Origin of the sequence: Allobaculum sp. JKK-2023 (assembly GCF_034745455.1) — a bacterium.
GTDB lineage: Bacteria > Bacillota_I > Bacilli_A > Erysipelotrichales > Erysipelotrichaceae > Allobaculum.
Genome location: NZ_JAYERV010000003.1, coordinates 3,229,606 through 3,287,276 on the forward strand (window position 1 = coordinate 3,229,606; position 57,671 = coordinate 3,287,276).

Annotated in this window: 47 protein-coding genes, 1 tRNA gene and 1 pseudogene (2 of these 49 only partly in view); 31 read left to right on the plus strand and 18 right to left on the minus strand. The window is 44.8% G+C overall.

The features are described from left to right. Positions 1 to 1,257: the 3' portion of an IS4 family transposase gene (locus U4956_RS13005; RefSeq protein WP_323091110.1), read on the plus strand. 117 nt of this gene lie to the left of the window's left edge; only the last 1,257 of its 1,374 coding nucleotides appear in the window; the start codon falls outside the window, past its left edge; the stop codon is at positions 1,255 to 1,257. 650 nt (positions 1,258 to 1,907) lie between these two features. Here U4956_RS13005 and U4956_RS13010 read toward each other — a convergent pair. Together U4956_RS13010 and U4956_RS13015 are read right to left on the minus strand one after the other, a co-directional pair. Next, entirely contained in the window at positions 1,908 to 3,179 is a 1,272-nt protein-coding gene (locus tag U4956_RS13010) for a sensor histidine kinase (RefSeq protein ID WP_323091111.1), read from the minus strand. After that, the gene (locus tag U4956_RS13015; protein ID WP_323091112.1) at positions 3,176 to 3,844 is read right to left on the minus strand and encodes a LytTR family DNA-binding domain-containing protein; all 669 of its coding nucleotides are present in this window, start codon (positions 3,842 to 3,844) and stop codon (positions 3,176 to 3,178) included. The genes U4956_RS13010 and U4956_RS13015 overlap by 4 nt, the downstream gene beginning before the upstream one ends. A gap of 474 nt (positions 3,845 to 4,318) precedes the next feature. Between U4956_RS13015 and U4956_RS13020 the strand changes: the two genes are divergently transcribed. From U4956_RS13020 to U4956_RS13050, 7 genes are all read left to right on the plus strand, one after another. Next, a complete protein-coding gene (locus tag U4956_RS13020) occupies positions 4,319 to 4,954 on the plus strand; it encodes a hypothetical protein (RefSeq protein ID WP_323091113.1) in 636 nt (211 codons plus the stop codon). Between the two features lie 556 nt (positions 4,955 to 5,510). Further along, on the plus strand, positions 5,511 to 6,290 hold the full coding sequence (locus tag U4956_RS13025) for a hypothetical protein (RefSeq protein ID WP_323091114.1): 780 nt from the start codon (positions 5,511 to 5,513) through the stop codon (positions 6,288 to 6,290). Between the two features lie 95 nt (positions 6,291 to 6,385). Continuing rightward, on the plus strand, positions 6,386 to 6,685 hold the full coding sequence (locus U4956_RS13030; RefSeq protein ID WP_323088329.1) for a transposase: 300 nt from the start codon (positions 6,386 to 6,388) through the stop codon (positions 6,683 to 6,685). Positions 6,686 to 6,702: 17 nt separating this feature from the next. Then, positions 6,703 to 7,617 (plus strand): IS3 family transposase, encoded by a 915-nt coding sequence (locus U4956_RS13035; protein WP_323091510.1) that lies wholly within the window; start codon positions 6,703 to 6,705, stop codon positions 7,615 to 7,617. A 471-nt stretch (positions 7,618 to 8,088) separates the two neighbouring features. After that, positions 8,089 to 8,580, plus strand: coding sequence for a hypothetical protein (locus tag U4956_RS13040; protein WP_323091115.1), 492 nt, complete (start codon positions 8,089 to 8,091; stop codon positions 8,578 to 8,580). Next, positions 8,543 to 9,205, plus strand: coding sequence for an ABC transporter ATP-binding protein (locus U4956_RS13045; protein ID WP_323091116.1), 663 nt, complete (start codon positions 8,543 to 8,545; stop codon positions 9,203 to 9,205). Before U4956_RS13040 ends, U4956_RS13045 begins: the two co-directional genes overlap by 38 nt. Beyond that, the gene (locus U4956_RS13050; RefSeq protein ID WP_323091117.1) at positions 9,189 to 9,707 is read left to right on the plus strand and encodes a hypothetical protein; all 519 of its coding nucleotides are present in this window, start codon (positions 9,189 to 9,191) and stop codon (positions 9,705 to 9,707) included. Before U4956_RS13045 ends, U4956_RS13050 begins: the two co-directional genes overlap by 17 nt. A gap of 94 nt (positions 9,708 to 9,801) precedes the next feature. On the opposite strand, the gene U4956_RS13055 is transcribed toward U4956_RS13050, so the two are convergent. Then, positions 9,802 to 10,782, minus strand: coding sequence for an ArsR/SmtB family transcription factor (locus U4956_RS13055; protein WP_323091118.1), 981 nt, complete (start codon positions 10,780 to 10,782; stop codon positions 9,802 to 9,804). A 580-nt stretch (positions 10,783 to 11,362) separates the two neighbouring features. Here U4956_RS13055 and U4956_RS13060 point away from each other — a divergent pair. The 7 genes from U4956_RS13060 (at position 11,363) to U4956_RS13090 (ending at position 19,832) form a co-directional block, all read left to right on the plus strand. Next, a complete protein-coding gene (locus tag U4956_RS13060) occupies positions 11,363 to 13,138 on the plus strand; it encodes a glycoside hydrolase family 2 TIM barrel-domain containing protein (RefSeq protein WP_323091119.1) in 1,776 nt (591 codons plus the stop codon). 212 nt (positions 13,139 to 13,350) lie between these two features. Next, positions 13,351 to 14,718: an MFS transporter gene (locus U4956_RS13065; RefSeq protein WP_323091120.1), complete on the plus strand. Its 1,368-nt coding sequence runs from the start codon at positions 13,351 to 13,353 to the stop codon at positions 14,716 to 14,718. 321 nt (positions 14,719 to 15,039) lie between these two features. Continuing rightward, on the plus strand, positions 15,040 to 16,089 hold the full coding sequence (locus U4956_RS13070) for a hypothetical protein (RefSeq protein ID WP_323091121.1): 1,050 nt from the start codon (positions 15,040 to 15,042) through the stop codon (positions 16,087 to 16,089). A 521-nt stretch (positions 16,090 to 16,610) separates the two neighbouring features. Further along, entirely contained in the window at positions 16,611 to 17,411 is an 801-nt protein-coding gene (locus U4956_RS13075; RefSeq protein ID WP_323091122.1) for an HD domain-containing protein, read from the plus strand. Positions 17,412 to 17,490: 79 nt separating this feature from the next. Then, a complete protein-coding gene (locus U4956_RS13080) occupies positions 17,491 to 18,336 on the plus strand; it encodes a Cof-type HAD-IIB family hydrolase (protein WP_323091123.1) in 846 nt (281 codons plus the stop codon). Continuing rightward, complete coding sequence (gene thyA, locus U4956_RS13085) at positions 18,336 to 19,208, plus strand: thymidylate synthase (RefSeq protein WP_323091124.1); 873 nt, start codon at positions 18,336 to 18,338, stop codon at positions 19,206 to 19,208. The genes U4956_RS13080 and thyA overlap by 1 nt, the downstream gene beginning before the upstream one ends. A 102-nt stretch (positions 19,209 to 19,310) precedes the next feature. Continuing rightward, on the plus strand, positions 19,311 to 19,832 hold the full coding sequence (locus tag U4956_RS13090; RefSeq protein WP_323091125.1) for a dihydrofolate reductase: 522 nt from the start codon (positions 19,311 to 19,313) through the stop codon (positions 19,830 to 19,832). Positions 19,833 to 19,949: 117 nt separating this feature from the next. Here U4956_RS13090 and U4956_RS13095 read toward each other — a convergent pair whose 3' ends face one another. Then, positions 19,950 to 20,294, minus strand: a complete 345-nt coding sequence (locus tag U4956_RS13095) for a hypothetical protein (RefSeq protein WP_323091126.1) — start codon at positions 20,292 to 20,294, stop codon at positions 19,950 to 19,952. 125 nt (positions 20,295 to 20,419) lie between these two features. After that, positions 20,420 to 21,502, minus strand: coding sequence for an ATP-dependent 6-phosphofructokinase (locus U4956_RS13100; protein WP_323091127.1), 1,083 nt, complete (start codon positions 21,500 to 21,502; stop codon positions 20,420 to 20,422). Between the two features lie 383 nt (positions 21,503 to 21,885). On the opposite strand from U4956_RS13100, the gene U4956_RS13105 reads away from it, so the two are divergent. Together U4956_RS13105 and U4956_RS13110 are read left to right on the plus strand one after the other, a co-directional pair. Then, positions 21,886 to 22,479: a hypothetical protein gene (locus U4956_RS13105; RefSeq protein WP_323091128.1), complete on the plus strand. Its 594-nt coding sequence runs from the start codon at positions 21,886 to 21,888 to the stop codon at positions 22,477 to 22,479. A 448-nt stretch (positions 22,480 to 22,927) separates the two neighbouring features. Continuing rightward, the gene (locus U4956_RS13110; RefSeq protein ID WP_323091129.1) at positions 22,928 to 23,464 is read left to right on the plus strand and encodes an NUDIX domain-containing protein; all 537 of its coding nucleotides are present in this window, start codon (positions 22,928 to 22,930) and stop codon (positions 23,462 to 23,464) included. A 185-nt stretch (positions 23,465 to 23,649) separates the two neighbouring features. On the opposite strand, the gene dapD is transcribed toward U4956_RS13110, so the two are convergent. The 7 genes from dapD to U4956_RS13145 form a co-directional block, all read right to left on the minus strand. After that, entirely contained in the window at positions 23,650 to 24,333 is a 684-nt protein-coding gene (gene dapD, locus U4956_RS13115; protein ID WP_395529150.1) for a 2,3,4,5-tetrahydropyridine-2,6-dicarboxylate N-acetyltransferase, read from the minus strand. A gap of 155 nt (positions 24,334 to 24,488) precedes the next feature. After that, complete coding sequence (dapB, locus tag U4956_RS13120; RefSeq protein WP_323091131.1) at positions 24,489 to 25,199, minus strand: 4-hydroxy-tetrahydrodipicolinate reductase; 711 nt, start codon at positions 25,197 to 25,199, stop codon at positions 24,489 to 24,491. Continuing rightward, positions 25,196 to 26,086 (minus strand): 4-hydroxy-tetrahydrodipicolinate synthase, encoded by an 891-nt coding sequence (gene dapA / locus U4956_RS13125; protein ID WP_323091132.1) that lies wholly within the window; start codon positions 26,084 to 26,086, stop codon positions 25,196 to 25,198. The genes dapB and dapA overlap by 4 nt, the downstream gene beginning before the upstream one ends. Further along, positions 26,079 to 26,894, minus strand: a complete 816-nt coding sequence (gene dapF / locus U4956_RS13130) for a diaminopimelate epimerase (protein ID WP_323091135.1) — start codon at positions 26,892 to 26,894, stop codon at positions 26,079 to 26,081. The genes dapA and dapF overlap by 8 nt, the downstream gene beginning before the upstream one ends. Continuing rightward, positions 26,891 to 28,207: a diaminopimelate decarboxylase gene (gene lysA / locus U4956_RS13135; RefSeq protein ID WP_323091136.1), complete on the minus strand. Its 1,317-nt coding sequence runs from the start codon at positions 28,205 to 28,207 to the stop codon at positions 26,891 to 26,893. Before lysA ends, dapF begins: the two co-directional genes overlap by 4 nt. Positions 28,208 to 28,693: 486 nt before the next feature. Then, the gene (locus tag U4956_RS13140) at positions 28,694 to 31,240 is read right to left on the minus strand and encodes a translation factor GTPase family protein (RefSeq protein WP_323091137.1); all 2,547 of its coding nucleotides are present in this window, start codon (positions 31,238 to 31,240) and stop codon (positions 28,694 to 28,696) included. Continuing rightward, positions 31,198 to 31,893, minus strand: a complete 696-nt coding sequence (locus U4956_RS13145) for a histidine phosphatase family protein (RefSeq protein ID WP_323091139.1) — start codon at positions 31,891 to 31,893, stop codon at positions 31,198 to 31,200. The genes U4956_RS13140 and U4956_RS13145 overlap by 43 nt, the downstream gene beginning before the upstream one ends. A 1,030-nt stretch (positions 31,894 to 32,923) precedes the next feature. On the opposite strand from U4956_RS13145, the pseudogene U4956_RS13150 reads away from it, so the two are divergent. Together U4956_RS13150 and U4956_RS13155 are read left to right on the plus strand one after the other, a co-directional pair. After that, a pseudogene (locus U4956_RS13150) lies at positions 32,924 to 33,472 on the plus strand (IS607 family transposase); the annotation flags it as partial. Between the two features lie 220 nt (positions 33,473 to 33,692). Next, positions 33,693 to 35,420, plus strand: coding sequence for a zinc ribbon domain-containing protein (locus tag U4956_RS13155; protein ID WP_323091140.1), 1,728 nt, complete (start codon positions 33,693 to 33,695; stop codon positions 35,418 to 35,420). 454 nt (positions 35,421 to 35,874) lie between these two features. Here the strand turns inward: U4956_RS13155 and U4956_RS13160 are convergent. Further along, positions 35,875 to 35,950: transfer RNA gene (locus tag U4956_RS13160), tRNA-Lys, on the minus strand. Positions 35,951 to 36,342: 392 nt separating this feature from the next. Between U4956_RS13160 and U4956_RS13165 the strand changes: the two genes are divergently transcribed. Together U4956_RS13165 and U4956_RS13170 are read left to right on the plus strand one after the other, a co-directional pair. Next, the gene (locus tag U4956_RS13165; RefSeq protein ID WP_323091141.1) at positions 36,343 to 37,431 is read left to right on the plus strand and encodes a DUF871 domain-containing protein; all 1,089 of its coding nucleotides are present in this window, start codon (positions 36,343 to 36,345) and stop codon (positions 37,429 to 37,431) included. 231 nt (positions 37,432 to 37,662) lie between these two features. Further along, positions 37,663 to 38,196 carry an NUDIX hydrolase gene (locus tag U4956_RS13170; protein ID WP_323091142.1) on the plus strand — a complete coding sequence of 178 codons (534 nt, stop codon included), beginning with the start codon at positions 37,663 to 37,665 and terminating at the stop codon, positions 38,194 to 38,196. Here U4956_RS13170 and U4956_RS13175 read toward each other — a convergent pair. The 3 genes from U4956_RS13175 to U4956_RS13185 form a co-directional block, all read right to left on the minus strand. Next, a complete protein-coding gene (locus tag U4956_RS13175) occupies positions 38,193 to 38,519 on the minus strand; it encodes a hypothetical protein (protein WP_323091143.1) in 327 nt (108 codons plus the stop codon). The two genes, U4956_RS13170 and U4956_RS13175, sit on opposite strands and share 4 nt — an antisense overlap. Positions 38,520 to 38,824: 305 nt before the next feature. Continuing rightward, positions 38,825 to 40,183, minus strand: coding sequence for an MATE family efflux transporter (locus tag U4956_RS13180; RefSeq protein ID WP_323091144.1), 1,359 nt, complete (start codon positions 40,181 to 40,183; stop codon positions 38,825 to 38,827). Positions 40,184 to 40,902: 719 nt separating this feature from the next. Beyond that, positions 40,903 to 42,216, minus strand: coding sequence for an ISL3 family transposase (locus U4956_RS13185; protein ID WP_323091145.1), 1,314 nt, complete (start codon positions 42,214 to 42,216; stop codon positions 40,903 to 40,905). 803 nt (positions 42,217 to 43,019) lie between these two features. Between U4956_RS13185 and infC the strand changes: the two genes are divergently transcribed. The 4 genes from infC to U4956_RS13205 all read left to right on the plus strand — a co-directional run bounded on the left by infC (position 43,020) and on the right by U4956_RS13205 (position 45,501). After that, on the plus strand, positions 43,020 to 43,607 hold the full coding sequence (infC, locus tag U4956_RS13190) for a translation initiation factor IF-3 (RefSeq protein WP_323091146.1): 588 nt from the start codon (positions 43,020 to 43,022) through the stop codon (positions 43,605 to 43,607). A gap of 23 nt (positions 43,608 to 43,630) precedes the next feature. Continuing rightward, positions 43,631 to 43,825 carry a 50S ribosomal protein L35 gene (gene rpmI, locus U4956_RS13195; protein ID WP_323091147.1) on the plus strand — a complete coding sequence of 65 codons (195 nt, stop codon included), beginning with the start codon at positions 43,631 to 43,633 and terminating at the stop codon, positions 43,823 to 43,825. Positions 43,826 to 43,843: 18 nt separating this feature from the next. Further along, a complete protein-coding gene (gene rplT / locus U4956_RS13200; RefSeq protein WP_323091148.1) occupies positions 43,844 to 44,203 on the plus strand; it encodes a 50S ribosomal protein L20 in 360 nt (119 codons plus the stop codon). 524 nt (positions 44,204 to 44,727) lie between these two features. Further along, a complete protein-coding gene (locus U4956_RS13205; protein WP_323091149.1) occupies positions 44,728 to 45,501 on the plus strand; it encodes a BlaI/MecI/CopY family transcriptional regulator in 774 nt (257 codons plus the stop codon). Between the two features lie 310 nt (positions 45,502 to 45,811). Here U4956_RS13205 and purB read toward each other — a convergent pair whose 3' ends face one another. After that, the gene (gene purB, locus U4956_RS13210) at positions 45,812 to 47,248 is read right to left on the minus strand and encodes an adenylosuccinate lyase (RefSeq protein ID WP_323091150.1); all 1,437 of its coding nucleotides are present in this window, start codon (positions 47,246 to 47,248) and stop codon (positions 45,812 to 45,814) included. Beyond that, positions 47,245 to 47,961, minus strand: a complete 717-nt coding sequence (purC, locus tag U4956_RS13215) for a phosphoribosylaminoimidazolesuccinocarboxamide synthase (protein WP_323091151.1) — start codon at positions 47,959 to 47,961, stop codon at positions 47,245 to 47,247. Before purC ends, purB begins: the two co-directional genes overlap by 4 nt. Before the next feature lie 861 nt (positions 47,962 to 48,822). Between purC and purE the strand changes: the two genes are divergently transcribed. From purE to purH, 6 genes are all read left to right on the plus strand, one after another. Then, the gene (purE, locus tag U4956_RS13220) at positions 48,823 to 49,320 is read left to right on the plus strand and encodes a 5-(carboxyamino)imidazole ribonucleotide mutase (protein ID WP_395529141.1); all 498 of its coding nucleotides are present in this window, start codon (positions 48,823 to 48,825) and stop codon (positions 49,318 to 49,320) included. After that, positions 49,317 to 53,027: a phosphoribosylformylglycinamidine synthase gene (locus tag U4956_RS13225; protein ID WP_323091152.1), complete on the plus strand. Its 3,711-nt coding sequence runs from the start codon at positions 49,317 to 49,319 to the stop codon at positions 53,025 to 53,027. The genes purE and U4956_RS13225 overlap by 4 nt, the downstream gene beginning before the upstream one ends. After that, positions 53,024 to 54,391 (plus strand): amidophosphoribosyltransferase, encoded by a 1,368-nt coding sequence (locus tag U4956_RS13230; protein WP_323091154.1) that lies wholly within the window; start codon positions 53,024 to 53,026, stop codon positions 54,389 to 54,391. The genes U4956_RS13225 and U4956_RS13230 overlap by 4 nt, the downstream gene beginning before the upstream one ends. 1 nt (position 54,392) lies before the next feature. After that, positions 54,393 to 55,424: a phosphoribosylformylglycinamidine cyclo-ligase gene (gene purM, locus U4956_RS13235; protein WP_323091155.1), complete on the plus strand. Its 1,032-nt coding sequence runs from the start codon at positions 54,393 to 54,395 to the stop codon at positions 55,422 to 55,424. Further along, positions 55,421 to 56,008: a phosphoribosylglycinamide formyltransferase gene (gene purN / locus U4956_RS13240; protein ID WP_323091156.1), complete on the plus strand. Its 588-nt coding sequence runs from the start codon at positions 55,421 to 55,423 to the stop codon at positions 56,006 to 56,008. Before purM ends, purN begins: the two co-directional genes overlap by 4 nt. Before the next feature lie 311 nt (positions 56,009 to 56,319). After that, positions 56,320 to 57,671, plus strand: the 5' portion of a protein-coding gene (gene purH, locus U4956_RS13245) for a bifunctional phosphoribosylaminoimidazolecarboxamide formyltransferase/IMP cyclohydrolase (protein ID WP_323091157.1). It continues 181 nt past the right edge of the window; only the first 1,352 of its 1,533 coding nucleotides appear in the window; it begins with the start codon at positions 56,320 to 56,322; its stop codon lies off the right edge, out of view.

The window sequence follows — 57,671 nt, forward strand, 5'->3', positions numbered from 1 at the left end:
AGTCATTATCGATCATCAAAAATAAACTTGTTCCATTTCCTGAATACATCCATTATTGGGAATGGGGCAACACTCTCCGATTTGTCCATGAACTATTTCGGCATGGGCAGTGTAAGACCATCTGCTTCAGCACTTGTTCAGACAAAAACCAAAACTCCAGTCAGCGTATTTTCAACACTGCACAAAGCCACATTGGCACTTTATTCCATGGATAAAAAATATAAAGAACACAGGGTAATCGCTTTTGACGGAACCAATGAACCTGTTGCGCCAAATGAAGATGAACCTGACTACATCATTTATACCAAGAACAAGGAAAACATTATCCGGGCCGGTATTCACGTTAACGCAGCCTATGACGTACTTAATGACAAATTTTTAGCCATCGTCACTCAAGACCAGAGGTCCAAAGACGAACGGGGCGCTGCTATGAAAATGGTCAAGGAGATTCATGAAGCTTATCCTGGCGAGACATTTCTCTTTGTCATGGACAGAGGGTATTTCTCTTACCCATTATGTAAGCTTATTGAATCCTTAGGGCACAAATACCTCATACGTATGAAAGAACGAGAGTATAGCTGCCTGACTTATACAGAGCTTGACCATACAGAAGACCAGCAGATCAGCCGCATTCTTACCCACCACCAAAGAAAAGGGGAAAAAGAAAACCCCCAGATGAAATACCTGGTCAAAAAATCAATGAGACAGATTGATCCAGAATCTGAATTTATTGATTTTGACTGCAGGGTGGTAGCTATCGAGATTGGCGACAACGTCTGGGAAGGACTGATTACCAATCTGGATGAAGCAGAATTTCCTCCGGAGGCTCTTGGATTTATTTACCACCTAAGGTGGCGAATCGAGCAGAGTTTCTCCTGGCTTAAATATGGAATAGGAATGAAACGTATCCACTCGATAAAAGCAGAATACATCATTCAGGAGATTTATTCATCCCTTATCTTCTACAATCTGGTTTCCGAGATCAAAAAGTGTGTTCTTGAATCATCTCAATCAGATAATAAAGAAGAGAATCAGACAACTTATGAATACCAAATCAATACAACTAAGGCGATACGGGCTATCAGGAACACGTTCACCCCGAAGTGGACGAAGAATCGAACGATTCGTCAAATTACAAAAGCGGAGTTTCAGGCTCTGACCGAGGAGCTGCTAAGAGAAAAACTGCCCGTTCGGCCGGAAAGGAGCTTCAAGCGAAATCTCCATCCCAATCGTTTGATATGGTTCACCTATCGATAAGTGCATTATATGCGCATCTTATTGATACAAGCCACCCATACAATTCTTAAAAATGGCTCTTATCGAAGGGTTGTTTTTAGTGCACCTATTTTGATGAATACAGCCAAATCAATCAGTATATTTTGTGCTTGGTTGGTGCATATGGATATAATCAGCAGCAAATTCTATTCCTATCATCCACTTTGTCTTTGATTTTTATACAAAGTTTGAGGTCATATTTTTCTAGCTAAATGACATTGATGTCCAAATATTAAAATCTCACTTATTAATGAGAATTTTTGGATCTTACGCAAATGTAGTTTTTAACACTAATAACCCTGGTGAATAAATAAACTTGCATCATTTATGCTGTTGATTAAATAACAATGCCTAATTCGAGATGAGCTTGTCTATCACATTTTGGGTTATTACTATTAGCTACAATTGCTATCGTCAATAATAGTAACAGTAGCTAAACACGCTATTTGCGTAAGAACCGAATTTTTCGGTGTCAGCAGACATCTTTTCTGCCGGAAACAGAAAACAAGGAATGAGGGAAACTGGCTGGTTTCTTTCATCCCTTGTTTTGTAGATTTCTTTGTTAGTGATAACTCTTCATCCAACGTATGCTGACAGAGGAAGCCTATTAGATGCTTGGATCTGGGAGATATTTAATTTCTAACCGGCGTTGATGGAGTGGAGGGAGAATTTGGAATTTTGATTTTGAAAATAAACTGTTTGTTTTGAATAATTTCCGTAGTTCCACCAAGCTTTCGCGTGTTGGAGCGGATAATCTGAATTCCAAGTCCGTGACCTTCTTCCTTCTTATCAGAAACTAAATCTGATTGGCCGCAAAGAGGATTTCGACATTCAAGCTCTAACGTTCTATGTTCATTACTATCTCGAATTCTGAATGATACTTTACGCTCCCCGCTTTTCAGAGCATACCTGATGGCATTATCAAGAAGATTAAACGTAATGATGCTCAGTTCAAATTCAATCATTTCTGGAATAGGGGCAAGAACTTGGATGTTGAAATCGATAGATGGATAGTTCTGAACTTTATTATTAAAAATGGCATTCAATGAAGCTGAATTTGTATAGATTATATCCCGATATCGACTGGTTACATCGGTCAGATTTTGCAGATAGCGTTCCAATTCCGCATTCTCTTTGTTCTTGACTAGAGTTTGAATTGTAGCCAAGTGATTTTTAATGTCGTGCTTCGTTTGTGAGAAAATTTCAGTTTTGTTCGATTGTTCTATTTTGTATTCTTCAATAATCTGTCTGAGAGCCTGATTTTCTCGCTCCTCCATAAGTTCTGATAGCATTCGAAACTGCTGAAAGATTTCATAATACATTCCAAAACAACAAAAATCTGCAACCAGCATCGTCAGTAGATAGGTATCAGACTGTATGTAAAAATAGCCTTCAAATGCACCATAGAAAATCACTGAGGGGAGAAGGCAACTCTTCAGCATTCTTTCCCACTCAGATGATTCAAGACTGTCTTTAATTTTTTGAAATCCCAATCCTGTTAAGCTAAAGACGAGGAAACGGGAAACAAGCGAAAGACTGAGTATTAGGGCATAGTTGTCATAAAAACCAAGACCAACTTGATCTAGAACAGTCATCCAGATTAACGTGCAGATTCCACCAATTCCATAAAGCAGAAGTACAGAGGTCCAGGCGCATGTCCAACTGATCTTGAAACCGCAGCGACAATACAATACGAGTATCACGACCAGAAGAAGTTCTGTGATCTCCGGAATATCAATGGTTACTGAAGATAGCAGAAAATCCAACATAGAAAACAGCAAAACCAATCCAATTGATTTTAAACGATTAAATTGCGTTGGGAATTTCGCTGCGGTAAAGAAAAGAAAATAAGATAAGATATCTCCTAGACATCCAATGGCGTCAAGATAATTGAAGTCAATCATAAACGTTTTGTGTACTCCTTTAATGCGGTGGATTTCATTCTTCTGCTGGGATAGAGCTTTTGACCATTCTGGATCAAAATTTCATCTCCGTTCCAGTGTTGAATAAAAAAAGGATTGACCAAGACGGATTGAGAAATCTGAATAAATTTATTATTTGATTGTTCCTGAATCTTTCCCAAAGAAAAATGAGAAACCGGAAAACAATCATTTCTGGTATGAATGAGAATTTGCCGTAAATCTTTTTCAACAAACAGAACACTACCCACCGGAATTGTTATAGGTTTCTTGTTTGAGATGACGCTGAGATAGTTGGCTTGACTGGACCAACAAGCTTCTTCAATTAGTTCGATCAAGTGTTCTTTCTTTTCATCTTTTCGGACAAATCCAATGACATTTCTTCCAAAGGCTTGGGGCATATAGGACTCATAATTGGTGTAGTAAATAATCGAAGAGAATAATCCTGACTTCTTCTTCATAATGTCAATGCTGCTTTTTCCAGAAATATCGATATCAATAATACCAATGTCAAATGTCGAATCGCCTAGATAGTCCAAATCGCTCAAACAGTTGACTATTTTTAATTCGATGGGCAAATTCAGCTCATTTAGGATGGATTGCAAGGTTTTGATATCGTTTTGGCAATCTTCTAAAATTAATATCTTCATACTTATCATGGGTAGATAGACCCCTTGTAATTACATAGTCTGTTTCGGTGATTATTATAAATATTACTTAGCTAAATTACACGTTGATATTAAATATACCATCGGTTTTCTGTAAAAAATGTTCGCTTTTATCTGAATGCTCCATCATTATGTCTAAATTGGTATAGGGCATTTAAGTATAATGGTTTTGTTTAAAAACATCGTTGCTTAATTACTAAAATCTCAAAGCTTAGTAATACAAAATGTCTTCTTCTTGACTCGGATTATCTGGAAGGCTGTTATCCTCTGGGCTTTTAATGAAAACTATAGGATGAGAGTGTTTATTACAAATTTTTATTGCTTAGCGTTTGTAAGGACTCACGCCTAGCTGATTTTTACTATGTCATCTGGGGATTAATACCGTATTGACACCCCAAATTACCGAATAGACAACCTCTATTTACTGATAATGAAAAATAATTAAGAATATAACCGATGAACAAGAAAGTTTGGATAGCAATCTTCAAAAAAATGAATCGCGATTATTTGAAAACGAGTGATACTCAATTTTTAATGAGTTATGTGGAATTAGTGGCAAGTGAATTAATAAGTATCTTAATTCTTCTAGGTCTAAGTGTAGCTATTGGAAAAGCTGAATTGGGTATTTGTTTTATTGCGCTATTTTCTACGGCTCAGCTACTATTTCCCAGTATTCATTTCTATAAGCGTTGGATTTGCGAAATTGTTTCAGATTCTTTGTTTTTCGTTGCTGTATTTATAGCCAGTGAAATTGAGAAATTAGATTTAAACGTACTTGGAAGTTTGTATTATTTTTTGACAGTATTGCTGTTACTGCTTCTTGTTTATCAAAAAAAGAAATTGCTAAAAATAGCTGTTCTTCTGTCTCTACAATTAATGATCGTGTTTTTTTTCGGGAATGAATATATAGGTGTATCACTTCTTACAATGATCGAAGTTTTCATTCTTCAGATTTTGGGTGATAAGAGAGTTCAAGATAAGTATGCAAGCTTATATAGAATCGCACCTACTTATGTTTCATGCTATCGATTGTATGTACCGAAATCATTGGGATATTCGCTGTTATTGATATTTCGATTATCCTATATCTAATTCGAAATGAACAAAAACTACTAAGATTTTCAGATTAGGAACAGTCCGTTAATTAACTGATCATTTTTCATCGATCTACTATTGGGACCACAAAGGGCATATTAATCTCAAGCAGAAATACATGACTCTTAATTAATTTTTTTAATTTATTAAAAATTATAATTCTATTTCAGAGAACAAGGCACCAATAAACGGAGCACGCAATTCTATCGGTTGAATGATCAATTTGTTTAGGGACTGTTTCTTAGCAAATTAAGATTGGCTGACCATGGTCGTCATTTTCAATCGCAGGTTTTTGCAATACAAGGGGGAAAGCCCCCTTGTATTGTTTATCTAGTGTTTCATCTCAATGATTTTCGATAAACGTGTTATTCGTTTGGATTTCTTATTTTCTTTAAGTAAGGGGAATAGTCCCGGATTTGTCTCTATAGGTTTTGGCTAAATATAGTTGAGATGAGTCACTAGATATAAATAGATTTAATTAGTTGTTACTTATCTGACTGATTAGTAGAAACACTACACAATGGAGTTGACTTACTCTCTAGTTAGGATAAATATGTATCGAAATTACGAAATTCAAAGGTTTTCCAAAATCCTTATTGGATCCATTCTGTTCACATTTGTCTATACTCTGATCTGGTATAAAGCTCAGTACCCATATCTACCGTTTTTTCATCAAAATGGTCAGGGACTTTATCCCTATTATCAGTTTATGAATGCCGCGGACAATGTTATCTGGTTTTTGTTTATGTATTTTGTAGCTGCCCATATTCAGTCGATTCCCGATTTACAAAGCCGCAAGAGTGGATTTGATAGGATGGTTAAGTCCCGAACAGGGCTGAAGTCTTACTATTTGGAACACTACTTCTGGAATTTTCTAGGAGGAGTTCTCCTGTTTCTGGCATGTGGGCTAACCGCTGTTCTGTCCATCAACTTTTTTTGCGACCGATTTATGGTAAATATTGTCAGTCAAGAAACATCTGCAGCCTTTTTATTGTTTAGCCAAAATGCCTATCTGAGTCTTTTCATCTCTTTGATTCTGTCGTCGATTGGATTCGGTATTTATTGCGCATTGTTATATAGCCTCAGTTTCTGGATTTCCAATATCAATATATTTCGAGCAGTCGGAATTATACTTGGGATGGTATTGTTGTTTATTCCAATTATTGGAGCCACGTTTCCAGAAAGCAGTTTAATCAGCCGTTTGTTTTCCTGCCTGTATCTACCCAATATAATCAGCGCAGGTATTTCAGGATACGGTAGATATGGCTATCTGATCCCTGTACCTATTCTTTACTGTCTAACCAGTCTCATTTATCTGTTTGGGACGATATGAAGTTAGAATAATTAGTGGACAAACCGAATAGAGTTTATTCCTAACCGGTTCTATGTCATAGAGTTACAATTCGAAACGAACAGGAGAGTATTTCTATGGCAAACAAACGGAAACAAATTACTGAAGAGCAGCGAAGAGACGCTCTTCAATATGTTAAAGACCATCCCGATCTGACGATGAAAGAATGCGCAGACAACCTTGGAATTGGGCTGAGCACTTTGAGTCGATTCAAGACACAGGCCAAACGCTCAGAGGATGGTGAACCGGAATTTATTGGATCTGGTCATTATACCAATCCAGTTGAAAAGGAAAATGCCCGTCTCCAAAGGGAACTCAAAGATGCTCTTGAGGCGCTAAAGATCTTAAAAAAAGCTATAAGCATTCTGGGAAATTAAACTCCACGCTCTATAGCCTGGTACACGAAGAAAGCGAAAAAGGAGAAGACTTCTCCGTGGCCAGAGTGCTTAAACTACTCGGCCTCTCCAGATCTGGTTATTATGCCTGCCTGAATCGAAAACCCAGTAATCAGGCGATACGTAAAGAAGATGTGAAAAAACAAATACAAAAAATATATGATCAGAGTCACCAAAATTACGGTGCCCCGAAGATTGGAGTTCTTCTACGCAGGCAAGGCTACACGATTACAGATCGAACCGTCGGTACCTATATGAAAGAGATGGGTATCCGGGCACAATGGATAAAAAAGCCACAGCGGCCTTCAATTATCCCAGGAACGGATCAAAAGCTCAGAAACATTCTGAAGCAAAAGTTCAATCCTGATCAACCAAATGCGGTCTGGTGTACTGATATTACCTATATTCACACCCGACAGGAAGGGTTTGTCTATTTAACCTGTATCATGGACCTCTTTTCAAGAAAGATTATTGCCTGGAAATTATCCAGAACCATGGAGGCTGAAGATGTTCTGGAAGCGCTGGAAACGGCTAAAATCAGGCGAAAATCCGATCGGCCAATTGTATTGCATACAGACCAGGGTATCCATTTTACCTGCAACCACTATCAGAATCTGACTTCCGATATGATTCGCAGCTACTCCAAAAAAGGGTACCCTTACGATAATGCCTGCATTGAATCCTTCCATTCTCTAATCAAAAGAGAGTGGCTTAACCGATTTGAGCTGGAAAATTACTGGCAGGTCTATCGCTTATGCGATCAGTATATCGAGAGTTTCTATAACCCGGTACGAATTCATAGCCACTGCAATTACCTGTCTCCAAACACCTTTGAGCAGATGAAGGCAAGTTCTAATGCACAACCACTTACAAATGAAAAACAGAAAACTGCATCCGCAGAAAAAAACGGATAGTGGAGGATGATAGCCGCGTTGCCAGGATCCAGTTCTCGAAAGGCGCAGCCGCTCGAGAACGTGAGCTGTCATGCGGCATCATAGATAGCTTGAAAGACTTTCACCGTCGCTTCGCTCGATGGAAGACCTGAGTGCACAGGCGGTCGTAGGCTGACAAGGGTTTAAGCGACAGCGGCCCTTTTCAGCCGTAGACCGAATGTGCGACGATGGTCATCGAGCAAGCGACGAGTGAAAGTCCCACACACCTCACCGGAGCGAGCTGCGGTCCAGCGTGCCACGCTGGTGCGGTCCAGCCGCAGAGGCTGGTCGCCGATAGGCGAAACGGAAAACGAACAAATAAGGCTAAAGGAAAGCCGCAGAAAAAAAGTAGTTAGGGCTTCTACTGATAAGAAACCTCTATTTTAGTTGTACTAAATCTTGACATAGGACCAATAATCATCGGATGGCTTGGAGTTCGTCATGAAGAATCTAATGGCTGATATTAAGAGATATCGATTGTGGCTGCATCTTCTTCCATATCTGCTGCTTTTTTATCCGGCAACAAGTGGTGAGGCCCCTTTGGAAAGAGCGTTGTTCGAAGCACATTATGTGACGCTATTCCCTAATTTAGCCTATATCTTGGTTACTTATAATATTGTAGGGAGAATTCAGATTATTGCTCCTTATCTCATCACTCGCAAAGGAAGAGACTGGTATGAAACCAGAGTGGTACAAATCAGCATGGGGTCTGTCTTTATTTATCTGGCGATGCTCTATGGCTGGTATTTTTTATATTACCCGACAATGGGAGTGGATTATCCACTTCGTCTGATCATTCTTTTTTTGTTTTTGAATACAATTATGATGCTCACTGTTTCATGGATTCTTTGCCAGCATAACGGTAAGCATTTATTTATGGCGATTTGTCTGGAACTTTTTTTCCATTATGCATTTATCTATCCGTTCGGATCGTTTCTTGCATAGAGGAGGTGCAATTATGGAGCTTTTAAAAATTGAAAATCTATCCAAAGCGTTCAAAAACCATCAGGTACTGAATGGATTGAATCTTTGTGTTAACGCTGGTGATTTGATCCATATTCGAGGACAGAATGGATGTGGAAAGTCCACTTTATTTAAACTCATCTGCGGTTTGGAAAAAACAGATTCCGGAACGATTTCTTTGACAGAGGGAGTAGATAAGGGTGCTTTGATTGAAAATCCGGGCTTTATTGAGAATGAAAATCTTACGGCAAATTTGGAGTATCTCTATTCCTTAAAACACTCCGTAAATAGAAAAGTCATCCGCGACTATATAGAAGCTTTTGGTCTTGATCCAGATTCGAAAACGAAAATGAAAGATTATTCAGTAGGCATGCGGCAAAAAGCAGGAATTATTCAGGCGATAATGGAAGATCAGAACCTTATTTTGCTTGATGAACCATCCAGAGGGCTTGATGAAGAGTCGCTGCTTGTCTTAGAAAAGATTATTCTTAAAAGTATCCAGGAACAGAAAGCAATCATTATTGCTTCACACGACTCGTTAGATAATCTTCCTTTTTCACGCAAACTCAGACTGGAAAATGGCCAACTATATGATGATTGCAATTGAACAGATAGATTGGAAAAGGCTTGGGATTAGTCTGAGCCAGATTCTATTCAATTTTCTGCTTTCATTGGCAATAGCGGATATTGTTCCAGATCCGGCTGTTTACATTAAGGTCAAGTATCTTTATTCAAGTGATCTCGCAATCTATATTGCTTTGACACTGCTTTTTCTCTTTGGAACTTTCTGGTATTTTCAGCAGACTGTTGGACCAGATTTATATTTAAGAGATTTAATCATCGTCAGATGTGGATATAAAAAATACCTTGAGATAATCACAATAAAATACTTCTGGTTCGTATTCATATTTGTTATTGGTTCACTGCTGAGTGATTTAATTATCGTTCATCAATGCTTTCTAGGCTTGATTTTTCTCAATGCCATTTTCATGATTCTCGCTTGGAGTGTGTTTTTAGTTTTGATTAAAAGTCATGACTGGTTATACATTTTCTCAACAGCATTTATGTGGATGCTTAGAGTGATTGCCGTGTTCTTCATATCCTTATGATAAGAGGAAATAATCGGCTTTCTTTTTGCGCCCGTTTATTTCAGATAGAGTATAAAACAAGGGATGAGGGAAACCATCTGGTTTCTTTCATCCCTTATTCGGTTATGCTGCTACTCTGTATGCTGCGCTGCGGATTGGCTCGTCGATAATAGAAGCGGAAAATAATCGGCTGGTTGTAATCACCAAAGTGGCGGCCAAACAGGTTGATGCCACCATAGTGGCCATCCTTTGGATAGGTGCTGATGGTAAAGGTCAGCTGATCCTTATCCTTGCGGTTTTCAAGAATCTTGGAAAGCGGGGTGGCTCCAATCTGGGTGCCGTCCATAAAGGTTCCTTCTTCATTGATCAGCAGAGTCTTTAACAGCCCGTATTCTGTTCCTAAGGTCCACCAGGCTGGGGTATAGCGGCCTTTGCGGTCACCAAAATCAGCTGGACTGGTCCACATGCCCAGATTGACGCCGTTCATCTGGAACTGAATATCCGATTTCCAAGAACTGTTAAATCCCGGATGTTCGGAGCAGATTTCCAGCGAAATTTCGATCTCTTCAGTGCGCTCAAGATCCACGTCCATTAACGGAATCGGATAGGTGATATAGCCGGAAGAAAACCATAATAAGGAGACGGAGTAACGGTTGACGGCGCTGAAGTAGCGGGGGTTGTCGATATTGCCAAAGACCTTGTCTTCTGTTGCCAGACCACAGGGAGCTGCGATGTCATAGTCGCTGTAAGCGGAAATTGGAATTTCAACTTCTTCAAAGGATCGGGTGATCTCCTGATAGTCGTTATTGAAGATGATCTGCGCTTCATTGAGGGCCAGATAGCACAGCTTTTTGAGTCCGCGCTTCCCCGGGTTCGTATAACTTTTAACAATTCCAGCTTCTTCCAAGAATTGAATATGCTTGGTGATCAGGGCGGTAGACAGGCCAAGAGCCTGGCTTAATTCCGTAATAGAGGCTTCATTCTTTTTGAGCAGGCGGATAATATCTAGCCTGTTTTTATTTGCGAGCGCCTGAAAAAAGAGCAGTGACTGCTCGTCCGCTTTCAGGTAGACGATTTCTTTTTTTTCATGATTCATCAATATCTCATCCTTTTTGTGATCGGTTATGAATTGTTTAATGAACGATTTAAACAGCTTTTCGATCCATGCCAGCCTGAATGGACTACAGATTGTCTACTTGGACCATTGCTCATTTTTGACGTGGCCATAGCGCCTTCCGAGTTAACAAAAAGAAAGTTCTAAAGCAGGTTAGAAGAATTAACAGCTGCAATTCCAAATGAGCGGGGCGAAAAGAGATTCTGCTTCTTTTTGCAAGACTCGTTTTTGGGAAATGAGTCGGCATGGATCAAAAATGATTCTCTGTTATTGCTAGAGTAACAGATCTTTGCCATTTGTGATGTTCTTTGCATCATTATGTCATCCGTATAAAGAAATGGCGCCAGGAAGCAGTCAGAAAGCTTATATCGATTTTAGAACCGCACAACTGTTAATTGGCAATAAATCAACTGTATATGGATGAATATAAAGTCTTAAATAGAGTATTTAAAATATTTTTAATGAAAGCGTTAACAGCATCCGCTCTGATTTATAGAATACCATTGCATTAATCAGTTAACGAAAAGATGAATTAAAAGTCATGATGATGACAGGAGAAAATATGTTAGAGAAACTAAACTTTCCAAGGCCGCAGATGGTGCGGCGTGACTGGATCGACCTGAATGGAGAGTGGGATTTCTGTTTTGATGATGACAATATCGGACAGAAAGATGCTGCTTTTACCAGACCAGGGTTCTTTGATCGCAAGATCATTGTTCCTTATGCCTATCAGACGAAAAATTCCGGAATTGGCTTGAATGAAGACCATCCGGTTGTCTGGTATCGCAGATTGCTTCCCATTATGAAAAGCCAGGAAAACCGCTATTTGCTGCACTTCGAAGCGGTGGACTATAAAGCTGATATTTATCTGGATGGCCAGCATCTGTATTGCCATGAGGGGGGATCAACTCCCTTTACGGTGGATATCACCGATGTGATCCATCCTGACTGTGAACTGGTGATCCGGGCTGAAGACTACAACCGCACTTGCCAGCCGATTGGCAAGCAGTCCTGGAAAAAAGAAAACTTCTTATGCTGGTATACCCGCACAACAGGAATCTGGCAGCAGGTCTGGCTCGAAGAAGTTGGAAGCACGTATCTTTCCGAAATCCGCATGATGCCCGATATCGATGAGGCTAGCCTGCATCTGGATCTGTCGGTGGCTCATGCGACTCCGTCCACCAGAGTGGAAGGGCAAGTGTATTTTAAGGGCGAGCTGATCACGGGCTTTTCAAGCCGGGTCAAGTCTGGCCGGGTTCGCCTGAGTGTGGATGTGTCCAGTGAAGATGCAAATTTCCGTCTGCATTTCTGGAGTCCGGCGGATCCAAATCTTTATGACATTGTCTTTGATGTGATTGAAGACGGCCAAATGAAAGACCATGTCGAAAGCTATTTTGGAATGCGGGATGTTTCGGTTAAAGGCAATAAAGTCTGCCTGAACAATCAGGAGTTTTACCAGAAACTGGTTCTGGATCAGGGATACTGGCAGGATGGTGGTTTAACCGCTACTCCAGACCAGCTGCTGGCCGATCTGGAAAAAGTGAAAGAAATGGGCTTTAACGGGGCCAGAAAGCATCAGAAAATCGAAGATGCCCGCTATATGTATCTCTGCGATGTTCTCGGTCTGGTGATGTGGGCGGAAATGCCAAGCTTCTTTGAGTTCTCCCATCATGCCAACGAGAATGTCACACGCGAACTGCATGCCTTTGTGGCTAAGCATTTCAATCATCCTTCAGTCATTGCCTATACATTGATGAACGAAAGCTGGGGAATTAACGAGGTTTATAAAAACCAGGCACAGCAGGCATTTGTCAATGGTCTGTACTGGCTGACGAAGTCGCTGGATCCTTCCCGGGTAATCATTGGCAATGATGGCTGGGAACAGACAATTGGGGATATTATCACGGTTCATGACTACAACTCTGATCCCAAAACCCTTGCGGCCTCTTATGTGAACCTGGCCGATGCAGCCAATGGCAACCCATCTTTGACCAGTCTTCGTCATGTATTTGCCAAAGGATACGAATATGCCAATCAGCCTTTTATGATTTCGGAATTTGGCGGTGTGGCCTTTGATACCGGCACCCGTCTGATTGATTCAAGCTGGGGCTATGGCAATCGACTCAATGGCCAGAAAGAAGTGCTGGAAAAAATGGCTTCACTTTGCCAGGCAGTGTATTCCATCGATGGTTTATGCGGTTTCTGCTATACCCAGCTTTCGGATGTCGAGCAGGAAGTCAATGGTCTGCTTGACCACCACCATGAATATAAATTTGATCCGGCCGTGATCCGCAAGATGATCACCGGTACCAGAGAAACCGGCTTCCTCTTTATTTAAAGAGAAAGCTGTTCATCCTCTGAATCTGTTTTCAAAATGACCAGGACCGATCTGGACCCAGATCTACGTGCTGATCCTTGCCAGCTTGGAAATTTATGGCGGCATTGCTTCTTTTTGGCTGTAAGGGTTGGCCAGAGAGGTCTGCCTGAGCACAAGATGGATTCCAGATTCATGAGGATCTATTATTACATTTTGATTTGAAAGGAAATTTAATGAAATCCACTACGACAACAACAGTCTCAAGCCAGACTGTTTCGAAAAAGGAATATCTTGGATATTTCTCTTATGGCTTTGGCCAGTGCTTCTCCTATGGCTTGCTGGGAAGCTTCATCCTTTTCTTCTATACCGACATTCTGGGTATTTCTGCGATTGCAGCCTCAACTATCTTCCTGATTGCCCGCGTATGGGATGCGGTCAATGACCCGATGGTTGCCGGGTTCATGGATACCCGTCGGACCAAAACGGGGAAATTTAAAGGGTATCTGAAATTTGCACCATTATTTGTGGTGATCTCCACAATTCTTTGCTTCTTTGCTCCTGACCTGGAAATGCACTGGAAAGTTTTGTATGCGGCGATTACTTACATCCTGTGGGGAACGGTTTACACCGTTTCTGACATTCCATTCTGGTCCATCTCTGCCGTGATTTCTGATGATCCTCAGCGCCGGACCAATCTGGTTACAGCTGCTAACCTGGGAGTATTTGCAGGAATCGGTATGGTTGGATCTCTGGTGCCATTGTTAGTGGGTGTCTTCGGTCAGAATTCTCTGGCTGACGGATACTTCTGGGCAGTGGTTGCCATCATGGTTGTGGGTTATGGTTTCATGATGTTCGGTCATTCCACCATCAAAGAACGTGTTGAACCCGCAGCCGGTGAAAAAGTTTCAATGAAAGATGTCTTCAAGAACCTGCTGGTCAACCGCCACTTATTTAAGATGCTGGCGATCTTCTTTTTGAACCTCTTTATGAACATCGTCAACGGCATCATCATTTACTTCTTTATCTATAATATGGGCAACGAAAACCTGATGAGTATTTATGGTCTGATGGGAACGTTTGCAGCACTTGGATTCTTCCTGATTCCAGCACTGACGCGTAAGTTTCGCAAAAAGGATCTGTTAGTTGGCATTGTTCTGGCTGATATCGTTGTTCGCATTATGTTCTTTATGATGGGATATGAAAATGTTGGGATGTTATTGCTGATGCTGATGCTCACCCAGCTGTTCCATGCCTCGTTAGGGCCAGTCATGTCTTCCATGATTGCAGAAACGATCGAATACTCCGAAGTGAAAACCGGCAGACGCTGCGAAGCGATCACATTCTCCGGTCAGACCTTCATGGGTAAACTTTCCGCTGCAATTGCTGGCAGCTTAACTGGACTGATTCTGGTTGTAATTGGTTACGTCCCTGAAGCTGCTGTTCAGTCTGAACAGACTCTGCAAGGATTGTTCATGGTTGTCTCCTTGCTCCCAGTTCTTGGTGGTGTCATCCGCCTGGTGATTCTGAAGTACTATACGTATACGGAAGAATGCTACAAAAAAGACTTGGAAATCCTGGTCCAAAGACGTCTTGCGGCTTAATCATTTACAGGTATTCCTGAAAAATTCTGTCATCCGGATCTGCTTATGATCCGGATTTTTTTCGTTTCTTGCAAAATCACGGCCAGTCTCTGATTCGAAATCAATCCTGATGCAGGTGCAATTCTGGCGGATCAGAACGCTGTTCAACAGATTGGAAAGGCATGGATCATGATCGCTGATCAGTCGAAAAAAGGGGGATAGGTAAAAGAAAATAAATGTTCCTTCTCGGGCAAAGGAACAAAGAGGGATGACAGCCCCTCGTATAATGAAGACTAGAAAACAGGCAATACAGGCAACACCTTCAGAAAGGGAGTAAATACAATGAAAAATATTTTTAAGTCTTCTGGCACACTTCTGCTCTGTGCAGCTCTTCTGGCTGGATGCTCTGGATCTACGAGTGCAAGTTCTCAAAAGACCTCTGATCTTTCAACAACTTCGGTTGCGTCCAGTGAGAAGACCAGCGAAAAAACCTCTTCAGCTGCAGCAGCTCCAGTCAGCGAATCCCTGCTGGATCAACTGGTTGCCGCAAGCAATTCCGATGACGAGGCGCAAAAAGTCTGGATGGATATCTTCCAGAACACTGTCGATGCGTACAATGGCAAGCTCGAAACAGAAGGGGATGGCGAACTGTATGCCTACCAGACTGATGGAGATACCAGCTTTGTTGATAACAATATTATTTATAAAAATGGACGCAAGTCTGGCATCCTGACCACTCCGGAAGAAATTCTGAGTGCAGATTTGATGGATGATGATGATTCTTATAACAAGATGCTTTACGGCACGGGTGTCTTCTCTTCAATCCGCAATGATGGTTCAACCAGTGCAGCTGTAAACTTAACCAGTACCTCAGATGATCGTCTGGTCGGTAAAATTGCAGGAATCGTTGAGAATTCCTATTCCAAAGATACCTTTGCGGCAGAGAACCTCAAAGATGTGGTGATCAATTGCGGATATCATCGGGCAGTGGATCCAATTGCGAATGCTTCACTTTATGATTTTGATCTGACCAGCCACGCTGATGGCTACGAGCTGAAACTGAAGATCAAAGACCTGGATGATTTCAAAGCCAAAGCAGCAACCTTAACGGTTTCAACCGATGGACCAACTCTGCTGCTCAATGAAATCACCGAAGAAAACTTTATCTTTAAATTCGATAAGAATGGAATCCTGAAGAGTGTTGGCAACAATATCTTCCATGCGCTCTATACCCTGCAGAATAAAGAGTATGTCAATGTCCGCAACATCACCGAAATCGAATCTCTGGATGATGTCGATGATTTCCAGCAGATTGTTGGCAGCTTCATGTCTGAAGTTGAAGACAAGAAACTCACAGAAGGTTCTGACTTCAATATTGAAGACTGGGAATAGTCAAACCTTCCTTGGTCTTCTTTGTCCGATTCTTTGCTTTTTCTGATTTAGATCGAACGATTCTATCCCTGCGGCCGGGCTCAGATCAATAATTGTCTGAGTCCGGTTTTTTTTTGCGATTGTTCAGGTTTCATTGAGAAGAAGAGTTCGCCAGGTTCGAAAGAAAAATCGCGAAAGTCAGAGCCATCTGATTCGCTTATTTCATATACTGACTCGACTTGGCGGTATAGTTAAATAAGAAATTAAAGAAACTGGCTCAGTTTATCTCTGTAGAGAATCAGTCCTGGCGCTTTGAACAAGAATGTTTCTGGTTCGTTTCTGGACAGACAGGAAGAAAATCAACATGAGGTTTCGAATTGAATTTGTAAGGGATTCAGTCGGAAGACTTAAAATCTGTCTGAGTTCCACAGCGAAAACGCTTATACTAGGTTCTAAATCGTTTCTTAACCAGATCGATTAAGAGATGGGTATCAGACCATTCCCCTGAATGGTCTGATACAACAGAAAGAGTGAATACAAAGATGTCTGAAACAAAGGAAGAAAAGCTGTTTACAGAATATGTTCGCAACTACAATCCGGATGATTCTCAGATCCGGCTGAAAATCGTGCATACCTGGAAAGTCGTCCAGGCTGCTGATGAGATCGCAAACTCTCTCAATCTAAACCCCGAACAAAAGCGTCTGGTTCATCTGGCTGCTCTTTTTCATGATATTGGCCGCTTTGAACAAGTGCGTCGTTATCACACCTTTCATGATGCCAAGAGTGTTGATCATGCAGCATTAGGCGCGCAAATTCTGGAGCAGGAAAACTTTCTGGACGATCTGTCTGGAACCCAGCGCCAGCAGGTCATTGAAGCAGTCCGGGTTCACTCCCGCTTTCAGATTCCAGATGAAGATGAAGGATTTCAGCGGACTCTGGACCAGATTGTACGAGATGCAGATAAAATTGATATTTTCCGTGTCAGTGCGATCGAAGATCCAAAAGATACCTCAGGAGCCACACTGGAAACGATTGATCAGGATCGGATCAGTCCGCTGGTCTATGAAGCCATCTGTCAGAACCGCAGCGTTCTTCGCAAAGACAGACAAAGCCATCTGGACTTCTGGATCTCCTTTCTTGGTTTCGTCTGTGATCTGAACTTTCCGGCTTCATCCAGAATGGTTTTAGAGCAGCAGTACTGGAATACCCCATTACAGACCATGCTCGATACTCACCAGATTACCGATCCAGTCACCCGAAACCAGATTGAAGAGCTGCTGTCCGCAACCAGAAAGCAGCTGGAAACCAAAAGTCAGGAAAATACTCTGCAAACTTTGATCTGACTCAAAAAAATTGGGCCAGAACAGACCGCATAAAAACTGAACCAAGATCGAAAAATATAAAGAAGGAAGGCGCAGATCTATGAAACCTGTAACACTTGTCGCCACCGATTTAGATGGCACATTATTAAACAGTGAAAAGAAAGTCTCAGAAAAAAACAAAGAAGCCATTCGCCGCTTGAAAGAACATGGCATTCTGTTTGGCGTTGTCTCCGGCCGTCCGGTTGAAAGCGGCCTGATCCTTTGTAAAGGATGGGGTCTGGAAGATTCCATCAGTTTTTTAATCGGCATGAATGGCGGTGTTCTGTATGATACCCGTCGTAAAGAAAAAGAAACATATTCCGTTCTGCCTGGCCATCTGATCTGGCAGGTGATTGAAAAATATCGTGATATGCCAGACCTGCACTTTGAAGTGATGGTTGGCAACAAGCGCTACGTTGAGTATTCAACTCCAGAAACTCTGGCCAGTGCCGCTCTGTATGGCGAAGAAGAAATTATTGTTGACCTCAAAGAATTTCTGTCCGATCGCAACGTTAACAAGCTGATCATTCGTTCAAAACCTGAAGACCAGCCAAAAGTTATTGAAATCGCCAGAACAATCGATCTGCCAGGCATCAAAGGCATGACGACCAGTGATGTTCTGTTTGAATTTGTCGATCCGGATATTAATAAGGGCTTTGGAATCCAGAAAATCTGCGACCATTTTGGCCTGAATCTGGACAATATCGTTGCGTTTGGTGATGAAGCCAACGACATGGAAATGTTAATGATTTCTGGAACCGGTGTAGCAATGAAAAACGCACTCCCTTCTGTGAAAGCTATTTCTGATGTTGTCAGTGACTATACCAATGATGAAGATGCACTGGCTCACTATATCGATGAAGTCATTCTTCCTGCCCATCCCGATAGAATCGAGAAGAATGCTTAATGGCTAAGTGGGATGATCTCTATTGCTCTCTGTGCGAAAAAATTTTGAATGAGGGCACCCGTGTGTCCAATCGCACCGGGGTCGATACCATCAAACTGCCCTTTGCGCATTTCACCCTGGATGTCGGCAAGGAATTTCCAATTCTGACCACCAAACAGCTGTTTATCCGGCAGGCAGTTCTGGAAATGTTATGGATCTATCAGGCACAAAGCAATGATGTGCGCTGGCTGCAGGAAAGAAATGTTCATATTTGGGATGAATGGGAACTGGATGACAACGGCGACTGGAAAGAGATCCAAACCGGAAAAGTGCTCCGTCATTTTGATCCGGCGATGGCGCATACCATTGGGACAGCTTATGGATATGTTGTTCGTAAGTACAATCTGATCGACAAATTGATTCAGTCAATCCAGCAAACCCCTGAAGACCGCCGGCGTGTGCTTTCTTTATGGCAGGAAGCAGAGATGGAAACGGCTGTATTGCCAAGCTGCGTATGGAGCAGCGAATGGGATGTAACAGATGGAAAACTGAACTTGCTCGTGCATCAGCGCTCCTGTGATGTTCCTTTAGGTCTTCCGTTTAATGTCACCCAGTATGCAGTTCTGCTTTGCATGATCGCTCAGGTGACCGGTCTTGAGCCTGGCATTCTGGACTGGTCGATCAAAGATGCGCATATTTACGTCAACCAGATTGATGGCATCAAAGAGCAGCTGGAGCGCTGGCATACCAAAGGTTCACTGCCTGCCCCAAAACTCTGGCTGAATCCGGAAATCAAGAATTTCTACGATTTCGATTCTTCCAGTAAATTGAACGATATTAAGCTGGAAGATTACCAGCATATGGGAAAAATCAGTTTTCCGATTACACAGTAATAAAGATCCAGTAACAGATATAAAATAACGAATCTGCACTCGATCAGGCAGGCTGTATGGATTCAGCCTGCCTGATTTGTATGAAAGGAGTTATTAGTTATTATGAAACTTGTCATGATTGCCGCTATCGGGGCTCATAATCAGCTGGGATTCAATGGCGATATGCCGTGGAAAAGATCACTTTCCAGTGATCTGAAGTTTTTCAGACAGACAACTGCCCATCATCCCATGGTCATGGGCCGCAAGACCTTTGAAAGCCTGCCAGGACTTTTACCAGGCCGGGAGCATCTGGTCATTACTTCTTCCAAACTTCCTGCCATGGAGCATGTGCAGACTTATCCGAATTTGGACTCTTTCTTGCAGGCCTGGAAAGACAGTGATCAGACCATCTATGTCATTGGCGGGGGAAGCATCTACCGACAGTTTTTACCGTATGCCGATGAATTGATTCTGACTGAAATTGACTCAGATTTTGACGCTGATACCTGGTTTCCAACATTTGATGCCAGCCAATACGATCAGACCCTTTTGGATACGGTTGAAGAAAACGGCTATATCTATCGCCATATTCGCTATCGTCGAAAACCTGATGGCCAAGTCGGGAACCAGGCTGAAAATGAATAAGACTGAGTCTGGCTGACTTTCTCATCTTCTATCTTCTCATCCTTTTTGTGTAAAAAAGCGCAGATCCAGGATTTCAGGATCTGCGCTTTTTCTGAATATCGTGATTGAAAATGGGAATTAAGCTCTGCCTTTGATCCGGGACAGTTTCTGGATCATTGCCTTACGCTCTTCTTCCAGTCTGGCTTTTTCTTTAGCAGCAGCTTTATCAGCTTCTTTCTGGATCTTGCGGATCAGAAGAATGATCAGGCCGATTGTTCCAGCTGCTAAAGCAGCGCAGGCAATGGCACTAACCGCACCTTCTTCACGTTCTTCACGAACAACTTCGCGATGATCGTAGTTGAATGGGACCTTCTTATCAGCCAGGCGATTGCTTTCAGCAGCCAGCAGGCGGGAAAGCAGTTCATTTCTGGCATCGTAATTCATGTTTTTGACTTCATTTTCAAGATAGGAAAATTTGCTCATATCAATACCTCTTTATTTAGTGTACCTGATCAAAACGGAAATCAGCCCGCCAAGCCCGCTCAATTGGACAGAGAACGAGAGAGGATGGAATTCAGTTTAATCAATTCACTTATGGGGATCAATGATTATTCATCACCAAAGCTGATGCCAAGCATGCGGGCTTCTTTGACGATGTTTGAATTAGGATCGACGAGTTTCAGTTTGCCGGCTGCTTCAGATAATGGCACTTTGACGATTTCACGGTTTTTGTAGGCGACCATGAATCCATATTCACCCTCACAGGCCATCCGACCGCCTTCCGCACCCAGGCGGGAAGCGAAAACACGGTCATACGCGTCTGGCATCCCACCACGCTGGGTGTGGCCAGGAATGGTTACGCGCACTTCTTTACCAGTTGCTTCTTCGATTTCAGCGGCCAGTTTATAGGAAACAGAAGGGTAGATGTAGTTTTGCAGTTTCTTCTGATATTCCTTCTTGGAGAGTTTTTTGTCTTCTTGTGAGATTGCCCCTTCAGCAACAGCAAGGATCATGAAGCTGCCGCGGTTGTTGGTCTTTTTGCGCTGAACGGTTTTAATAATGGATTCGAGCTTGTAGGGGATTTCTGGCAGCAGAATAATATCTGCACCGCCGGCAATACCGGCATTTAATGGCAGCCAGCCCGTTTTGTGGCCCATGATTTCAACAATGAAAACACGACCATGGCTGGATGCAGTAGTATGAATTTCATCAATTGCACGGGTGGCAATATCAACAGCGGACTGGAATCCGAAAGTCATATCAGTGCCCCAGAGGTCATTATCGATTGTTTTTGGCATGGAAATGACATTCAGACCTTCCTGACTCAGACGGTTTGCGGTTTTAATGGAGCCGTTGCCCCCTAAAACAAATAAGCAGTCCAGACTAAGTTCATGGTAAGTCTTCTTCATCAGTTCGACTTTGTTATTGCCATACTGATCTGGTTTATCGATTTCTTTAAATGGCACACGGCTGGTTCCCAGAATCGTTCCGCCGCGGGTGAGAATATCTTCAAAGTCACTGCGATGGAGCATGGTGTAGCGGGAATACATCAGTCCTTTATAGCCATCCTGAAAGCCGTAAAATTCGGTTGGTTCTTTGGCGTTGTTCATTGCGGACAGATAGATTGCACGCATTGTCGCATTTAAAGCCTGGCAGTCACCGCCGCTGGTCAACATTCCGATTCGTAACATGAATCGTTCCTCCTTATTCTTACTTGTTTCTATTGTAGTCGGAAACAAAAAGAAACAAAGAATAAAAACCATCACAGGCTATCAAGAAAGGGAAAAAATCAGCAGGGATTGGAAAAATGTGTGAAAACGCCTGGTTGTCATGGGCGAGGCCAGGCTTCTGTAAGAATAGATTGGCTGGTCTGCAAAAGGGATCAGACTGGAAACGAGTCGACTAAAAACAGGACTCTGGCTGTTTTGCAAATCAAAGAAATCATCCGTATTGATCCTTATAGATCCACCCAGGAAAGGATCAACCGGGAAAGGATGAGGAAGATTCCGGGCAGATGGGACTGACGAATTTGTTTTCTGGCTTTAAATAAGGTCAGACCATAGGGGAGGTTCTTATGAAAAAAACATTCTTATCTGCTATCCTGCTCAGTTTTGCTTTAGCAGCTGCAGGATGCTCTTCAAGCTCTGATTCTTCTGCAAACTCTGCCGGAAATGATTCTTCTGCTGCGGTGTCTGTTGTTTCTGAAAGCGATGAATCGACAGTAAAAGGAACCGAAACGGATACCACTGAAGATCAAGTTGTTCCACTGTTTAATTTTGAACCGATCAAGACTGCATTACAGGACCAGAATTTTGTTCTCAAAGACGAAAATTATAAAGACGCTGCCATGACACTGGTTGCGCAAGGGGACGAAGGTACCTTTGATGTCCGGGCAGAAAAATTGGAAACAGCTGAAGATGCACAGAAATCCTATGCCCAGGCCATCAGTGAACTGGAAAACGATTCTTATCAGCTGGTCAATGCCTATAGCACCGATACCACCGATCTGACTGTTCTGATCAATGATGTCAACAATGTTTATGCACTGATTGGTGTAGATAAAGAATCTATGGACGTCTATATTCTGCAGGATATCCTGGAAGGAGCTGAACCATCCGTTCTGGATGCCATGAAGAGCCTTGGCTTTAAAACTGAAAATGCAGACTGAAAAGTCTGAGAAGCCAGAAGAAGCTACAAGAAGCCAGGAGAATCTGCCTTTGGACCGTTCTTGCTCAGGCGAAGGACTGCCTTGCTCAATAACCTGTCTGTGTTTTCAATTGATTTTAATCTCAGCAGAAGAATCTGGTTGTTGAAGTTTCGGATTCTTCTGCTTTTTTATTCTTTGAAAAAAAGGGCGGACTGCCTGATTTCATCTCCAGATATTCACTTTGTAGCCGATAGACAGCAATAGTGACCAGAATGCAAAACGACTGGTAAAATAGTGAAAGAATTTCCTCGTATAAAAGATATAAGATATAATATAAAAGATATAAGATATAAAATCTATAAGGTTTATTTTATGATCGGAAAACGGCCTTGCACCGATACACATCCTGAGCTGGAAATGAGTAAAGCAGCTTTCAAAGACCAATGCAATGAATGGAGATGAAAAAGAGATGAGTAAACATGCCCGGGTGAATGGAAAGCTTCTTCAGCTGAACAAAACCTATAACAACCTTAAAAATAAGCAGAAAGAGAAGATTGCGCATTGGATGGTTGAAGAGACAGAAATGTTTTATGAAAAGACCGGTGCGTTTCCCACAGACTCGGATGAATTTACGATTGTAGACAACGTATATGCCCGGATTGAAGCCGCAGAGATCTGGATTCCCTATGATGAAATTGCCATACGCTACAGCAAAAAACGTGAATCCATCTGCCGTTCTGTTCGCAAATTGGAAATTTTCAATGCCCATCTTCATCAGCAGACCGCAATGGTTACGATGTGTCTGGTCTGCCATAATGATAAAGTTCTGGTGGTAGAGAAGATAAGAAGAAAACGTCCGGTGATCACCTTTCCCGGTGGAGATGTTGAACCGCACGAATCCTTTTTTGATGCAGTGGTTCGAAATGTTTTTGAGCAGACTGGAATTCTCATCAAAAATCCGGCTATGCAGGGGATCTTTCACTGGCAGCAAGAAGGAGTTGCGTAAAAATATAAGTCGTACAGCCAGCTAGCTCTGAACAGAGGGACCGGTTTTGAAGAACCATCATAACAAATCGAAAAGAACGCGCCTGATCGATGGCTTGAAAAACCGTTCGATCAGACGCGTTTTGTTCGTAGTTCAAGATTGTTCGTAAGTGAAAAATGAGGTGTAAGACTGCTGATCAATTGTGGCTAAATCGTGCGCAGAGCATCTACCAGTTCGGTTTTGGCACTGGCCTTGGCATCTTTCATTTTGATGACTTTAGCTGGACAGCCGGCCACGACCGCATTGGCAGGTACATCGTCAATGACAACAGCACCGGCGGCAACGACGGCGTTTTCACCAATGTGGCAGCCTTCAATGACGACCGCATTGGCGCCGATCATGACATTGTCTTCAACAATCACCGGGGTTGCGCTGGCCGGTTCAATCACGCCGGCTAGAACGGTTCCAGCACCAATATGGCAATGTTTTTTGACGATTGCCCGGCCGCCAAGAACAGCCCCCATGTCGATCATGGTGCCCTCACCAATTTCAGCACCAATATTAATGATCGCTCCCATCATGATGACGGCGTTATTGCCAATGGTGACATGATCGCGAATAATGGCTCCGGGTTCAATGCGGGCGTTGATGCCTTTTAAATCCAGTAAAGGCACAGCCGAGTTGCGCATCTGGTTTTCAACGACATAGTCTTTAATGATGGATTCGTTTTCTTTGAGAATGGGTTCAATGACGCTCCAGTCGCCAAACACGACTGATCCAAATTTCTGACAGCCCGGAAAGTCGATGTCCTGATCACAATTGATATAGACTTTAACGGGTGTTTTCTTTTTTGCGTCGGCAATAAACTGAATGATTTCCTGTGCTTCCATGAGCATTCCTCCCTTATAGTGGCTTTATAGATGTTTTTATAGGTTCTTTGTATAAATGTTTTGGTATTCAGCAATCAGTATCGAATCTTTCAAAGTCGAATGAAATGGATCTGACTTTTCCAGATCAGAAAAATCAGATCCATTTTTTGAATGGTCTAGCCGACCAGATCGGTCATGTTGTACAGACCGTTGGGTTTTCCTTCCATAAATTCGGCTGCCGCAATGGCCCCGTTGACAAAGATCTGGCGGGAGTTGGCATTGTGGCTCAAGACAAGTTCTTCATCCGGCCCAAAGAAGCTGACTTCATGACGGCCGGCAATATTGCCGCCGCGAACGGCATGAATACCGATTTCTTTTTCGCGTACACCGGTCCGGCCGCTTCGGCCATAGACTTTCTTGAATTCGTTGTCTGGGTCGATAGCTTCTACAAGCGCAAGCGCTGTGCCGCTTGGCGCATCGATTTTCTGGTTATGATGGGTTTCGACAATTTCGATGTCCCATTTGTCTTTCAAAAGCTGACTGGCTTTGGCAGCAAGACTGGTCAGCAGGGCGATGCCCAGTGAATAGTTGGCCGCAAAGAAAACAGGGTTGGTTTTGGCCAGGTCGTTAAGCAGGGCTTTTTGCTCATCGCCAAAACCAGTGGTTCCTTCGACCAGCACAATTTCTTTACCTGCAATGGCTTTGGATACCCAGTCCAGATTGTCCGGGTGAGAGAAGTCTAAAACCAGATCCAACTGGTCAATCTGATCGAGCAGCCCGGCTGGATCAAAGGCATCGACGTTAGCCAGGACAGTATGGCCATGTTCAATGGCAGTGGTCTTTAACAGCTGGCCCATGCGGCCTTTGCCGACAATTACGATATTCATGCCTCAACGAGCCCCTTTTCCTGGAGAGAAGCAAACAGTTTGCGGCGATTTTCCGAAGCCATTTCGTACAGCGGCAGCCGGTATTTTCCAACTTCCATACCCATCATGTTCATAGCTTCCTTAACTGGAATGGGATTCACCTCAATGAACAGGTTATGAATGATATCCAGCAAGTCTAACTGAGTTGCTCTGGCCGTTGGATAGTCGCCATCCAGGCAGGATTTGGCAATCTGGTGGGTTTCCTGAGGGAGAATGTTGGCCAGAACGGAAATAACGCCTGAAGAGCCAAGAGACATCATGGGTACGATGATGTCATCATTTCCGGAATACATCACGAAGTCATCGTTTAAAAAGCGGGCGACATCCGTTGCATAGGACAGATTGCCGCTGGCTTCTTTGATGCCCTGAATCATTGGATGCTGGCTGAGAAGTTCGATTGCGTTGATGGAAATAGAGCATCCGGTGCGTCCTGGAATGTTATAGAGAATGATTGGAATGTTGACGGCATCCGCAACCGTGGTGAAGTGGCGGATCATGCCTTCATTGTTTGCTTTGTTATAATAAGGGGAAATCAGAAGCAGACCATCCGCTCCCATGTTCTGATATTTCAGGGCTTTTTCCAGCTGTGTCTGGGTGCAGTTGGAACCAGCGCCAACGATAATCGGAATGCGATGATCAGCAGTGGCCAGAGCGCAGGCAACCACAGCGTCATCTTCTTCATGGGACATCGTGGACGATTCACCTGTAGTTCCTAAAACCAGCAGGCCATCGGTTCCGTTTTCGATGTGCCAGTTGATCAGCTCACGCAGTTTTTTGAAGTTCACCGTTCCATCGGGATGGAATGGGGTAATTAAAGCAACGATTGATCCTTTTGGCAGATTAGTCATATTCGTACTCTCCTTCAATAATTTTCTTGGCAGGACCCGTCATGAAGACGTGATCATCTGCGCTAATTTCAATTTCCAGTCCGGCTTTTTTCAGTTCGACGGACACTTTTTCTTTGGTTTTGTTTAAAGCATGAGCCGTATAGGCACTCGCGCACACGCCAGTTCCACACGCTAAGGTGACGCCGCAGCCCCGCTCATAGGTCTGTACCTGTAAATGGGTATCATCGACAACGGTAACAAAGTTGACATTGGTCTGTTCTTTGAACAGGGGATGATGACAGATTTTGCGGCCAGTTTCTTCAATATCTCCCAGGGCGTCCTCGCAGAAAATGACCGTGTGGACAGTCGACATGAAAAAGGAGTACAGCGTGTAAGTTTTACCATCGATTTCCAGCGGATAGTCCCAGATTTTCTGATCGGTTCCAATCAGGGCCGGATCCCAGAGGGGCTTGTCCATATCGACTCGCACAAGGAAAGGATCGGTATTGAGAATCGAGATCACTTTCTCGCCAGCCAGTGTCTGAACTGGGAAAGGATCGGGCAGATCAAAGCCGTGATCGAAACAATAACGGGCAAAGCAGCGGATGCCATTGCCGCACATTGGCGCTCTTGAACCATCCTGATTGTAGTAGACCATTTCCAGCGGGTCTTTTTTGACGGCGATCAGGCCATCGGCGCCAATCCCGGTATGCCGATCGCATACCTTGACGATAAAATCGATGGGATCGTTGAGCGAGGCAAAGACTTCATAGTCAAGCATGACAAAGTCATTGCCAGCTCCATGGTATTTACAGACCGGAATTCTCATTGTACTTCCTCCAGAACAACCGTTTCCCGCTCGATCAGTTCATCGAAGCTCTGTGGTTTGATCGCCCAGAAAATCTGGCCGTCTTTGACAAAGACCACGCCCGCAAAAGGAAGCTTGTTATAGTTGCTCGCCATCGAATATCCATAGGCACCTGTGGAATGAACCAGCAGCAGATCACCGCTCTTGCAGGGCTGGAGCAGGATGTTTTCGCCAAGCAGGTCCCCGCTTTCGCAGCACTTGCCGGCAATGGTCACGGTTTCGGATTTTTCGCTGTCCATATTGGTCGCAACATCAAAAGAATAGTCAGCCTGATAGAGGGCAGGGCGGATGTTATCGGTCATACCGCCATCGATAAAGATGTATTTGCGGTTCTGTGTTTCCTTTAAAAAGCCGATTTCATACAGCTGATACCCCGCTTCGGCCACGATCGATCGGCCAGGTTCAATGCAGATCGTTTCCAACGAAAGATTCAGGCGTTCTTTTTCCAGTTCGGACTGATGAACGATGTCCTGACAGATTTCGGCAATGGAAACAGGCTGATCGGCATCGGTATACCAGACACCAAAGCCACCGCCAAAATCGAGCGTACGGGTAACCAGTCCAAACGCGTCTTCAAAGTCCCGTGCAAACTGGCAGACTTTCGTAATTTCCGCCATGAAGGCGTCTTTTTCAAAGATCTGAGATCCGATATGGGCATGGAAGCCATCAAAGGAAATACCAGGCGCGGCTTGCAGTACAGAAACAACCTGGGCAATTTCGTCCATTTTCAGAATCGAGATGCCAAATTTTGAATCGATATAGGCAGTCTGTATGTATTTATGGGTGTGGGCATCAATCCCTGGATTGATGCGCAGCACGGTTTTGATCCGGCAGCTTTCGTATTCTGGTTTCTGTTTTAAAGAAGCCAGAAGTTCAGCTTCCATCAGGTTATCGACTACAATGGTTCCAACGCCAAGTTTCAGGGCCATTTCCAGTTCCCAGACAGACTTGTTATTGCCATGGAAATAGACTTTGCTTAAATCAAAGCCGGCTTTGTAGGCGGTGTAAAGCTCACCGCCGCTGACCACATCCAGACCAAGACCGTAGTGGGCACAAAGCTTGTACATCGCAATGCAGGAAAAAGCTTTGCTGGCATACAGAACCGATGTGTTGAACTTCTCGCTTTGAAAGTTGTCGATAAACTCTTTCATCCGATCTTCAAGAGCAGTCTGATCGTAAATATAAAGCGGTGTATGACAGCGTCTTGCCAGTTCGCTCACGCTGACATTGCCGATCAGAGCCTGCCCGTTTCGGATTTCAATTCCGTTATTCATAAATTTTCCTCCAAAAAAAAGCAGTGAAATAGATCGACTATCTCACTGAAGAACATTCTCATCGGTGGTGATAGCCCTCCTACAAGCTTTCTTGTAGACAGTCCAGAAGATATTTTCCGCTGGCCCACCGGATTTCCATGCCTGAAAATCCAGTTCGGCACCTTTGCTTAATGCCCGGTCAGACGCCTGCCGGCTTCCAGAGCATCAGTCATTGGTGCAACCTCTATCGCTTTTCTTTTGTCCAATCTTACCCGGAATTTGAATGAATACAAATAAATTGGCCGCAATTTGATTGAAATTCCGGAAAACACCTGAAAAAGATGGGAAAATCGACTTGTTTTTTGAAAAGTGATCGAAAAAAGCCAGACCCCCAAAGGTCTGGCTGACTGGTATGGATATGGTGTTGACTGGGCGGTTATTCGATTCGGGATGACCACTCATTCGTAAGGATTGCTTGATTCAGTAGCGGTTTTGATCTGTCGTCCGCTAGCGAACAGATTTCAGATCTTCAAAAGCTCTGGCATTCACGCCGCGAACCATGCCCTGTAATTCACGAGCTGAAATGCGGCGGGCACCATGAGAAATAACAGAGTTCTGGATCAGTGCATCACTGGTTGCCGCAATGCATTCGAATTTTCCCCGCAAGTCATGCACTTTCTTTTCGATATAGCTGTCGGCAGTCATCCCTGCTGGCGTATAGACAATCGAAGAAGACCCATTGCGGCTGCTCGAGCCATGAGAGCCTTTCTGTTTTGTGCCATCAAAGACAATGATCATTGACCAGCCGCGATAGCCCTGGTAGTTAACCAGCATGCTGATGAGCTGCTCACGGGCAGAATGCAGGCTTTTAGCGGCAAGTGCTTTAAGCTCTGGCCATGAATAGATCATGTTATAGCCATCGACAAGCAGACAGATCGGCAGATTGGAGAAGCTCTTGACACTGGCTGGTTCCAAAGACAGTTCTGTACGTTTTTTACGAGTGGAGAAAGATTTCTTTTCGTTGCGGTTGGCACCGCCCGCATTACCAAAGGCCTGGCGCAGTTCTTCGTCGCTGACTTTTCCGGAATTGACGGAGAAGCTTTTAATAGACTGGCGGGTATCAACTGGAATGTGAAGATGATCTTCGACTTCATCCCATTCGACAATTGTTCCGCTGCCATTGGAGCAGAAAACGGAAGCGGCCGGGTTGCGGCGGTCGGAAGCTGGATCATAGCCAATCTGTTCAATAATGGTTTCACTTTCCTGACAGACATCATAGCCGCTGGTTTGACTGGCAAACGAGGCCGTTCCTTTGGAGGCCCGGGCCAGCTCTTCCTGAAAGTTCAGTAAAGTGCGCACTGGACCGCGGCCGGTAATCAATACCAGGCCGCTTTCCAGCTCTTTGACTTCAACGGAAGCCTTGCGCACATCCAGCTGATAGAGCACTTTGGACAGATGTTCACTAGGCACATGAATTTCAAAGGAGAAATAGGGTTCAAGCAGAATGCTTTTAGCTTTCATCAGGCCCTGACGAACGGCCCGATGAGCAGCCTGACGGAAATCGCCGCCGGATGTATGTTTCTGGTGAGCCCGTCCGTTGACCAGCGTGATTTTGACATCGGTCAGTGGTGAGCGGGTTAAAACTCCGGGAATTTTCCAGTCGGACAGTGCGGATAAAATCAGGCGCTGCCAGTTAAGCGAGAGAATATCGCGGGGAACTTTCGAGGAGAAAGTCAGCCCCGAATTGCGTTCGCCTGGCTCTAAAAGCAGATGGACTTCAGCATAATGGCGCAGTGGTTCAAAGTGGCCATATCCGAAGACTTCATCGGCAATGGTTTCCTTATAGACAATCTGCCCGGGTCCAAATTCGACCTGAAAGCCGGATTTTTCAAGAATTTTCTTTTTCAGGACTTCTTTTTGAATCGATCCCATTAAATGAATGGAAATCGCCTGATTTTGTTCGTTGAATTCGACTTGCAGGGAAGGATCTTCCATCATCAGTACTTTCATCCAGCCCATCATCTGAACTGGGTCAATGCCTTCGGGCAGAATCAGTTCATAATACAGAGCCGGGGAAAGCAAAGCTTTGGGCTTGGCTGTTTCAAAGCCAAGCCCATCGCCTGGCACCAGATCTTTTAAGCCTTTAACCGAAACAACTTCACCGGCTTTCGCTTCAGGAACAGACTGGAAGCCTTTGCCCTGGTAGATCCGGATCTGGTCGACTTTCTGATCATTGATGATTTCTTTGGCTTTTAAAACACCGCCGGTAATTTTGAGATGAACGATTGGCATGGAGGTTTCATCGGTTGTGACTTTAAAAACGCGGGCGCCAAACTGATCTGGATAGTCTTTGGGCACGGTAAAAGAGACCAGCGCATCCAGCAGCTGTCTGACCCCTTCGTTTTTGAGAGCGGATCCAAACAGCACCAAAAACGCCTTGCGCTCCATCACCGCTTTGGTCATCGACTTTTGGCTCAGGGTTTCGGTTTCGAGAAATTCATTGAGCAGATCTTCGTCGAGTGAGGCAAACTGTTCAATCCAGTCCTGAGCATCCAGATCTACGATCCGGTCATCTAACGTACGAAGAGAGTGGATCAGTTCTTCTTTGGATAAATGGGCAGCATCCATTTTGTTGACGAAAAGAATTGCCGGAATCTGGTAGGTTTGCAGGCATTTCCAGATGGTGCGGGTGTGGGACTGGACGCCATCCAGGGCACTGACCAGCACGATTGCGGTATCAAGAACGGATAAGGTCCGCTCCATTTCAGCGGAAAAGTCTGCATGACCCGGGGTATCGATCAGATTGATCCGCGTGTCTTTCCATTCCAGACCCGCTTGTTTGGAATAGATCGTAATGCCGCGGGCCCGCTCCATTTCGTCATAATCCAGAAAGACGTTCTGATGGTCAACCCGGCCGGCTTTTTTGAGAATTCCGGCATCCACAAGCATGCTTTCAATACAGGTTGTTTTGCCTGCGTCAACATGCGCCAGAATTCCTGTTGTCAGAGTTCTCATTTCTTCAGATCCGATGGTCTGACGCCTGAGCAGTGCCATCGCTCAGTTTTCATTTCTTTTTTCTCTTGTTCCAGTTCTGGAATTTTATTTTCAAGCTGCTCGAGCTCAAATTCATCCAGGGCTTCTAGCTGATCAATTCTCTTTTTGGGAAAGTCATAAATGCGGACCTCGCAGTTTTTCATGAAATAGGTACGGAAATCATCATTGGACATGCCGTTGAAGTAGTTTTCAATGAGCCGGGCAATACCGCCGTGGGTGGTAATCAGGATGTTTTCCCGTTTGGTCTTGCAGGATTCCTTGGTCAGATCATCCAGGAAATTATAGACGCGGGCCGCAACGTCCAGATAGGATTCGCCGCCTTCAAATGGTTTAAAGTATTCTTTCTTTTCAGCCTGATAGGTTTCATCTTCACGGCTCAATCCTTCAAAAATTCCGAAGTTCTGTTCGATCAGTCTTTTGTCCACAAGAATGGGAGCCGGATTGGTCTGGTATTTGCAGACAGCCTCAGCCGTCTGATATGCGCGTTTCATGGGGGAAGAGTAAATGGCATCAAAGTGAATATTTCCCAGTTTGATGCCAGCGGTAGCGGCCTGACCAATTCCAGTGTGGTCAAGGGGGAGGTCACTGCGTCCTAACACGTGGTTGATCTTGTTACGGCTGGTCTGGCCGTGGCGCATGACGTAAAGTTTCATTCAAAAAATGTCCTTTCTGGGTTTCCTGACAGGAAACAGGTATTCAAGCTATGCGTGCATAGCGATTTGTATAAGTCAAAACAGAATGACCGCAGAGATCCATTCACCAAAAGAAATCAGGCAATCGCTATTTTTGCAGGAGGGGTACTCGAAATGGAAAAGAAAAGTGAGGGCTGTTTTCAGCATAAACTGACTAAAAGCCTGAAATTGCGAATGCTGGATCTGCGATCCTGTTATTGTTTATTTTAAGCGAAATGAAAATCAAAATCGCTTAATTCCAGTTTCTCCCTTCAAGAATACCTGAGATTGAAAGAGTTAGCTGAAACTGAAAAAATGAAAATCGTATTGTCTGAAAAATTGCAACAAAACTGACAAGAAAACAGAGAAAAATATAAACCGAAATGTTTTATAAAATGCTATCCGCTCTGACAAAAGTCAATGAAGAACCTGCTTGCCGGAAATTCAAAAGGCAACGGTCTTCAGTCAGTATTCATTCCTTTGAAGGATAGAGAATCCGATCTGGGCAAGGCGGGGGATTGCATGGGATCTGGTGAGACGGGATTTAACAGTTGGATAAATAAGGCAATTTTAAAATAATAAGGGCTAAATGATTGAAATTCCGTTATCGGCTCATCCTCCATTTTTCACCTGTCCACTATTCTTTGCATGTCCATCGTCACCAACATGTCCTTTTTTATCAAGCTAGGCGAATACGCCACGGCGTGCCATGGGGATGAAAGCCCTCTGAAAGATGCTTTTGAGATTCAATAATGGATAAGATGCGACCGACAAAAGCGCTAAAAGCAATTTTTGTCTGTTATATATGAACGTTTACGCCTGAAATCAACATTTTAGAGTTTGTTATGATCATTAATTGCGAACGTTTTTAGTCAACCTGACCATGAAAGGGACATTTGTCAGGCCCATCTGGATAAATAAAATAAATGCGTTTCCGGTCTTTTTATTGCGCATTTTTTGCGTCTGATGTACAATAAATATAGAAATAGAAAGCGCGTAGGTCTGCCAGTATTTTGGAGTTACCAGACATACTTTGTACAGAATGATCAAAACTGATAACCTGCCTTATCATCTTTCTATTGGCGGCCATTATATGTTTGATTCTGAAGAGCTGGATGTCTATCTTGGGAAGACTCCAGAAAAGTCGCAAAGAACCGCCATTGGTTATTGCCGTTTTTCTACAAAGAAAAGAATGGCGGACCTGGAAAGGCAGGCAGATGTTGTTGAGATCTATATGCAGAAGCAGGGCTGGCAATACCAGATTATTGAGGATATTGGATCTGGAATGAATTACAAAAAGCCAGGTCTGCTTAAACTGATAGATCTGCTTATAAACAGAAAAGTCAGCCACATTGTCATTACCCACAAAGACCGCCTGCTGCGTTTCGGCTTTGAACTGGTTGAATATCTTGCCAAAAAGATGGAGACAGAAATTGTAATCATCAATCAGGGAGAAGAACGAAACAGTGCGCAGGAACTCACAGATGACCTGATTGCCATCATTACTGTTTTTTCTGGCCGCTTATATGGTTCATGCAGCAACAAGAATAAGGGATCTTGAGCAATGTTTGTTCCGAATAGTTTGTTTCACAATTTTGAAAAATTTCATAAGTAATCTGCCCAATAGACATAGGAGTGATTTCTATATCAACGAGTCATTAATGGAAGATTGAAAATTTTCATAATCACTTGAAAGCAAAGTCTTAGAACAAACATCGCACAAGATCCGAATAAGAAAATAATTGAAGAAACCAGGAAACTGCTCAAGGAGGACAAGGAAGATGAGTCGATCGAAAAAAACAATTCAGATGGTGTCCGTCAGACTGGACAAAAACCAGAGCAGACAGGCAGATAACTTATTTCTCGCCTGGAGAGAAACCTATAACCTTCTTGCTCCTTTTGGCTGTTCCATTGAGTTGATGGGAAAGTCCTGGAAAAAGTGCCGGGACCAAATCCGCGCTGAAAAACGACAGCTTCTTAAAGATACGACCAATCACGTAGCTAAATTGACGGGTATTTCTTTTCCAAAGGGAATGCTTCCTTCATGGCTCTGGACATGTGCTATGCAGTCTATCATCACAAACCGTAAATCCATGGAGGAAGAGATCATCCGCCGTATCAAGGATGAACTCTATACGAAGTACAAGATGAATGCCCAGGAAGCCTCAGTTGTATTTTATGTGGTCAAGACGCCTTCGCTGTTTAAACCAATCATTCGAAATCATCGGTTTGAACCTCTGGAGATTTCCAATAAAGATATCGCTGGCCGCCTGAAAAAATGCGATCCTGTCAGAATCCACCGGCTTCTCACTCATGCGGCAAGAAGGTATCGACAGTACCATAAACCAGTTCATACCAACAAAGGCAGCTGGATGAAAATTGACAAAAACGGTTATACAATCCGTCATGAAGAGAATACAACAATCATTCAGCTGATGGGGTTAGGAAAACAGGAGCCATTTGAAGTCAAACTCCGGGGGATTTTCTATACATCCAAAAAAGAAAAGACCAGAGGCAACCTTACTGTGCTCTATGACCGTGAAAAAAACCGTCTGGTTTTTCAGAGACTTGTCGAAGTAAGAAACCATCCTTCCAAGTCAGAGAAGAACGTTGGCGTAGATGCTGGAATTACTTCTTTGCTCAGCACTTCCAATAATATTTTGTCTGCTGAACTTAAAAAGAAGAAAACTGAAGATAAAAAACAGGCGTTGCGCAAAAACAAGAGCAAGGCGGCTGAAACCTTAGACCAAAGAACTTACAAAGAATGCTTTTATCCTGCTTCTGATTTTCTGAGTGCCCGAGGAGTTCAGAGAAACCGAATGCGGGATCGAAGAAAAAATCTTTTAAAGCGGGCTGACCTGGAGAAGTTTGCATCTAAAAAACCGGATCTTTCCCCTCAGGAAAAGAAAGCCTGCGAAGAACGGACATACTCGCTTTTGCGCAAGGCAGAAAGGATCAGAAAGAACAATATCCGCGGTAGAAAGTCCTTTGCCCGCCAGTCCAGAAAGATCCAGGCCCACCTGGAATGCCTGATCAACGAAGAAATTGCTTTGGTCCTGAAGACAGACCAGAATATCGGCCATATTGTAATGGAAGATCTGGATATCCGAGGGGCGGCCAGCAAGTATAAGCGAATGAACCGCCTGCTTTCGGAATGGATGTATGGTGTCCTGCAGGAGAGAATCGAATATAAAGCCGGCCTGAAGGAGATCGGAGTCTCGTATGTCAACCAGGCCTACAGTTCCCAGTACTGCCACATCTGCGGAGCAAAGGTTATCCGCGACAAATCAGCTCATGAAAAGGCGTTTTGTCCTGTGCACAAAGAAATGAACGCCGATATCAATGCGGCGTCCAATCTTGTATGGATTTATGAGAATCATCCGGAAATCACCAAATGGACTCCCCGAGAGAGCATTAAGAAGCTTTATGAAGAGAGAATCGAGCAGTTAAAGAATCAGCAGGAAACAAAACAAGAAGTAAAACAAGTAACCAGTCAAGTAACACCATAACTCCCTAACTAACTAACCAAGTAAACAAATGAATAGACAGCCATAATGACTGTCCGAGCTTTCATCAAGCCCGGCCGGAGCTGTTTTGTGAAATCTTCGGGTTTCTTAAAACTCAGGCCTGTACCGCGCCGGACGGGCTTTGAGGGGGACCAATTCTGCGAGATTGGGGTATGCCCCTTAAAATTACAAGCTGTACTTTCCCCGGAAAGTGCGGTGCGTAAAGCGGGACTTAGATAAGATTGAAGATTCAGAGTGGAGTCCAAAAGACAAGGCTTTGGATCACCATTCAATTTAACCCTTCGACCGCCGGCTAATGCCGAACACTGTTCGCAGACAGGGATGAGTACATTTTATCCCTCCAAGGACAAATTCTACTCATTTATTGAAGGGACCAGAGGCAGGCATAAAAAAACCACGACTATATCAAGATACAAGTCGTGGTGTTGTGTTCTACTGGTGGATCCTTAGGGATTCGAACCCTAGACCCACTGATTAAGAGTCAGTTGCTCTGCCAACTGAGCTAAGGATCCAGTAACTGCCTCACTATATTAGCACAGTCACAATGAAATTCAAGCCGAAATTCATAGTTTTTTGTGCGGATACAAAGAGCAGTCCAGGCAAGCCGCGACTTGCCTTGCGACTCAGTTATTCTAGCAGAACTTCTTCAAAAGATGCAAGTTATTGCGCCTGACTTTTTGAAGCCGAATTCCTGAGACAGATCAGATTCAAGAAGGAAAGAGGGACCAGAATTAAAAAAGATCAGAAAGACAAAGAAGAGCCTGAAAAAAGATGGTGACAGGCAAAAAGACGAAGAAGAGGAATGATTTCCTCAGATGCGGAAAAAGTCTATCTTGTCGGAAAAGAAGAGGATGCTATAGTCAAAATAACGAACATTCAGAACAAAACTGAATGAGGAGGACACATGGCCCGTTTAGGAATTTCCGTTTACCCGGAACACGATTCAATGGAAAATATCAAGGCATATATTAATCTTGCCAGCAAGTATGGCTTCTCCCGGATCTTCTCCTGCCTGCTTTCCGTTGAAGGAAAAACCAAAGAACAACTGATTGAAGAATTCCGCGATCTCAATGACTTCGCCCACGAAAAAGGCATGGAAGTTTTTCTGGACATCGCTCCTTATGTCCTGAAAAGACTTGGCGTAGAGTGGAACGATCTGCAGTTTTTCAAAGATATGCATGCCGACGGTATCCGTCTGGACGAAGGATTTACCGGTATGGAAGAATCGCTGATGACGACCAACCCGCAAGGTTTGAAAATCGAACTGAACGCCAGCCCGCTCAATGATTACATCGACAATGTCTGCAGTCACCATCCCGACCGTGCACACTTAACTACCTGCCACAATTTCTATCCAATGCGCTACTCTGGTCTGTCTCTGGATCATTTCCGCAAATGCAACGAGAAAATCAAAGCCCAAAATCTGCCAATCGCAGCCTTTATCGGCTCCAGCAATCCAGATGCTTTTGGTCCCTGGCCAGTCAAAGAAGGTCTGGTTACTTTAGAAGACCACCGCGATCTGCCCCTTGACGCCCAGGCAAGACTGCTGATTGCGGAAGGCAATGTGGACGATATCCTGATTGCCAACTGCTATCCAACCGAAGAAGAACTCAAAGAACTCTCCAAACTTCAGCCAGGTATTCTGAACATTAAGCCGGTTCTTGAAAAAGAACTGACCGAAGTAGAACGCAAGATTCTTTATGAACATCCACACTATGTACGTGGTGATATGTCTGAGTACAGCGCCCGTTCGACCATGCCGCGCATCACATTCGCCAACGAAAGCATTGCGCCAGCGAACAACCGTCCAATCAAACGTGGGGATCTGATCATCTTCAACGATGGCTATGGCCGCTATAAAGGCGAGCTGCATGTGGTTTTAAAAGACATGCCAGCAGATGAGCGTAAAAATGTCATTGGTCATATCCCGCCAGAAGAAATGCACCTGCTCGATGCCCTGAAGCCATTTGCACCATTCAAGGTCATCGAATAAATTGAGCCAGAAAATCCATTCACGATTAAAAGAGTCCGAAAAACCGGACTCTTTTTTATCAGACAAACCGTAGTGATGACCAAGTCTAGGTGAAGAAAGTTTCCAGCATTCCTTACCTGGCTTACAATGACAGTCAGATCATTGAAGGATTCAAAAAAATCAGACAGAACATGATTGCCAGATTCCCTGAAAATCACGAATCCGACGATCAAGAAGATGGAGGAACTGAACATGGTTGTAACAACGCTTGGCTATATCTGCCATCAGGATGAAGTACTGATGCTGCACCGCGTAAAGAAGAAGCACGATATCAACCAGGATAAGTGGATCGGGATTGGCGGCAAGCTCGAAAATGGAGAAACCGTACTGGCCTGTATGAAGCGCGAGTGCAGGGAAGAAACCGGCCTGGACTGGAAAGATCCAACGCTCAGGGCCATCATCACGTTTAATTTTCGGAAAAATCCAGAAGACGAACTGTTTTCTGAGCTGATGTTTCTGTATACGGGCACCGATTATGAAGGCAGTCTGGCAGACTGTCCAGAAGGGGACCTGGTCTGGAAAAACTGGCAGCAGATCCGTGAGCTGAATCTATGGAAAGGGGATCTGATTTTTCTTTACTACATGCAGACCTCTATACCGTTGTTCTATATGGAACTCAACTATCTGGCAGACAAACTGGTTTCGGCCACACTCAATGACAAACCGGTTGATCTGAGCGATCCAAGATGGAACGTACCAGATTGCGATGAGTTGGCAGAAGCTTAAGATCCACAAGAGATATGAAAACAGGTGGACCTGCTTTGAACAGAATCACCTGCTGACTGCTGGAATAGAGGATTTTTCTTTTCCAGTTTTTCAGTAACTCCAAAATCAGAGGTAAAAACCAAAAGTATAGAAGAATCAAATCTTTTGTGGGTGGGAAGAATCAGAGGAGGCAGTGAAAAGTCAAGAGCTTTCAGATTAAAGACGACTGGATCGCCAGGAAGGGCACGTTTGCGGGCAAGAAAGAGAATGTACCGTTGAAAAAGATGGAGACAAACAACTTTTTCAGAGGAATAAGTTGAATACAAAATACTTTTTTGATTCATAAGCCAGATTTATATCTGATTTTGTACGGAATGGCGGAGGCCCTCGAAGAACCTTAAGCGGTTGAAGAATAATGAGGCTGAGTGAGAAGGCGGAATGGAGAAATGAATTCCTTCATGGCCGGACTTTTCTGCGGCCAGAAAGAATAAAGCGCCCTCCTTAAGAATGCAGATTTCAAATCTGTCTTTTGGGAAGGCGTTTTGGTTAAGGTGGATTTGTTTTCTGGATTGCAGAACCTGAATTTACTCTTCAGGGAGAGCTTTGAACTTCAAAGAAAGCCAGATGGGATCGTGGATGGCACTGGAATCTAAGCCGGTGTCACCAGGGAATCCTGTTTCTTTTTGAGTTTTTTAATCGTGATCTGATAGACCAGCATCAACATAAGCATGGCTGAAATCCAGGCCGAGCTTTCCGCAAACAGGATGCCGGTAAAGCCAAATATCGAGGGCAGCCACAAAACGAAGACAAGACGAGAAGTAAACTCGAGAATTCCTGAAACCATCGGCCATAAGGTATCTCCCATGGACTGTAACGAACAGCGATAGACCCATAGCCCGCCTAAGAAGACCATAAAGATGGACAGAACCTGCAGGCAGTGGGTCGCAATGGCTACAGCTTCCAGATCTTCACTTCCCATCATCATGTGCATGAGTGACTGCCCAAAGAGCAGACATAAGGCTGCCGCACCCAGGTTCATCGCCAGCACGATGCCGTTGGCAGCCCGGACCCCATGGACGATTCGATCGATTTTTCCGGCGCCAAGGTTCTGGCCGGCATACGTTCCCGCCGCAAAGCCGAAGGTTGAAGAGATTTGTTCAAGAATGACAATGACTTTGCTGGCTGCAGCATAACCAGCGACGTAGAGCGAACCAAAGCCATTGATAGCCACCTGTAAAATCATGACGCCTACTGCGGTAATGGAGTTCATGATTGCCACAGGAAGGGAGAGCTTTGTCGAACGCAGAAACATTTTTCCATCCCACTTCCAGTCACCACGATGCAGGTCCAGCCACTCAATCCGGCGAAGGCAGACAAAGCAATACCCGGCTGAGAAAACCTGGGCAATGACGGTCGCCCACGCTGCTCCCGCAACTCCCATCCCAAAGGTAATCACAAACAGGACATCCAGAATCGTGTTGACAAAAAAGGCGATAACCATCGCAATTAATGGATGTCTAGAATCGCCAAGAGCGCGCAGGATGCCCGAAAAGAAATTGTAGGCTGTACTAGCAATACTGCCGATAAAGATGATTTGAATATATAAAGTTGCCTGCTCGAGAATCTGGGCAGGGGTATTCATCCAGGCCAGCAAAGACCTTGCTTTCAATACGGAAATGGCAGTCAGAACCACGACGCCGCCAAGACAGAGCAGCCCAGACATTGTGATTGCCCGCTTTAAAGAGTGGTGATCTCTGGCTCCAAAGTATTGAGCACTGAGAATCGAAACGCCCTGGGTGAGACCGATGATAAAACCCAGGACCAGAAAGTTGATGGATCCGGTTGCGCCGACGGCAGCGAGGGCAGTCAGCCCGGCCCCGCGGCCCACGACAACTGTATCTACAAAATTGTACAGCTGCTGCAGAACATTGCCAAACAACAGTGGCAGACCAAAACGCAAGATAAGCTTACCGGGGGATCCTTGCGTCATATCCATTGTTTTTTCCATAGTTATTCCTTGTATTCCTTTCAGTTATTCCTTGTATTCCTTTCTTTTTCTTCTGGTCGTAACCTGATATTGAATCTGGAGGACAAACTGGGTAAATCCTGTTTGCGATTCAGATTAGATTTTGATAAGCAGGCCTATTTTATCAGGGCAATTTGCTGAACCTAAGAAGAATCAGGAACCTGTCAAAACTTCTGAATTTCAAAACTTGAACCGTTTACATTTTTCCAAATGGACTGTATTCGGCGTGGATGGTGAGTGCGGCCAGAGCACTGATGAAAATATACACAGAATCGATCGTGGACAGATCCACAGAACAAAGAAACACCATGACAATTTTCAAGGTCAGAATGATACCATGCTGGCCATGATTCGCTATTTGCAGATTTAGAATTTGAGACTTATTTTCAATTGAAAACAATGGACAGAAAGGTTCAATCTCTCTGAGATTTGATTTCAATCATATTCATGAGGCTATTGCACTTCAGGTGGGTAACACTGATAAAAACACCCTTTGAACGGTCGCTGTCCCTTCCTTCTGTCGCCTCGCTCGCAAGACTGGCTTTTCACAGGTTCTGGGAGCCCGCAAGGGGTTTAAGCTTGCGTCCCCTTGCGGGCTCTCAGGTTCTGTGAAATGATCAGGCGCGAGTGAGGTGACAGAAGGAAGGGCCCCCTTCAATCTTCTAGAGCCGAGCGAGCGCCCCACCGGCGAGGTGACCACCCTAGTCGAAGTCAACATCTGCGCTGTACGCCGGGCGAAGATTTCTTCCAACGTTTGAACAGACCAGCTTGATCATGTCGATGAGATTGTCAGTATTCCCGAATCCATACGATCTGCGGATGATCAGCTTGATTTTGTTATTCAGAGCTTCAATCCTGGCCTTCGATAAACCGTATTCCATTGTGTTCAATATGGAATAGCGATGACGGCGAATCTTTTTATTCAGTTCGACGAATTCAGGAATTCGACACCGGCAGGCCCAGGAAAGCCATTTTTTCAGTGCTCCTTCTACTCCTTCAGGGGTGTGGAAAATCATTCTGAGAGACTCCTTCAGCTGATAGCCGCGAAACAGTTTTGGATAGACTTTCTGAATCTGTTCCAGGCTGGCCTTCTGGTAGTCTGTCAGGTTTTCCGGATTTTTACCCAGAGGATATTTTGAATGCTTCAGCGCCTTGGATTCCTTGGCCTGTGGTTCTTCCCCTTTTTTAGGGCGGCCAGCTTTCCGTTTAGGTAGAGTCTTTTCTGCTTCATAGGCTTCTCTCCAGATGCGGCGGCGCATCTTATCCATAGCATCAAGAGCCCATGTGACAACGTGATACGGATCAATGCAGAAAACAGCCTGAGGAGCATATTTACTGACTGTGTTTTTAATCCATCTGGCACCATCACCACTGACCATCTTGATTTTAGAGGCAGCTTCTGGGCCAATTTCGATAAAGAACTTCTCAAGGACGCTGCTTCCAAAGCCATCATGGACCCAGATGATTTCTCCAGTCTTGTGGTTCACGACTGTTGTAAGGTAGGTATGTCCCTTTTTATGGCTTGTTTCATCAACCCCAATAGCTTCGAGATTTTCATACTTCGCTTTGGGGTCTTTCTCCTTAGCTTTCTGAACACGGGAAACGATGGATCCGACAGTTCTCCAGTTGATTCTCATCTGCTCACAGACGAGCTTTTTAGACTGATGAACAGTGAGGTAGGCGACCTGCTGCTCAAACTTCTTGGTGAACCGGGACTGATGCCAGGCCCAGGTAACCTCTTCAGTTACGACACCGTGCTCAGGGTATTTTACCCGGTGAACATCGCTGACCAGGATAACTTTTTTAGTTCCCATGTCGAGAGCGCGCCAATGCCGCTTCTGGGTTTTTGAATCATATCCAGGAGCATGTTTATGACAATGGGGACAGATTCCCCGGAGCTTTTTATGAAGCTGAATGTAGATGTATAAAGTGTCGCCATCAGTGTTTTCTTCAACTTTTGAGATGGTAACCCCCTTGAGGTTTTGAGTATTTTTGATAAGCTGATTGTGGGTCATGTGTTTTTTGTATCCTTTCTGTGTTGGAAGCTAAAGGATAACACATGTCCTTTTTCATATCTACGCTTTATTTAAGGGGATTGCCATCAATCGAAAAAAGAGGGCGTCCCCTTTTTTCGATCTGAAAGCCCACCTAAAGTACAATAGAGCCATATTCATAGTCCATTTTCTCCTTTATAGTGTCTGTTTTCTGATAGCCTGGCTGAGAGTATATGTCTTGTTGATTTAGTTTTTACCGGCTGGGTCTGCGAAGACTGGACTATATTTATAATGACTGCTGGGTCTGTTTTATTTAAACCGTACTATGTGGTGATTTCAAGTTTGGATGGATGTGGATTTGGAGACAGACTGAATTCAGGAAACTCTGCTGCTGTTTATTTTATCGGTTCAATAAATTCTTTCTGCGCTTTGGTGGAGATAGATGGAGGATATCGGACAGGGACAGAAGGAAGTAACGTATGGCGATAATGAAATAGAAATATTGGAGCAGCTCAGGCAAGACCGGGATCTGAGTCAAACAGGACAGGAAGATACAGCCCGGAACGCTGACTAAAGAGAAAAGCAGGAATATCCTTGTGAAAAATAGGATATTTCTGTCAAAATAAGGAAAAATGTCGAAATGGGCATTAAAGTTTGACACAACTGAGTCAATTGAGTATGATGACTCGGTAAGAAATGGAAAGAAGAAGCACCCCTTCTCACCTGATGTATTTGAGATACATGGGTTCGATGCCATTCGAATTCCAATCGATTCGAAAACGGTATACGACGGGTGCGCTCTGCGCCCATTTTTTTATGGATTCATGAAAGGAAGGTATTCAATTATCAATAACCGAAAAGTTGTCCCTAACAATGTCAACGATGATCTCTATAATGAAAAAATCCCGTTTCGGGAAGTCCTGGTCATCGATGCCAATGGAAAACAATTAGGAGTTAAATCCAGAAATGAGGCTCTGGACATTGCGTACAGACAGAATCTGGATCTGCTTTGTGTGGCTCCTAAAGCTCGTCCGGCTGTCTGCAAAGTCCTCAACTATGGTAAATACCACTTTGAACAGCAGAAAAAAGAAAAGGAAGCAAAGCGTAAACAGCACACAGTTGAGCTGAAATCGCTCCGTCTTTCTCCTGTAGTGGATACGCATGATTTTGAAACCAAGCTCCGCCAGGTTCGTAAATGGATTGAGCAGGGCATGAAAGTCAAAATTGATATGCGATTCCGCGGACGTATGATGACGCGTCAGGATGTTGGCCGTCAGATTATGAACGACTTTCTCGAGCAGGTAAAGGATATCGCAGTGGTGGAAAAGAAACCGTCACTCGAAGGCAATGTAATGTCCATTGTCCTTGCACCGCAGAAAAAGAAACAGGCACCAGCGCCTGATAAGAACTGAACCATAAAGAAGGAGAAATTCACATGCCAAAAATGAAAAGCCACAGAGGTCTGGCAAAACGTGTTAAGAAAACCGGATCCGGAAAACTGAAAAGACATCACGCTTATACTTCTCATCGTTTCCATGGGAAGACAAAAGACCAGAGACGCCACCTGGCCAAATCTGGAATTGTTGACCACAGCGACTATAAAAGAATCAAAGACATGCTTGTGAAATAAGAGGAGGATTAAGAGAATATGCCAAGAGTAAAAGGTGGAGTAGTCTCCCGCAGAAGAAGAAAAAAAGTCTTAAAACTTGCCAAAGGTTACTTTGGAAGTAAACATACCCTGTACAAAACTGCTAATGAGCAGGTTATGCACAGCTTTAAATATGCATACAATGACCGTCGTAAACTGAAAGGCAATATGCGTAAAATCTGGATTGCACGTATCAACGCTGCAGCCCGCATGAACGATATTTCCTATTCCAGACTCATGCACGGTCTGAAACTGGCTAACATCGATATCAACCGTAAGATGTTATCCGAAATGGCTATCCATGATGCTGCTGGCTTCACAAAAATCGTTGATGAAGCAAAAGCCGCTCTCGCGAAGTAAGTTTCAATGGACACTTCAGGTCTCAGGTTCTGATTGATCAGAATCTGGGACCTTTTTTTGTCTGATGAAATCTGCCAAAAGAAAGCAAAGAGAATAAAGCAAAAAGAAGCTGGAAACCGATTCGATCGAGACCTCAGGTTAAAAACACTCTGGTTTTTCAGAAGGAACCGTATATTGACGATAAATAAAGGACTAACTCTGAAAATTATGAATATATCAGTTTGATGATATCTAAATAAGTAGCGTGCATCCTGTAATTTGAATATTAGGATGCCATCTTCCTGTCAGCCTGCTGTTTCGATGATACCATGATAGTCAATTGACGTAAGTGTAATTTTTAATTAAAACATAAAATTATGTATAAATCAGAATCAAAGATCACATATCTGAAATAAAAGCATAAATAGTCATAAAACAATAAAAATGTAAGAACAAAATGAAGGCCTTAATTGGACTTCTATCCTGATGAATAGTAATGTAAGCGAAACAGTACCCTGACAACGGGATGGAGAGGTGCCAATTGGATGTTACGTGAATTAAAAGGCAACGAATTCAAAATCATGCTCACACTATGGGATTTTAAGGAACCGGCAGCCATTTCAGACTTGCAGGGGCATTACAAGGAGATTTTTCCGGGCCAGGAACTTAACCGCAATACAGCCAATAATATCCTGACAAGACTTGTAAACAAAGGCATTGTCGAGCTGCGCGGCTTTGGCTATTTTAAAAATGCGATTACAAGAGTTTACAGCCCAAAGTTAACCAAAGAAGAGTACTTCGCGTATTTTTTTGGTGAAGATGTAGAGAAGAGAAGTTTTATTCAGTATCTGTTTGGCCTGATCAAAGATAAAGATGAGTGCCAGAAAGTGATCGATGCCTTAACTGGCCAGTATGGATCGGCAGACTCTTCTCCTGTCATTGGATCTTCATCTCTGTCAAAACCAAAACCAGCTTTGAGTGAATCAGAACCAGCTTCCAGAAAGAAGAATGTAAAGGTTCTAAAGACTGTCGACTATCCGTCTGTCCTTCAAAAATCGAATCCGTCTGGACAAAAAAACATGATGGTCGCTGAAGCGGGATCTTCGTATCAGCCAGCCTCAAAACCAAAAGCTTCCAAAATCACCTCCAAAGAGATTGTCCTTCAGTCTGAAGGTCTCGATCCGAATCGGCGTAAAACCTGGCAGGAAAAAATAGGCCGGATCATGAAGGATGAACCACAGAATCCAGATCGCAACTCCATCAAAGAAGCCAAGGATCAGGGGAATGGAGCAGGCAGCAAGAGTAGAGAACAGGAGTAGAAAACTGGATGAAACTGCGAAACCACGAAATCAGGGAACAGAATACAAAGCGGGACAGTCAGAAAATGATTTCGCAAAAGGAAGAAGAATTCATCTCTGGTTTTGAATGAGATTAAACAGTTCACATTTGATGAGCCGCCCTGTTTATGACTGGTCCAATTTGCGTGAAAAGGCCAAAGAAAAGGGACTGAAAATTGTAAGCAGAGAAAAAGACCAGCCCGTGAAGCTGGTCTTTTCTTTATCGTTAGTTTTATCTGTTCAAGCCAGGGTCTGTCAAAGACAATCAGAAGATGGACTTTTTCCTTTTGTGCTAAACGTTGATTTCAGCAGTTAAAGCGGCAGCTTCTGGGTGCTTTTCAAGAATTGGATCGACAACGTTGGTGAAGAATTCAACTGTCTGTTCTGGCGCACGGCCCACATACAGCGATGGATTCATTCTGGCCTGCAGATCTTCGAGAGTTAATGGGAAACGATCATCGTTGGCAATTCGTTCAAGCAGATCGTTTTCCAGACCGAATTCTTTGACCTGACGTGAAGCGGCCATGGAGTGAACACGAATGGCTTCATGCAGTTCCTGACGGTCCCCACCGGCTTTCACGGCATCCATCATAATGTTTTCGGTTGCCATGAATGGCAGTTCTTTGCGCAGGTCAGCTTCGATGACTTTTGGATAGACAACCAGACCGTCGGTGATGTTCAGGTAAAGATCCAGAATGGCATCAGCAGCCAGGAAACCTTCGGCAATGGAGATTCGTTTGTTGGCCGAGTCATCAAGCGTTCTTTCAAACCACTGGGTGCTTGCGGTCAGTGCCGGGTTCATGGTATCGGAAATCAGATAGTTGGACAGGGCAGCCATGCGTTCAGAACGCATGGGGTTGCGCTTATACGCCATGGCAGAAGAGCCGATCTGGCCTTTTTCAAAGGGTTCTTCCATTTCCTTTTTGTGCTGTAAAAGCCGCAGGTCATTAGAGAACTTATGGGCGGACTGGGCAATTCCCGAAAGAGCCTGAAGAACCTGCGTGTCATATTTACGCGGATAGGTCTGGCCGGAAACCGCAAACCAGTTGTCATAGCCCATCTTATGGCAGATGCGCTCGTCGATTTCAGCTGCTTTGGCACTGTCGCCATCAAACAGCTCTAAGAAGGAAGCCTGGGTTCCAGTTGTTCCTTTCTGACCCAAAAGCTTTTTATTTTCCAGCAGCCATTCGATGGTTTCGTAGTCCATCACCAGATCCTGAGCCCATAGCGAAGCGCGTTTTCCGACTGTCGTTGGCTGCGCAGGCTGGAAGTGGGTGAAGGCTAAAGCGGGCATGTCTTTATAGGTCATGGCGAACTGTTTTAAGCGGGCAAGGACAGCAGCGATCTTGTTTAAAAGCAGTTCAAGACCTTCATGCATGATGATCAGATCGGTGTTGTCGCCCACATAGCAGCTGGTTGCCCCTAAGTGAATAATGCCTTTGGCATCAGGAGCCTGCAGACCATAGGCATATACGTGGCTCATCACATCGTGGCGGACAATGGCTTCGCGGGCCTTGGCGTCCTCGTAGTTGATGTCGGTCGCGTGCTCTTTGAGCTGGGCAATCTGCTCATCTGTAATTGGAAGTCCCATTTCCTGTTCCGCCTGGGCTAAGGCGATCCAGAGTTTGCGCCAGGTCTGGAATTTTTTCTCTTCAGAGAAGAGGTACTGCATTTCCTTGCTGGCATAACGTCCGGCAAAAGGGGACTGGTAGACTGTATGGTTACTCATTCGGCATCAAACCCCATCCGGGCGAAGACTTCCTGATAAGCGCCTTCTGGATTTCCCAGGTCGCGGCGGAAAGTATCTTTGTCCAGGTGTGCGCCGGTCTTGATATCCCAATAGCGGCAAGTATCTGGAGAAATTTCATCGGCTAAAACGATGGTGCCGTCAGTTGTTTTACCGAATTCGAGTTTGAAGTCGATCAGTTCAATACCAATTTCTTTAAAGAATTCTTTGAGAACTTCATTGACTTTAAATGCATACTCAGTGATCGTGTCGATATCTTCCTGGGTTGCCGCTCCGATGGCTCTTGCCATGTAGGAGTTGATCAGTGGATCGCCCAGATCATCGTCTTTGTAGCTGAATTCGAGTGTAGAGCATTTCAGTTCTGTTCCTTCCGGGATGCCCAGACGTTTGGAGAATGAACCCGCAGCTTTGTTGCGGATGATGACTTCCAGAGGAACGATCTGTACTTTTTTGACCGCAGTTTTGCGATCGTCGATTTCTTCAACTAAATGAGTTGGAACGCCTTTCTCTTCCAAAAGCTTCATCAGGTAGTTGGTCATCCGGTTGTTGATGGCGCCTTTTCCTTTGATGGTGCCTTTCTTCAGACCGTTGAATGCTGTTGCGTCATCCTTGTAATCCACGATCAGGATTTCAGGATCTTCAGTGCGGAATACTTTTTTTGCTTTGCCCTCATAGAGCAGTTCTTTTTCTTCCATGGTTTTCCTCCTCATAAACGACTTCATTATATCGAGGGGGCAGAGTGATTCAATGAATTGTTGGTTTGAAAGAGAATTATCTATTTCTTTCTGTTTCCATTGGCTTTCAAAGCGACAAGGTGAGTTCATTCTAAGCGTTTTCAGAACCTTCCATTGAAATGACGCCAGGTTTTGTCTAACATGAATCTCGCAGAGAATCTGCAGCTTTTGGAGGATAAAGTTATGGTCATGACTTTAGTGAACAAAAGTAGAATATTGAAAATATGCATCTTTTAGCGTACCTGCAAGACCGGTGCGCTTTTTTGACGTCCAATCGAACAGACAATGGAAAAATTGCCTGCCTATGAGCGGACAAAATCCAATATGACCCTGAAATTCATCGCGATGCCTCTTATATGCTCAAAGTAAATGAAATTCAATCATCCGTTGCTGTGCGCTAAAAAGCCATAGTGTTGTGAATTGTATCAATATTATGGAAATAAAGTGGAATAGCAATTGAATCGAATCACAGTTATGGTAACGAAGCGGTCAAAACTGAAAACCAAAACCTGTTAAAACCAGAAAATAAAGAAAGCCTTTTATGAAAATCTCACTTTTTGGGCGGTTTTGATTCAGTCTGTTTCGTTATGGCTTTGACACCATTTCGGGATTGTCAGCCTGAAACCCATAACAAAGTTCATGAAACAATCTGAAACAGGTTCCATGCAAGAGAATTCCAGACTCTCTGGTTTCTCTCTTTCCAGAGGAAAGCAAAATGGATTTGTTTCCTTGTGGGATATCATTTCAAGGGTGTATTTCATCAAAAGAGATTTCAGCTGACTGACTGTAGAGCCAGTTTTAAGAAAGGATCAGATAAAGGAAATGGAAAACGCAAAAGTATTGGTTGTGATGGGAAGCAGATCCGATCTTCCTGTCGTCCAGGCATGCCTTGACCAGCTTAAGGATCTTGAAATTCCTTATGAAGCCAGAGTGCTTTCAGCCCACCGCACGCCGGATGCTGTTCTCGAACTGTCCAGAAACGCAAAGAAAAATGGCATTCAGGTGATCATCGCCGCCGCTGGCGGTGCTGCGCATTTAGCGGGGGTGCTGGCCAGTTCAACCATTCTGCCCATCATCGGCATTCCCATGCAGACAAGTGCCCTGGGTGGAATGGATTCCTTATTATCCACCGTCCAGATGCCAGCCGGCGTTCCGGTTGCAACGGTGGCCATTGGAAAAGCCGGGGCCAAAAATGCCGCAATTTTAGCCGGCCAGATGATCGCGCTTGGTGATCCGGCTTTGGCTGAGCGCATTCGCACCTTTAAAGCCGATCAGGCCGCAAAAGTTCTGGAAGGATCCAGACTGGAGGAAGAGGAATGAACACTCGGCGCCTGATCAAGAAAAAACCGGCGTATCAGATTGAAAGCCAGTCTTTGCAGCAGACTTTGATCAAAGATTTATCACTCAACCCGGATTTCGGGTTAGAGATGTATGTCATTTATGATATTTTCAATGCCGACGCCAACGATATTGCTCTGCTTGAAGAAAACGTCATTGCTGAACCGGCGGTTGATGAAGTGTTAGAAACAGTCGATACCACCGGCAAGCATGTGCTGGCCTTTGAATATCTGCCTGGTCAGTATGACCAGCGTGCGGATTCGGCCATGCAGTGTCTGATGCTGCTCAACAATAAAAAAGATGTTCGCATTCACTCGGGCACCCTGATGGTGATGGACCATGTAAATGATGATCAGCTGGCCGCCATCGAGCATTACATGATCAACCCGGTCGAGTCCCGCAAGAAAAATATGGAGATCCTGGATGATTCTCAAAACGTGGCCATTCAGGATGTGCCGGTTCTTGAAAGCTTTATCGACTTTGACAAAGATCAGCTTGAAGCCCTGCGTTCTTCCATGGGTCTGGCCATGTCTTTGGAAGATCTGGTTTTCATTCAGGACTACTTCAAAAACCAGGAACACCGCAATCCAACCATGACGGAAGTCCGGGTTCTGGACACCTACTGGTCTGACCATTGTCGTCACACCACATTCGAGACCATTCTCAAAGACGTTCATTTCAACAATGAAACCTTCAACGAACAGATTGAAGCGGCCTGGAATGCTTACCTTGATCTGCGTAAAGAAAACAACCGCACCGATAAGCCAGTCACGCTGATGGATCTGGCGACCATTGCCGGCCGTACCTTACGCAAGCGCGGCAAACTCGATGACCAGGAAGTCAGCGATGAAATTAATGCCTGCTCTGTGGAAATCGAAGTCGATGTCAATGGCGTAAACGAACCCTGGCTTTTGATGTTCAAAAACGAAACGCATAACCATCCAACCGAAATTGAACCATTTGGCGGCGCGGCGACCTGCATTGGCGGCGCAATCCGTGACCCGCTGTCGGGCCGCAGCTATGTTTATCAGGCCATGCGCATTACCGGGGCGGGCGATATCAATGCCCCATTGTCCGAAACGCTCGAACACAAACTGCCGCAATCCAAAATTTCCAAAACGGCTGCCCGCGGTTACTCCTCTTATGGAAACCAGATTGGCCTGGCAACCACTTATGTTGAAGAAATTTTCGATCCTGGCTATGTAGCCAAACGAATGGAAGTCGGCGGCGTGGTTGGAGCGGCCCCGAAAAACCATGTCAAACGTGAAAAACCAGCTGCCGGGGATGTGATCGTCTACATCGGCGGCGCGACTGGTCGGGATGGAATTGGCGGGGCGACTGGTTCTTCCAAAGAACACAACGATACCTCACTTGATACCTGCTCCTCTGAAGTCCAGAAGGGAAATGCGCTGATGGAGCGCAAACTGCAGCGTCTGTTCCGCAATCCGGATGCCACCCGCCTGATCAAGAAGGCCAACGACTTTGGCGCCGGCGGTGTTTCGGTCGCTGTTGGTGAACTGGCGGATGGTCTGATCATTGATCTGGATGCTGTCCCTGTGAAATATACCGGCCTGGATGGAACCGAACTGGCCATTTCTGAAAGCCAGGAACGAATGGCTGTCTGCATCGCGAAAGACGATCTGGATGCGTTCCTGAAAGAATGCGAAAAAGAAAACCTGAATGCGATTAAAGTGGCTGACGTTATTGAAGAACCCCGTCTGATCATGAATTGGCGCGGGGATACCATTGTCGATCTCGACCGTCACTTCCTTGATACCAATGGAGTCCGTCAGGAAGTTGAAGCCATCATTGAACCCGGTGAAGAAGTCTGCAGCCCATTTGCAGCCAAAGAAGACGCAAATGCAAAAACCCTTCAAGAGGTCCTGATCGAAGCCAATACCGCTGACCAGAGTGGTCTGTCTGAAATGTTTGATGCATCCATCGGAAAGAGCACAGTTCTGATGCCATTTGGCGGCAAAACGCAGCATACTCCGGAAATTGGTTCGGTTCAGAAACTGCCAGTCGATGGATTTACCACGACCTGCTCTTTAATGACTTATGGCTTTGATCCAAAACTTTCGCGCTTTTCGCCATGGCTTGGATCCCAGTATTCCGTCATTGAAGCACTGGCAAGACTAGCTGCTTTAGGCGCTGATCCATTTAAAGCCAGACTGTCCAACCAGGAATATTTCGAACGTCTCAATAAAGATCCTGAAAAATGGGGGTATCCTTTACAGGCACTGCTTGGTCTTGTCAAAGCCCAGCTTGAATTTGAAACCCCGGCCATCGGCGGTAAAGATTCCATGTCCGGAACCTTCAATGATCTCCACGTTCCACCAACACTGATCACGTTCGCAGTCACAACGGCTAAAACGGATGACATCATCGCTGGTGAATTCGTTGGGGCAGATCATCCAGTTTACCTGCTCAAACATCAGCCGCTTGAAAATGGCGAGCCTGATTATGAAGCTTTGCGCGAAAACTTCAGATCTTTTGCCAACGCCCACAAGGAAGGCAAAGTTCTTTCGGCCCGCACCATTAAAGATGGGGGCGTTGGAGCAGCGGCTGCCATCATGAGCTTTGGCAACGAAATCGGTGCAGACATCAAAACCGATGAACCCTACAGCTTTAATCTTGGATCTTTGATTGTTGAAACCACTGAACCCATCGAAGAGAAAAACTGGATCCGTCTTGGCACAACCAATGATTCCCATACAATTGCCATCAACGAAGAAAAGATGGCCATTCCGGAAGCGTATGCTTTATGGACATCCCGTTATTCCGGCCTGTATCCACGCACCGTGGCGCACGAAAATGTTGAGATCGATACCCCGCTGGCCAAAGGTGAACGCCGCTATTCCAAAGTTAAAGTGGAAAAGCCAGTCGTTGTCATTCCAGTTTTCCCAGGCCAGAACTGCGAAATCGATACAGCCGCAAAATTCAGCCGGGCCGGCGCTGATGTGCATACAGTTGTCTTTAACAACCTTGATGTTGACCACATCACAAAATCGATTGACCAACTGGCTGCTGAAATTGAAAACGCCCAGATCTTCATGCTTGTCGGCGGTTTCTCGCTGGCGGATGAACCAGATGGATCCGGTAAATTTATCGTTTCCGTTCTGCGCAACCCGAAAATCAAGGAAGCCCTCAATACCATGCGGGCCAATGAAGGTTTGATTCTTGGAATCTGCAATGGATTCCAGGCTCTGGTCAAATCCGGCCTGCTTCCATTTGGCGATCTCGATAAAGAGGGAAGTGAACTGGCCACCCTGTTCCATAACGACATCAACCGTCATGTCTCCCACGTGGCCAGAACCCGCATCACCTCCAACAAATCACCATGGCTTCAGGAATTCGAACCAGGCCAGATCCATTCCGTTGCCATTTCCCATGGCGAAGGAAAATTCATGGCCGATCCACAACTGCTCAAATCCCTGGCTGAAAATGGACAGATTGCTACGCAGTATGTCGATGAAAACGGGAATCCAACCATGAATGGCGAAGACAACCTCAATGGATCCAGCCTGGCCATTGAAGGAATTCTGAGTGCGGATGGCATGATCTTTGGCAAAATGGGCCATTCGGAACGTTATGAAGATGGCTTGTTCCAGAACATTGCGGGGGATCGTGACCAGAACATCTTCGCTTCCGGTGTTCACTTCTTTACACACGAAGGAGAAGAAAATTGAAGTCCCATCAGAATTCAGCCGGCTTAGCAGCGGCCTGGAATGTTTCGGATGCCTCGAGTGTTGTTTACTATCTGCTGCACGGTTTGCAGCATCGAGGTTCGGACAGCGCCGGGATTGCCAGCGGTAATGGCGAAACAGTCAAAGTCTATAAAAGCTTTGGCATGCTTGCGGAAAGTTTCAACCCTGAAAAACTGGCTGAACTCGATGGCCAGTACGCTTTAGGCCAGGTCAGGATGGCCACCGAAAGCGATATGGGAACCGCAAATTTGCAGCCACTGATGGTCAGAGCCCATCAGGGCTCCTTTGCGATCGCAACAGCCGGCATGATTTCCAATGCCCCAAGTCTTCGCAAACACATGGAAGCAGACGGCCTGATCTTCCAGGGCACTTCGGATGCGGAAGTCATCACCCACCTGATTCAGATGGCTCCGGGCAAGCTGGTCGACAAAATTGAAACGGCAACCCAGATTCTCAAAGGCCCATACGCCTTTATCCTGATGACCCGCCACACGATGTATGCCGTGGTCAGCCGACTGGCGATCAGTCAGCTCTATTACGTGCCGTATCAGGATGGCTATCTGTTTGCATCCGAAACCTCAGCCTTTGGCATGTTTGATGTTGGCAAACCCATTGCCATTGAGCCAGGACAGATGATTTTTTTGGGGCGGCATGGCTTTACGACCAGACAGATGGATGTCGGAGCCAAATATCCATGCGCCATGGAGGCGGTCTACTACTCAAGAGAAGATTCGCTGTTCAAAGACCAGTCGGTGCATAAAATTCGGCAGAAACTTGGCGAGGCTTTAGCAAAAGGGGAAAGCGAAAAAGCCGATATTGTTATCGGTGTGCCGGATACAGCCATTTCGGCTGCTGCCGCCTTCGCCAGAGAACTGAAGATTCCCTATGAAATCGGCTTGATTAAAAACCGGTATGTCGGCTCGACATTCGTAAGACCGATCAAGGAGCAGAAGGAAAAGGAGATCAACACCCGCCTGAATGCCATCAGCTCGATTGTCAAAGGCAAATCTGTCTTCCTGGTTGATGACTCCATTCAAAAAGGCAAAACGGCTTCCTTTCTTTGCCGATTATTAAAAGAAGCCGGGGCAAAAGAAGTCCATCTGCGCATTGCCTCGCCAGAAATTAAGCATTCCTGTTTCTATGGCACGGAATATATGGATCAAAGCAAGCTGATTTGCGCGAACTATGATCTCGATGAGATGAAAGAGCTGTTTCACGCCGATTCGCTTCGCTTTTTGAGGCTGGAAGATTTTGAAGAAATTTTAGGGGATTCAATCTGTACCGCCTGCATGAGCGGCCGGTATTTTGGCAAACTTTACGACTATGACCCTGGAAAGGAAAACTGAAATGGCAGATCAATATAAAGCAGCCGGCGTTGATTTAGAAGCTGGCTATGACAGTGTCCGCCGCATTAAATCGCATGTGGCCCGCACCAAAGTTCCAGGCGCGATCGATTCGATCGGCGCCTTTGGCGGTATGTTTGACTTAAAAGAGGCCGGCCTGCATGACCCAGTTCTGGTTTCCGGAACTGATGGCGTCGGCACCAAACTGATGCTCGCTTTTGAAATGGACAAACACGATACCATCGGCATCGATGCCGTGGCGATGTGTGTCAACGACGTTCTCGTTCAGGGAGCAGCGCCGCTGTTTTTTCTGGACTACATTGCGGTTGGCAAAAACCATCCGGAAGTGATCGAACAGATCGTCAAAGGAGTAGCCGATGGCTGTGTTCAGTCCGAATGTGCACTGATCGGCGGCGAAACCGCTGAAATGCCAGATATGTATGATGTTCATCATTATGATCTGGCGGGGTTCTGTGTTGGCGGCGTCGATCGCGATAAGCTGCTGACCAATGAAAAAGTCAAGGCCGGCGATGTGCTGATTGGACTGCCCTCTTCCGGCGTTCATTCCAACGGCTTCTCGCTGGTGCGCAAGGTTCTGTTTAAAGACAACCGCCTCGATGCCCATGCTGAATTTGAAGAACTGGGCGGAAAACGTCTGGGGGATGTCCTGCTGGAACCTACCCGTATCTATGTCAAACCGGTAAAACACCTCTTTGGCAAAGCTGACCTGCACGGGATGGCGCACATTACCGGCGGTGGTTTCTTTGAAAACATTCCGCGGATGCTTCATGAAGGCCAGGGAGTATCGATCAACCTTGACAGCTTTCCAAGACCCGTGATCTTTGACTTCATCCAGAAACGTTCCAACGTTACCGAACAGGAAATGTACAACGTCTTCAATATGGGAATTGGCTTTGTCATTACGGTTGATCCATCTCAGGCAGTCCTGGTTCAGGATCTGCTCAAAGAAGTCGGCCAGGAAAGCTTTGTGATTGGTGAAGTCACAGATTCTGGAAAGGTAGAACTTCATCGATGAAAGCGATCGTTTTTGCCTCCGGAAGCGGAACAAACTTTGACGCCCTGGTCAAGGTCAGCCGGCAGGGAAAGCTGGATGTCGATCTGGCTGGCGTCGTCTGTGACAAAGAACAGGCGCCTGTCCGCCAGAAAGCGGTCACCTATGGACTGCCGGAACGCTGGTTCAATCCCAAAGCCTATCCCAGCAAAACGGAATACGAAAAAGCGATTCTCGAATGGCTCCATGAGCTGGATGTGGAGATGATCATTCTGTCCGGTTATATGCGCATCGTCGGCAAGACCCTGCTTGATGCCTATCCAAACCGGATCGTCAATCTGCATCCGGCCATGCTGCCCAATTTTCCGGGCGCTCATGCCATTCGCGACGCTTATGAGGCGAAAGTGCCTCAGACCGGCGTGACGGTTCATTATATTGATGAAAATATCGACAGCGGACCGATCATTATCCAGGAGTCTGTGGCGATTGACCCGGCATGGACTCTTGATCAGCTGGAAACTGCCGTTCATGCCAAGGAGTATGACCTGTTCTATCGGGGGATCAACCAGGCAGCTAAAGATATTGCCGCCCGCAAATCCAACGATTAATCGACTGCAGGCAAGGGCAAACCCATAAGGGATAAGCGTAAAGAACGTATAAGCGAACAAAATTTTAACGATCAAAAATGCAGGTGGATTTCAATCTATCTCGCATTCCAACCATTCAGATCGACTCTGCTTGAAGAGATCTGGCGGATTTCTTCAAGCAGATTTCCTTATTGAAAAGATGGAGTTGTCATGGGCTTACCGATACGATTTTTTTGATCCATATACATATTGATCCTAATAAATGTGGAATCCTTTGAAAGATCGTTTCGGTACAGATCCAGGACAATCAAGAAATCAGAAGAGGAGAGACTATGAAAAGAGCACTGATCAGCGTTTCCGACAAAACAGGCCTGACCGATTTTGCGGCTGGGCTGGTAAAGGCCGGATACGAAATTATTTCCACTGGCGGAACGCGCAAGGCACTGGAAAATGCAGGCATTTCCACGATTTCGATTTCCGATGTAACTGGCTTTCCAGAAATCATGGACGGCCGGGTAAAAACCTTGCATCCAAATGTACACGGCGCTTTGCTTTGCGTCAGAGATAACCCTGACCATGTCAGACAGATTGAAGAACTGGGCATCCAGAACATTGATCTGGTCTGCGTAAACCTGTATCCATTTAAAGAAACGGTTCAGAAACCAGGCGTCAGCCATGAAGAGATTATCGAAAACATCGATATTGGCGGACCAAGCATGCTGCGCTCCGGATCCAAGAACTATCGCTACATTCCTGTCATCTGCGATCCGGCTGATTACGACAAGGTTCTCGAAGAAATCAATACGCTGGGCGAAACGACGCTTGAAACCCGTGAACGTCTCGCTGCCAAAGTTTTCCGTCACACCGCCCGTTATGACACCATGATTGCCGACTACCTGACCAAGAAAACTGGCGAACAATTCCCGGAAAGCATGACCATTACTTTCGACAAAGTACAGGATCTGCGCTATGGCGAAAATCCACACCAGCATGCAGCCTTCTACAAAGGCATGAATCCCCAGTACTCTCTTGCCAACGCTAAACAGCTGCATGGTAAAGAGTTGTCCTATAACAACATTCAGGATGGCAACGCGGCCATTGAAGTTCTCAAAGACTGCCAGGGCCATAAGGCTGCTGTTGGTCTGAAACACATGAATCCCTGTGGTGTCGGCATTGGCGAAACCATCAATGAAGCCTGGGATAAAGCTTACGATTCTGACCCTGTTTCCATTTTTGGCGGTATCGTTGCCCTCAACGACGAAGTTGATGAAGAACTGGCTGAAAAATTAAGCAAGATCTTCCTGGAAATCATCATTGCGCCAAAATTCTCCGATGCAGCGCTGGAAATTCTGACCCGCAAGAAAAATATCCGTCTGCTCGAACTGGATACCACTTTAGAGCCAAACAACACGCTGAAATATACCAATGTCAATGATGGTCTGCTTGTTCAGGATATGGATACTCACCATGTCAAAGTGGAAGATCTCACTTGCCCAACGGACCGTAAACCAACAGATGAAGAACTCGAGCAGCTGCTCTTTGGCTGGAATATCGTCAAACACGTCAAATCCAATGCGATTGTTCTTGTAAAAGACAACCAGACGATCGGTGTGGGTGCCGGCCAGATGAACCGTGTTGGGGCAGCCAAGATTGCCATCGAACAGGCTGGCGAAAAAGCCAAAGG

Bases quoted from the DNA above. Each gene is read 5' to 3' on its own strand.
- U4956_RS13065 (WP_323091120.1), top strand. From the start codon at position 13,351: ATGAAATCCACTACGACAACAACAGTCTCAAGCCAGACTGTTTCGAAA.
- purB (WP_323091150.1), bottom strand. From the start codon at position 47,248: ATGAGTAACCATACAGTCTACCAGTCCCCTTTTGCCGGACGTTATGCC.
- infC (WP_323091146.1), top strand. From the start codon at position 43,020: ATGAAAGGAAGGTATTCAATTATCAATAACCGAAAAGTTGTCCCTAAC.
- U4956_RS13090 (WP_323091125.1), top strand. From the start codon at position 19,311: ATGAAACTTGTCATGATTGCCGCTATCGGGGCTCATAATCAGCTGGGA.
- U4956_RS13095 (WP_323091126.1), bottom strand. From the start codon at position 20,294: ATGAGCAAATTTTCCTATCTTGAAAATGAAGTCAAAAACATGAATTAC.
- U4956_RS13045 (WP_323091116.1), top strand. From the start codon at position 8,543: ATGCATTTATCTATCCGTTCGGATCGTTTCTTGCATAGAGGAGGTGCA.
- U4956_RS13185 (WP_323091145.1), bottom strand. From the start codon at position 42,216: ATGACCCACAATCAGCTTATCAAAAATACTCAAAACCTCAAGGGGGTT.
- U4956_RS13040 (WP_323091115.1), top strand. From the start codon at position 8,089: ATGGCTGATATTAAGAGATATCGATTGTGGCTGCATCTTCTTCCATAT.
- dapD (WP_395529150.1), bottom strand. From the start codon at position 24,333: ATGGAAGCACAGGAAATCATTCAGTTTATTGCCGACGCAAAAAAGAAA.
- U4956_RS13030 (WP_323088329.1), top strand. From the start codon at position 6,386: ATGGCAAACAAACGGAAACAAATTACTGAAGAGCAGCGAAGAGACGCT.
- U4956_RS13225 (WP_323091152.1), top strand. From the start codon at position 49,317: ATGAACACTCGGCGCCTGATCAAGAAAAAACCGGCGTATCAGATTGAA.
- U4956_RS13025 (WP_323091114.1), top strand. From the start codon at position 5,511: ATGTATCGAAATTACGAAATTCAAAGGTTTTCCAAAATCCTTATTGGA.
- purN (WP_323091156.1), top strand. From the start codon at position 55,421: ATGAAAGCGATCGTTTTTGCCTCCGGAAGCGGAACAAACTTTGACGCC.
- rpmI (WP_323091147.1), top strand. From the start codon at position 43,631: ATGCCAAAAATGAAAAGCCACAGAGGTCTGGCAAAACGTGTTAAGAAA.
- U4956_RS13075 (WP_323091122.1), top strand. From the start codon at position 16,611: ATGTCTGAAACAAAGGAAGAAAAGCTGTTTACAGAATATGTTCGCAAC.
- U4956_RS13205 (WP_323091149.1), top strand. From the start codon at position 44,728: ATGTTACGTGAATTAAAAGGCAACGAATTCAAAATCATGCTCACACTA.
- U4956_RS13070 (WP_323091121.1), top strand. From the start codon at position 15,040: ATGAAAAATATTTTTAAGTCTTCTGGCACACTTCTGCTCTGTGCAGCT.
- dapB (WP_323091131.1), bottom strand. From the start codon at position 25,199: ATGAATATCGTAATTGTCGGCAAAGGCCGCATGGGCCAGCTGTTAAAG.
- U4956_RS13155 (WP_323091140.1), top strand. From the start codon at position 33,693: ATGAGTCGATCGAAAAAAACAATTCAGATGGTGTCCGTCAGACTGGAC.
- rplT (WP_323091148.1), top strand. From the start codon at position 43,844: ATGCCAAGAGTAAAAGGTGGAGTAGTCTCCCGCAGAAGAAGAAAAAAA.
- U4956_RS13080 (WP_323091123.1), top strand. From the start codon at position 17,491: ATGAAACCTGTAACACTTGTCGCCACCGATTTAGATGGCACATTATTA.
- U4956_RS13010 (WP_323091111.1), bottom strand. From the start codon at position 3,179: ATGATTGACTTCAATTATCTTGACGCCATTGGATGTCTAGGAGATATC.
- U4956_RS13180 (WP_323091144.1), bottom strand. From the start codon at position 40,183: ATGGAAAAAACAATGGATATGACGCAAGGATCCCCCGGTAAGCTTATC.
- U4956_RS13145 (WP_323091139.1), bottom strand. From the start codon at position 31,893: ATGAAACTTTACGTCATGCGCCACGGCCAGACCAGCCGTAACAAGATC.
- purC (WP_323091151.1), bottom strand. From the start codon at position 47,961: ATGGAAGAAAAAGAACTGCTCTATGAGGGCAAAGCAAAAAAAGTATTC.
- U4956_RS13165 (WP_323091141.1), top strand. From the start codon at position 36,343: ATGGCCCGTTTAGGAATTTCCGTTTACCCGGAACACGATTCAATGGAA.
- purM (WP_323091155.1), top strand. From the start codon at position 54,393: ATGGCAGATCAATATAAAGCAGCCGGCGTTGATTTAGAAGCTGGCTAT.
- U4956_RS13175 (WP_323091143.1), bottom strand. From the start codon at position 38,519: ATGAATCAAAAAAGTATTTTGTATTCAACTTATTCCTCTGAAAAAGTT.
- dapF (WP_323091135.1), bottom strand. From the start codon at position 26,894: ATGAGAATTCCGGTCTGTAAATACCATGGAGCTGGCAATGACTTTGTC.
- U4956_RS13015 (WP_323091112.1), bottom strand. From the start codon at position 3,844: ATGAAGATATTAATTTTAGAAGATTGCCAAAACGATATCAAAACCTTG.
- U4956_RS13060 (WP_323091119.1), top strand. From the start codon at position 11,363: ATGTTAGAGAAACTAAACTTTCCAAGGCCGCAGATGGTGCGGCGTGAC.
- U4956_RS13100 (WP_323091127.1), bottom strand. From the start codon at position 21,502: ATGTTACGAATCGGAATGTTGACCAGCGGCGGTGACTGCCAGGCTTTA.
- dapA (WP_323091132.1), bottom strand. From the start codon at position 26,086: ATGACTAATCTGCCAAAAGGATCAATCGTTGCTTTAATTACCCCATTC.
- U4956_RS13110 (WP_323091129.1), top strand. From the start codon at position 22,928: ATGAGTAAACATGCCCGGGTGAATGGAAAGCTTCTTCAGCTGAACAAA.
- U4956_RS13105 (WP_323091128.1), top strand. From the start codon at position 21,886: ATGAAAAAAACATTCTTATCTGCTATCCTGCTCAGTTTTGCTTTAGCA.
- U4956_RS13050 (WP_323091117.1), top strand. From the start codon at position 9,189: ATGATGATTGCAATTGAACAGATAGATTGGAAAAGGCTTGGGATTAGT.
- U4956_RS13055 (WP_323091118.1), bottom strand. From the start codon at position 10,782: ATGAATCATGAAAAAAAAGAAATCGTCTACCTGAAAGCGGACGAGCAG.
- lysA (WP_323091136.1), bottom strand. From the start codon at position 28,207: ATGAATAACGGAATTGAAATCCGAAACGGGCAGGCTCTGATCGGCAAT.
- U4956_RS13140 (WP_323091137.1), bottom strand. From the start codon at position 31,240: ATGGCACTGCTCAGGCGTCAGACCATCGGATCTGAAGAAATGAGAACT.
- U4956_RS13020 (WP_323091113.1), top strand. From the start codon at position 4,319: ATGAACAAGAAAGTTTGGATAGCAATCTTCAAAAAAATGAATCGCGAT.
- U4956_RS13170 (WP_323091142.1), top strand. From the start codon at position 37,663: ATGGTTGTAACAACGCTTGGCTATATCTGCCATCAGGATGAAGTACTG.
- thyA (WP_323091124.1), top strand. From the start codon at position 18,336: ATGGCTAAGTGGGATGATCTCTATTGCTCTCTGTGCGAAAAAATTTTG.
- purE (WP_395529141.1), top strand. From the start codon at position 48,823: ATGGAAAACGCAAAAGTATTGGTTGTGATGGGAAGCAGATCCGATCTT.